The organism is Pseudorhizobium marinum (assembly GCF_000705355.1).
GTDB lineage: Bacteria > Pseudomonadota > Alphaproteobacteria > Rhizobiales > Rhizobiaceae > Neorhizobium > Neorhizobium pelagicum.
This window is the reverse complement of sequence record NZ_JMQK01000025.1, coordinates 1-53,207: the sequence shown is the minus strand read 5'-3', so window position 1 is coordinate 53,207 and position 53,207 is coordinate 1. Positions and strand designations below refer to the sequence as shown.

Sequence of the window (53,207 nt, the reverse complement as noted above, 5' to 3'; positions counted from 1 at the left end):
CCTTGCAGGAGGCCGAGGCCGACAGGTCCGTCGAAAGCAGTTGCCGCAAGGGCGAAGGCGAGGAGCAGCAGGGCAGAGGGCAGGGTGAAGGCGACCCAGGCCGCCAGCGCCCCGAGCGGCCCGCCGCGCAACAGGCCGAGCGCAAAGCCCACCTGGCTTGAGGCCGGTCCCGGCAGGAACTGGCAGAGCGCCACCAGATCCGCATAGCCCGCCTCGTCGATCCACTTGCGGCGCACCACGAGTTCGTCGCGGAAATAGCCCAGATGCGCGATCGGGCCGCCGAAGGAGGTGAGCCCGAGCTTCAGGAAGGCGAGGAAGACCTCCGATGGCGTGCCGCGGGTGAGAATGGTGGACGAGGCGGACGGTCCGGACGATGGCGGCACGGACGGCTCCTTTGCGAGGTCTGTTCTTCGGTCACGGTCATGCGGTACCTTTAGACGGTCGGCATGACAACCTGTCAGACAGACGCGCATCCGGGCGAGGATGAGGATCGATGAGCCGTGTGAGGCCGCCGCGAGCGATCGGGACACCCCGCTTGACCTCGGTCAAGGTGCCACCGGATCTGCAATGAAAGTCTGCGTTACCCAGCCGGAAGGAACGCCATGCCAGCCAAGACGAAGGCCCAGTTGCTTGCTGTCGCCGAAAAGGAGTTCTCCAGGATCGAGGGACTGATCGGGGGCATCCCTGAGGAGTCAGCCCTCGTCAAAGACGAGGAGGATACGTCCATCAAGGATGTGATCGCGCACCGGGCGCCTTGGATCGGCCTGTTTTTGAGTTGGTATGCAGACGGGCGTGCGGGAAAGCGGGTTCACTTCCCGGCCGAAGGCTACAAATGGAACGAGCTCAAGCGCTACAATGCCGACTTGAGGGTGCGGCAGGCAGGCATCGGTTGGGAGGAGGCACGCAAGCTCCTGGCCGACCGGCACCTTGCGCTGATCACCTTCATCCAGGAGCACAGCGACACTGATCTCTACGGCGCACCGATGCAGGGAGCAAACAACGACTGGGCGCCCGGCCGATGGGCCGAAGCCGCTGGACCAAGCCACTACAGGTCTGCCACGAAGTATATCCGGTCGCGGCTGAAGGCCCTGCCAGACGGGGAGCCGGCGGAATGATTGACATCATTCCAGAGCACGAGGTCTTTTCTTCCTAGCCTCCCGGCGAAGCGGCGATTAGGTTCGGTCTGATCAACCGGAACTCACCATGCCCACGTCCCTTCCCTTCGCCTCCGGCATCCACCACGTGACCCTGATCACCCGGCGGGTGCAGGACAATGTCGACTTCTACGTCGGCTTCCTCGGGCTCCATCTCGTCAAGCGCACCGGCGGTTTCGAGGATGCCGAGCAGTTGCATCTCTTCTACGGGAATGCAGAGGCGGAGCCGGGCACGCTCGTCACCTTCCTCGTCTGGGAGGACGGGGCATCCGGCCGCGTCGGCAACGGCCAGGTCTCGGAGATCGCCTTCTCGGTGCCGCAGAACGCCATCGGCGAATGGATGACGCGGGCGATCACGCAGCGCGTGCCGGTGGAAGGGCCGCTCCACGAGTTCGGCGAGACGGTGCTGCGGCTGAAGGATCCCGACGGGATCATCGTCAAGCTCGTCGGCAACGGTGCGGCCGCGCCAGCCGGGGAGGACGGGAGCGCCGATCTCGCCGTACGGCGGCTGCGGGCCGTGACCATCCTGACCGAGACGCCGGAGGAGACCTCGGCCTTTGTCCAGCGCTTCGGCTACCGGCCGGGTCCCGTGTCCGGCGCAATGCAGCGCATGCTGTCCGATACGGATGCGGTCGATATCCGCGATGCTTCTGGCTATGTGCCGGGCGTTCCGGGAACGGGCACGGCCGATCACGTGGCCTTCCGCGCCGCCGATGTCGCAGATGTGCGGGCGGCGGAGGCGGAGCTCTCGAAGCGCAATTCCTCGCCGACGAATTTCCACGACCGCAAGTATTTCAGCTCGCTCTATGTCCGCGAACCGGGCGGCACGCTGATCGAACTGGCGACCGACGGTCCCGGTTTTGCACTCGACGAGGCGCCGGGGCATCTGGGCGAGACGCTCTTCGTGCCGCCGGGCGATGAGGCGCGGGCGGACGACCTGAAGGTGCTGCTGCCGCAGTTCTCCGCGCCGGGCGCGCCGCGCATGCCGCGCCGGGACCTGCCCTTCGTGCACCGCTTCTTCGTGCCCGACGAACCGTCGAATGAGACGATCGTGCTGCTGCACGGCAGCGGCGGCAACGAGGCGGACCTGATGCCGCTCGCCCACCGCATTGCACCGCAGGCTATGCTTCTTGGCGTGCGGGGCCGGGCAGCGGAGGAGGGGGTGCCCCGCTGGTTCCGGCGGTTCTCCTCCACAAGCTTCGACCAGGAGGACATCCGCGCCGAAGCGGAGGCCTTCGCTGCCTTCGTCGAGGGTGCCGTGTCCGGCTATCGCCTCGACGCGGAGCGCCTGTTCTTTCTCGGCCTCTCCAACGGCGCCAATTTCCTCGCCGCGCTGATGGCGCTAAATCCGGGCCTTGTCCGCCGGGCGATCCTGCTGCGGCCGATACTGGTGCTGGACGATGCGCCGCGTACCGATCTTGCGGGCTCGTCGGTGCTGATGGTGAGCGGACGCCAGGATCTGGCGGCTCCCTCCGCGCGCCGGCTGGCGGCCTGGCTTCAGGAAAATCACGCCTCTCTGGAAAGCCATTTCGTCGATACGGGGCATGGTCTCTCGGATGAGGACGGTCCGCTGGCGCAGGCCTGGCTGCAGGACGCCGGCAGGCGTTGACAGTATCGATGGCTGTTGACTCCATTATCCGAGAAGTACATTCTCGGATAATGGAACAACAGGAAGCTGTTTTTGAGAAATCCATGGGTGAACGGCTGCAGGCGCTGCGCCATGCGCAGGGCCTGACGCTGGACGAACTGGCCGCGCGCTCCGGCGTCAGCCGGGCGATGATCTCGCGGGTGGAGCGGGCCGAGGCGAGCCCGACGGCGGCACTCCTGGCGCGCCTTTGCGAGGCGCTCGGCCTGTCGCTCTCGGCCTTCTTCGCCGACGAGGCGCAGCAGGCCTCGCCGCTCAGCCGCCACGGGGAACAGCGGCTGTGGCGCGATCCGCACAGCGGCTACCTGCGCCGCTCCGTGTCGCCGCCCGGCATGCCGAGCCGGGTCGACCTCGTCGAGGTGGAATTTCCGCCCGGCGCCCGCGTCGCCTTTCCGCCGCGTGCCGAAAGCCGGGTGATGACCCAGCATGTCTGGCTGTTCGAGGGCGAGTTGCAGATGACGATCGGCGAGACGGTGCATCGGCTTGCGCCCGGCGATTGCCTGTTCATGGACCTCGGCGACGCCTTCGAATTCCACAATCCGGGCGAAAGGCCCGCCCGCTACGCCGTGATCCTCGACCGCGGCCGCTGACGTCGACAAGGAGACAGACACCCGTGACCACCACCATCCGCATTGCCGACGCGCAAGCCGCCCGGGCCGCCATTCCGGACCTCTGCGAGATCCTCTCCGATTGCATCAATGGCGGCGCCTCGCTGGGCTTCATGCTGCCCTTCGAGCCGAAGGACGCTGCCGGCTACTGGCAGGACATCGCCGCACAGGTTGCAGCAGGCGGCATCATCCTCTGCTTCGCCGAGCGGGAGGGAAAGGTGGTCGGCACGGTGCAGGTCGGCCTTGCCTCCAAGCCGAACCAGCCGCACCGGGGCGACCTGATGAAGCTGCTCGTGCATCGTTCAGCCCGCGGTCTCGGCCTGTCGCGCAGGCTCATGGAAGAGGTAGAGGCGGAAGCGGTGCGGCGGGGCCGCTCGCTGCTGGTGCTGGATACGGCAACCGGCAGCGAGGCGGAGGCGATCTACCCGCGCTTCGGCTGGGAGCGGGTGGGCGTCATCCCCGACTATGCGCTGTGGCCGCAGGGCGGCTTCTGCGCCACCACGCTCTTCTACAAGCGGATCGGCTGAGTCCAACTCCAGACCTCGGTTCGAACAGTTCAGTGCCCGGGTTTAAGCGTGCGCTTGAAGGCATCGATGATGAGCCGGCTAAGCTCTGCGTGAATGTCTGCCCGTGGCCGCGTCGTTTCTCCGCAGATGGGATCGTGTTCTCCGATCGATTGGAGGAATTCGGCGGCACCTTTCCTGCAAACCGGCAGGAAGCTGAAATGGTCAGCTCCATCCACCTGCGCATAACGTGCGCCGGTGATCTGCCGCGCCAGGTTTTCCGCAGCCACGGCAACCGGGATTTCTCCGGAACTGCCAAGGTTGATGAGGACGACCGGGAGGTCAATCGCCCGTAAGCTCTCCGGCTGGAAGGTCGTGGCAAGGCCAGGATCGACTGCCACGGCGGCGCTGATGCGCGGATCACGCCCCGACTGCTCGAAGCGACCCCGGTCAACACTGGAAAGGTCGAAGGGCTCCACGTCGACTCGTTCGCCACCAGCATAGCCCTGGCCGCCGCGGAACCACTGGCAGTCCATCATCGCCGGGTTCTCCTGGCAGTAGCGAATATAGGCGGAAAGATCGCCGCGGGCGCCGGCGAGTTCCATCGCAGTCGTGCCGCCAAGCGAGAAGCCGAGAATGCCGATGTGATCCGGATCGATCGCGGAGCGCCATTTCGGGTCCTGCACAAGGGCGGTGATGACAGTGGAGATATCCGCCGTACGCTCCCATATCTTCGGTGTCGACGCCGGGGTGGAGTCACCACTCGTCGTTCCGGGATGGTTGGGGGCGGCGACGACGAAGCCGGCTTGGGCCAGTTCCGCCGCAATCCAGCCCATGCCCTCGGCCCGCGATCCAGAACCGTGGGAGAGAAGAATGAGCGGAAAACGACCTTGGCTGATTTCGGCGTTGCTGCGGGTGGGAGCGCTTGCGAAGATCCGATCGTCCGCGACCACGTCGTCCGCTCCGCCGGAGGCAGAAGGATACCAGACCGTCACGGCAAGCGAACGTGGATAGTCTTGCGTCACGACGCTGATCTTGCGGAGGCCGGCAGGACTGTCGGCGAGAGCCTGATCGGCGGCGGTGCACAAGGCGAGTGTGAAGAGAAGACTGGTTAGTCGCATTGGAGAGCCTCGTTGGGTTGGAGAACGAGGCAAGGCTTGCCTTAGGCGACCGGATGCAATCGACCTCAAACGCGATCGAGGTCGATCTTTTGGCTTGCTGTTTGCGTTGCCCGACCGTGCAGCGTCCTTCAGCCCCGGGTGACGCCCCGTCTTTCGGTCATTGAGTAGGCCAGAGCGATGACCGGCAGGGCCAGGCCGATCATCGAGGCAAGGATCCAGCCACCTTCCGCATAGGCCCAGGCGCCCACCGCCGAGCCGACGGCGCCGCCGCAGAAGAAGGTGGCCATGAAGAGGCCGTTGAGGCGGCTGCGCAGGTCGGCACCCAGGCCGTAGATCGCCCGCTGGCCGATCACCAGCGTCATCGTCACGCCGAAATCGAGCAGGATGGCCGCAAGTGTGAGGAGCGCCAGCGCCACCGTCGACCCTTCCGGGGCGATATGGGTGATGAGCAAAGCAATGGCGACCGAGGCGATGCCGAACATCGTTGCCGGCCGGCCGAGGTCGCGGTCGGCGAGCCGTCCGGCAATCGGCGAGGCAATGGCACCGGCAACGCCCGCAAGCGCAAAGAGCGCGATACCGGCCTGGGTCAGCTGGAAGGCAGGACCGGCCAGGAGCAGCGGCGTCACTGTCCAGAACAGGCTGAAGGCCGCAAACTGGCAGGCCTGATAGAAGGCGCGGCGGCGCAGCACTGGCTGCGTGGCATAGAGCTGCCCCATGGAGGCGATCAGGCCGAAGTAGGAGAGCCGGGTCTGCGGCATCCGCTTCGGCAGGCGTGCAGCCAGCACGAAGCCGAGCAGGACCATCACGCCCGCCGACAGGAAGAAGACGAGGTTCCACGACGAGAAGCGGGCGATGAAGCTGGCGACCGGTCGCGCCATCATGATGCCGACCATCAGCCCGCTCATGACATTGCCGACCACCTGGCCACGCTGTGCATCCGGTGCGAGGCTCGCGGCAAACGGCACGATCATCTGCACGGCCGTGGAGGCAAGGCCGATCGCCAGCGAGGCGGCGAGAAACGGCAGGGCGGCGGTTGAGAGGCCGGCGGCGAGGAGGGCGATAATAGTGGCGCCGATCATCATCAGGATCAGCCGACGGTTTTCCACCAGGTCTCCGAGCGGCACGATCAGCAGCAAGCCGATGCCGTAGCCGATCTGCGTCAGCGTCACGATCAGCCCGGTCAGATGAGCGGGCAGGCCAATGGCGGCGGCAATCGGCCCCGCGAGCGGCTGCGCGTAATAGAGGTTGGCGACGATGAGGCCGCAGGCGGCCGCCATCACGAAGGTCATGGTGCCCGAGAGGCCCGAGGGGGCAAGCGGAGCGGCTGGAGTGGTTTGCACGGTCATCGGGTGGTTTCCCTGGGAGGATGGAAGTGATGCGGCGTGGCTTCAGTCGAGAATGCGCAGGATCGCCTCGGCCGAGGCGAGCGCGGCGCCATCATGGCGTCCCGTCTTGCCGGCGATGCGGATACCCTGCAGGTAGCAGAAGACGGCAAGCGCGGCGCCGGACGCATCCACATGCCCGGCGATCGATCCGTCCGCCTGGCCCTCGCGGATGAAACCCTCGATCCGCTCCACGAGCCGGGCATTGTGGCCCCCGACGCGCTGGGCGACCTCCTCGTCGAAGAGGGTGAGCTCGACTGCGGCTCCGATGGCGAGGCAGCCGCGCCGCCCCGTCTCGCCGCAGGCAGCTTCGGCGTAGAAGCGCACAACGGTGGCAACGCGCGCGCGGCCGCTGGACGCCTGCGAGAGCCTGGCGTCGAGAAGTGCGGCGCGCACCGCCTTGTAGCGGTCGAAGGCGGCGAGGAAGACCGTGCGCTTGTCCTTGAAGGCCTTGTAGATGCTGCCTGCCGTCAGCCCCATGGCATCCTTCAGTTCGGAAATCGACGTTCCGTGATAGCCGCGTTCCGAAAACACCAGGATGGCGGCATCGAGTGCCTCATCGAGATCGAACTCGCGCGGACGTCCGGGGGCGCGGGAAGGCGGCGTGGAAAGGGTGTCGGCGATCATTGGGCACGGACCATATTTGGAAACGATCGTTTCCAAATAGTCCAGGAACTGGCCAACGTCAACTCCTGCAATTTCCGGGAGGCATGGTGCGGCCACCCGGATTATTCGCGGAAGCGACGGAACGCACCGCCGCGAACGCGGTTAGCCTATTGTACCAACCAGAAAGACGGAGGCAGACCATGACGAAGAGCGATGTGAAGGAAGCCGTGAAGCGCGCGGAGAAGCAGGTGGAGAACACCAGCGCCGGCGGCCATCTCGGCGGCACGCATTTCGGCCAGGCGCCGGATGGAAAGACGTCTTCCACGAATACGAACGTTGGCAGCAACCGCCCCAACACCGGCGCCTGACCCATCAGGCATGAGAATCAGGAAAGGCCCCGCTGCGTGCGGGGTCTTTTTGTCGCTCCGGCGTTTGCGCTGGATCAATCCGGGCGCAGCCGGCGGGGACTAGCGAGTCGGGCATCGTCGCCCCCAGGGGATGGAGTGGTTCGGTGTTCAGATTGATGGTCCAGGCCATACTGTCGACTGCGGGCCTAGGAACGGCGTCCATGGCAGCGAGCCAGGACGCGGCGCTTCCTGCTCCCGTGCTGGCCGGAGCGCTGGTCGCCTTGGCTGCGGCAGCCGTATTCATCTGGTTCGGGCCGCACTTGTGGCGGCAGCTGATGACGCGCAGGTCCGAGAAAGGCGCCAGCCGTCAGCGCAGGGCGGCGTTAGGCGCGACCACCGCAGGTGTAGACAGATCTTCCGCCAGGTAGATGCGTGCAGAGGACGACCCGTCGTCCATCGTTGCGGCGAGGAAGCCACCACCGGCAAGTGCAGCAAGCATGAACAACACTGTTGTGCCCAGGCCGCCTTTGGCCTGGCGCGAGGTATGGTGGTACGCCATGGAAGTTTCTCCGATCTGATATCGCGTCAACGGATGATGGCGCTTTGCAGTTCCCTCGGTTCTTCCTGAAAAGGAGATGGCGCTAATAAAAGAAGCCCCGTCATGCGGGGCTTCCAGAGTGCTTGGCTGCTGGTCGGTCTAGAGCGCGCCGGCCCGCTGCTGGATCATCATGAAGGTGTCGTAGCTGTATTCGGCCACCTGCGCCCAGAGATAGGCATCCTTCTTGAACGCCAGCTGGCTGTCGTAGAGCGTCTTGAACGACGGGCTCTTCTCCGACAGTTCTGCATAGGTTTCCATGGCTGCCTTGTAGCAGGCTTCCATGATTTCCTGGCTGAACGGCTTCAGGATGGCGCCATCGGCCACCAACTGCTTCAGGGCCACCGCGTTGCGCGCGTCATAGTTGGCCAGCATGTTGTTGTTGGCGGACGCGCAGGCATTGGCGAGGATCTGCTGATAGCTCTTCGGCAGTGCGTTGAACTTCTCCAGGTTGAAGAAGGCGTGCATGGCCGGGCCGCCTTCCCACCATGCGGGGTAGTAATAGTACTTGGCGACCTTCTGGAAGCCGAGCTTCTGGTCGTCATAGGGACCGACGAACTCGGTGGCGTCGATCGTACCCTTTTCCAGCGCCGGATAGACATCGCCCGCGGCGATCTGCTGCGGCGTCACGCCGACCTTCTGCAGGATCTGGCCGGCCAGACCGGCAATTCGCATCTTGAGGCCCTGGAGATCCTCGAGCGTGTTGATTTCCTTGCGGAACCAGCCGCCCATCTGGGTGCCGCTGTTGCCGGCGGGCAGGGCATAGAGGCCGCGCGGCGCGAGGAACTCGTTGATCAGGTCATTGCCGCCACCGGCCGTGAACCAGGCATTGGTCATGCGGGCGTTGAGGCCAAAGGGAATGGCGGTGCCCAGCGCAAAGGCCGGATCCTGGCCGATGTAGTAGTAGGAACAGGTATGCGCCATCTCGACGGTGCCGTTGGCGACCGCATCGGCGGCCTGCAGGCCGGGCACGATCTCGCCGGCGGCAAAGATCTGGATGGTGAACTGGCCGTCCGTGGCGTTCTTGACGCTGTCGGCGATCTCGTTGGCGGCGCCGAAGATGATGTCGAGGTTCTTGGGAAACGAGGAGGTGAGGCGCCAGGTGATCGCCGGGCGATCCTGCGCCAGCGCAGGGGCTGCAAGCGGCAGCACGGCGGCTGCTCCGGCGCCGGCCGTGGCGGCCTGCCGTAGGAAGTTTCGACGGTTCATGGGGTCCTCCTCGGATGGGTTGTGCGGTTCTCGCTGACGGTATTACGGACTTGGCACGCGATGCGGCAAGCGGAATCATCTGCCGCGCCTTCGACCAAGGGAGGCAAAACTTGGGTGAAGGAGCCGACGACCGCCGGCTCCTTCCGGAATGGACTTAGAGGTTGCCGTTACGCTGCTGGATCATCATGAAGGTGTCGTAGCTGTATTCGGCGATCTGCGACCAGAGATAGGCATCCTTCTTGAAGGCCTGCTGGCTGTCGTAGATCTTCTTGAAGGCCGGGTTCGTAGCCGAGATTTGGGCGTAGGTCTCAAGCGCGGCCTTGTAGCAGATGTCGAGGATTTCCTGGCTGAAGGGGCGCAGGATGGCGCCTTCGGCAACGAGCTCGCGCAGGGCGACCGGGTTCTGGGCGTCGTAGCGTTCCAGCATGCTGGCGCTTCCGGCGGCGCAGGCGTCCTGCAGCATGCGCTTGTAGTTCTCCGGCAGGCCGTTGAACTTTTCGAGGTTGACGAAGGCGTGAACCGCCGGGCCGCCTTCCCACCATGCCGGGTAGTAGTAGTACTTGGCGACCTTGTGGAAGCCGAGCTTCTGGTCGTCATAGGGGCCGACGAATTCGGTGGCGTCGATGGTGCCCTTCTCGAGCGCCGCATAGACGTCGCCGCCGGCGATCTGCTGTGGCGTCACGCCGACCTTGCTCATCACCTGGCCCGTGAGGCCGGCGATGCGCATCTTCAGGCCTTTCAGGTCGTCGATGGTGTTGATTTCCTTGCGGAACCAGCCGCCCATCTGGGCGCCGGTGTTGCCGAGCAGGATGGAGTGAATGTTGTAGCCGGCGAGGAATTCGTTCAGCAGCTCGTTGCCGCCGGCCTGGTTGAACCAGGCATTCGTCTGGCGCGCATTGAGGCCGAAGGGAACCGAGGTGCCGAGCGCGAAGGTCGGGTCCTTGCCGACATAGTAATAGGAGCAGGTATGGGCCATCTCGACCGTGCCCGAGGAGACGGCATCGGCCGCCTGCAGCGCAGGAACGATTTCGCCGCCGGCGAAATGCTGGATCGTGAAGTTGCCGCCGGATGCTTCCCGGACATGGTCGGCGACGATCTGGCCGGCACCGAACAGGATATCGAGGCCCTTGGTGAAGGAGGAGGTCATGCGCCAGGTGATCTTCGGGTTTTCCTGCGCGATGGCGGGCGCTGCAAGGGTCGCCGCGGCCGCGACGCCGACGCCGGCAGTGCCGGCCTGACGGATAAATGTTCTGCGGTTCATGGAAGGCATGCCTTTCTGAATGGATGCACGGCTCTCGCCGTCACTGCGGCCTTCTAATTCGATCATTTCAGGAACAGCAAGGGAAAAATGACTTTGATTGCGTCGCGGATCGCTTCCGCTTTCGCTTTGTTTCACGCGCCGACACGGGTCTCGCCCCTGCAACTTGCCCCCGTCGCGGCCCTTGAAGTTCCGGCGCAAATAGATAGATTAGAATAATTCTAAGCTCTGGAGCATCCGATGATTGCCGCTCTTTTTCCCTCCCGCCGCCGCCGCCCGTTCGATACCCTCAGCGAGGAGGAGATCCTTGCGCTCGCCATCGGTGCCGAGGAGGAGGACGCCCGCATCTATCAGGCCTATGCCGAAAATCTCCGCGAACAATATCCGGGCTCTGCGAAGGTCTTCGAGGACATGGCCGAGGTCGAGCAGACCCACAAGAACATGCTGATCGAGATGTTCCGAACCCGCTTCGGCGAGCGCATCCCGCTGATCCGGCGCGAGCATGTGGACGGCTTCTACGTCCGGCAGCCCGACTGGCTGGTGAAGAACCTGCCGCTCGACAAGATCCGGGCCCAGACCGAGGCGATGGAAGACCAGGCCCATCGCTTCTATACGCTCGCCGCCAGTCGCGTCGGCGATGCTTCGACCCGGCGATTGCTCGGGGACCTGGCGCTCGCCGAACAGGGTCACGGAGAGATCGCCCGTGCTCTGGGGGAAAAGCATGTCGGCGAGGAGGGCAGGGCGGAAGAGGACGAGACCGCACACCGCCAGTTCGTGCTGACCTATGTACAGCCGGGGCTGGCCGGGCTCATGGACGGCTCCGTCTCGACGCTGGCCCCGATCTTCGCCGCGGCCTTTGCCACGCAGGACACCTGGTCCACCTTCCTGATCGGCCTGTCGGCCTCCGTCGGTGCGGGTATTTCCATGGGGTTCACGGAGGCTGCCCACGACGACGGCAAGCTCTCCGGTCGCGGCTCGCCGCTGAAGCGCGGGCTTGCCTCCGGCATCATGACGACCGTCGGCGGCCTGGGGCACGCGCTGCCCTATCTCATTCCGCACTTCTGGACGGCGACGCTTCTCGCCGGCCTCGTCGTCTTCGTGGAACTCTGGGCGATCGCCTTCATCCAGAACCGCTACATGGAGACGCCCTTCCTGCGTGCGGTGATGCAGGTGGTGTTCGGCGGCTCGCTGGTGCTGGCGGCCGGCATCATCATCGGCCACGGATGAGGCCGGGTGCCGTGTAAAAAAAGGCGGGCAATGCCCGCCTTTCGGATTCTCGACCTCTGCCGCTCAGCTCAGCGCAGCGCGCCGACGACCACGTCGCGGCCGTTCTCGATGCTGACCCAGCGGCCGGTGTTGAAGGAGGCCTGGCGCTTCAGGAAGGTGTAGGAGGTCTGGTACCAGGGCTTCACCTCGTTATCGAGGTTGTCGAGGACGAAGTCGCCCTGTTCGGTGCGGACCGTCAGGACGGCATGTCCCTCGCCGTCCGGCTTGCGCACCACGGTGATCAGCAGATCGGCCAGCGAGAAGCCCTTGGCGGCAAGCTCGCGGCGCTTCAGGAGAGCGAAGTCCTCGCAGTCGCCGACATCCTTCGGATAGGCCCAGACCTCTTCCCGCCCATAGATGTCCTTGTCGGTCATCGCATGGATCCTGCCGTTCACGGAGGAATTGATCTTCTTCAGGAGAGCCCAGCCATGCGGCGTCAGCTTCGGTGCCGGCCTGGAAGCAAGGCGTTGGTTGCACTCCGCCGGAAAGGCGCGGCAGAACTCGTAGTGCCCGATCGGCTGAGACGTTACCGACCCGGTGACCATACTGGTCAACGCTTGAGGCGCCGGGATTGCCGCGGTGGTAGGCGCAAGTATAGCTAGCAGGAACACGGCTAAGTGCCGAGCCTTCAAGGTGTATTGCATGGACCCGTCCCTTCAAGTCTTAACAAAACGTTAAGGTGCTTGGGGCGGGACTGTCAATCGATCAACTTTTAGCGACCTGCTTCAACTTTGAATATGGTTAAAGGTGGTGCATTTTAGCCTCAGCTTATTTTTTAGTCATGATTGACGAGGGATCCAACCGCGGCGAGCATCCTGTCGATATCCTGGGGTCTCGAAAGCCGGTGGTCGCCATCGCGGATCAGCGTCACCACGACATCCTCGGCCGGCAGGAATTCGACCAGCTTCAGCGCATGCCGGTAGGGGACATCGGCGTCCTGCATGCCCTGGAGGATATGGACCGGGCATCCGGTTTCGATGATGCCTGTAAGAACCTGGTTTCTCCGCCCGTCTTCGAGAAGGTCCCGGGTAAAGATATTCGGCTCGGGGCTGTATTCGGACAGCTCTTCGAAATGTCCCTGTTCGGCAAGCGCCCGGCGTTGCGCGTCGGTCAGATGCGGCTCGATGAGCTCGGACGTGAAGTCCGGCGCCGGCGCGATCAGCACGAGCCCCGCGAGATGCGGGCCTGTGGCTCGCTGCCGAAGCTCCTGGGCAAGGCGGAGCGCGATCCAGCCGCCCATCGAAGATCCCACGAGAACGATGCGCTCCGGCTTCAGGTGGTCGAGAACCGCGATGGTCTCCTCCAGCCACCGCGAGATCGTGCCCTGGCGGAAGTCGCCGCCGGAGGCGCCGTGTCCGGAATAGTCGAAGCGGATGGCGCCGAGCCCTTGGCGTGCCGCAAAGGCATCCATCTCGGCCGCCTTCGTGCCGGTCATGTCGGACCGGTAGCCGCCGAGCCACACGAGCACGGGTGCGGAGGTTCCGGCCGACGGTGGCCGGTAGAGGATGGCGATCGTCCGTTCATCCCCGGCGCCGCCGACGGTGACGCTCTTCTCTTGTGGTGGCGTGGCCGCGGACAGATCCGTCATGGTATGCTCCTTTGCTGATGCCGGGCTTATAAAACAGATTCTTATCCCGCGGCAGCAGGTGATTTTTCTGCGGGACTGTGCTATTGACAACGCCGTCGTGATTACGACATTGCCGATGCCCGCTGAAACGCCGGGCATTTGGCCGAAATTTACGGAAACAGCCTAGGAGAATACGACCATTCGCAGACCGTTCAAAGCCGATGCCCCCGTCAAGGATGGGCCGCGCTCAAACCGGGATATCCGGATTCCGAAGGTTCAGCTGATCGACGCCGAGGGCAATAACCTCGGACCGGTCGCGACAGAAGAAGCTTTGAGGATGGCCGAGGAGGCCGGGCTGGATCTCGTTGAGATCTCCCCCAACTCGGAGCCGCCGGTATGCAAGATCCTTGATCTGGGCAAACTGAAGTACGCCAACCAGAAGAAGGCGGCCGAAGCGCGCAAGAAGCAGAAGATCGTCGAGATCAAAGAGATCAAGATGCGCCCGAACATCGACACCCACGACTACGAGGTGAAGATGAAAGCGATGAATCGTTTCTTTGACGAAGGCGACAAGGTCCGTGTGACGCTGCGCTTCCGCGGTCGCGAAATGGCCCACCAGGAGCTCGGCATGAAGCTCCTGCAGCAGGTCAAGGAAGACACCAACGAGATCGCCAAGGTGGAAGCCGAGCCCAAGCTCGAAGGCCGTCAGATGATGATGGTGCTGGCGCCGCGGTAAAAACCGCCGCCTGAGGTCTTCTCGAAGCCGTCCGCAGGGGCGGCTTTGACGTTTCTGGCCGACGCCTTTTTGCCAGGCTGACAGGATGCTGACAGGAACGCTCAGCGGTCTGTCAGCGGCACTTTGGCATTCTGCCCTCTGCACAACAGAGCAGAAGGCGAAGATCATGAAAACCAACCTTTCACGCAGACTCCTGGCGTCCGTGGGTGCGCTCGCGGTCACACTCTCTCTCCCAGCTATCCAGTCGCTCGACCCGGACCACTTCTCGGCTTCCGCATTTGCCCGGGATGGCAGTGACGATGGCGGCGGCTCGGACAGCCGCGGGGACGACGGCAGCGGCTCCGGCCGCGGCGACGACAATGACGATGATGGCGGCCGAGGCGACGACAACAGTGGTCGAGGCGGTCACGACGACAGCGACGATGACGATGACGACCATGGCGGTCGAGGCGGCCACGACGACGATGACGACGATGGCCGGGATGATGACGATGACGACGACTCTGGCGATCGCCATGGCGGCCGTGGCGATGACAATCGCCCCGAAGTGACCCTCTCAGTGTCCGAAGAGAGCCTGACCGGACTGCTCGACGGCTCGCTGGCCGCCGTGGACCAGCTGGGCCGGCGCCTCGAGGTGGAAATCGAGCTCGAGCATGGAACTCGCACGGTGGTGGCGCATCCGCACCGCGGCGATTTCGCCCGCAACCCCGGTGGGATTACCGCAGTCAACATCGTCTCTGCCGCCGCGCGGTAGCGGACGGGGTGGCACTTCACCCAGCTCATGGGGGCAAGACCTATGTTGAGGTCTTGCCCTTTGACTCTTCGCGGGGAAGGTTTTGATGTAAGTTCCCGATTGCGGACGAATGGATGGATCTGGAAGTGCAATGAACACTGGCCGTCGTTCCCTGATGACGATCCTGATGCTTGCGGTGGCATTTGCTGCAGCCGGCCCGATCGTTCACCGTGCCGATGCCAAGGATGGTGGCAGTGACGACGGCGGAGGAAGCGATTCCTCCGGCAGCGGCTCGTCCGGCTCCAGCTCCGGCAGCGGGAGCGACAATTCCGGTTCGGGTTCCGGCGGCGATCATGACGATGACGGTGACAGCGACAACAGCGGCCGTGGGAATGATCACGACGACGATGATGATGATGATGATGATGACAATAATGACGACGGCCGCGATGACGATGACGATGATGGCCACGGGCGAAACGGCCGGGATGCAGACTATGACCGGGCACGCGATGCGGTCCGTGACGGCGAAATCCTTCCGCTGAGGACAGTCCTCGAGCGTATCGATGCACAGCGCTACGGGCGGGTAATCGACGTGACGCTGAAACGGTCCCTGTCCAGCGACGTATATCAGGTGAAAGTTCGCGACACGGCGGGGGCGATCAGGACGCTGCGGGTGAATGCCCGCAATGGCGCTTTGCTGGGAGGCTGAGGACGATGCGCATCCTGCTGGCGGAGGACGACCCCAATATCTCCGGCCATGTGGTCGAAAAACTCACGCGCGAAGGCTACCAGGTCGACGTCTTTCCGAGCGGGCCGGACGTGTGGGAGGAGGGGGAGACCGGCGATTATTCCGCCATCATCCTGGATCTCGGGTTGCCGGGCATGGACGGGCTCTCCATCCTGAAGCGATGGCGTGGGGCAGGCATCAATACGCCTGTTCTCGTGCTCACCGCGCGGGGCTCCTGGATGGAGCGTGTCGACGGCTTCGATGCCGGCGCCGATGACTATCTCCCGAAGCCCTTTCGGACCGAGGAATTGCTGGCCCGGCTGCGGGCGCTTCTGCGCCGCGCCGGCGCGGCGACGGCCCGCGTCACCTCCACCGAGCGGTTCACGCTCGACGAAGGCGCCCGGCGGGTGACATTCGACGGGCGCGAACTCGACCTCAGCCCGCTGGAGTACCGGATGATTGCGCTTCTCATGGGCCGGCCGGGTGAGGTCTTCAGTCCCGCGGAGCTCGCCAGCCAGGTTCAGGGTCGCGACGATGATGCGGCCAAGAATGCCGTGGAGGCCATGGTCGCGCGCTTGCGAAAGAAGACGGATGCCGACGCCATCGAGACCCGTCGGGGTTTCGGCTATGTCCTTCCGGAGCGACGGACGTGATCCATTCGCTGCACTTTCGCCTGGCGGCCGGAGCGCTTGTCGCGATCGCACTCTCGCTGACGCTTGTCTGGGCGGTGCTCAGCCATCTGTTCACGGATTATCTGGCCGCCCAGTATTCCGGCGAGATGACCTCGGTCATGGATTCCCTGGCGGCGCAGCTCACCGTGGAGAATGGCGTCCTCCGCCTGCGGAACGAGCCCGCCGACGCGCGGTTCCAGATCCCCGCCGGCAGCCGCTACTGGCAGATTTCGCGGGATGGCGATGTGGCTCCCCTGCGGTCCCGGTCCCTGTGGGACACGGAATTCGCTGCGGCCGATTTGTCCAGCGACCAGTATTACGGGTTCCGGGAAACCCTTGGGCCGGACGGTTCGCCGGTCCTCGTCTCGATGAAGACGATGACCCTGGGCGACGACCCCGCCGCGACGGACTTCGTCGTCTACGCCGGCTTTTCCAGGAGCGAGATGGAGACGGCTCTCGAAAGCTATCACAATCCGCTGCGTCTGATGCTTCTCTCCACGGGTGGCGTGCTCGTCCTTGCGGCATTCCTGCAGGGCTGGATCGGGTTGAGGCCGCTGGTGCGGTTGAGGGATCGCGTGGCCGACGTGCGTGCCGGACGGGCGGCACATATCGGCACGGAAGGACCAAGCGAGGTCAAGCCGCTGGTCCGGGAGATCAACCTTCTCCTGAACGAGCGGGAGACGGCGATCTCGCGGGCGCGCGCGCGTGCGAGCGACCTCGCCCACGGCCTGAAGACGCCGCTGACCGTGCTGTCGCATCTGGTCGAAGCGCTGCCCGAGGAAGGCCGCAGCACGGCCCTTCAGCAGATCGAGCTTGTCCGGCAGCGTGCCGACCGCCAGTTGCAGGCGGCTCGAATGGGCGTGGAGCAGATGGCCACGACCTCGCTGCTCGGCATCTGCGGAAAGCTCGTCAGCGTGCTGACCCCGTTCACGCAGGAGAAGGGGGTGGACTGGCATCTGGCGATCGATCCGTCGCTGACGGTCCAGGCGGATCCGGCCGACATTGCGGAAGCCCTGGGAAATGTGCTGGACAACGCGGTCCGCTTTGCCGGAAAGCGCATAGAGGTTTCGGCGGATCGCACGCTGGACAACGTCGTGCTGATCGTCAGCGACGACGGGCCGGGCGCGGCGCCTGAGTGCTACGATATGATGTTGAAGCGTGGGGTCAGGATCAGCGAGGCAACCGCGGGCTCCGGCCTCGGGCTTGCCATCTCCGGAGACATCCTGAAGGCCTATGGCGGCGGGCTTGATCTCTCCGCTTCGCGATGGGGTGGGCTCCAGGTGAAGCTGTGGCTTCCGGCGACGGCTGCGCGCGCATCGGCGATCACGTAGCAGATATGCGCACCACCCGTTGCGCTTTTCTCCGACTGCGGTTATAAGCGCGCGTCCGAACGGTCCGGCAGGGCATGCCGAGGCCGTTCTAAATGCTGGAAATAGGCGTCGTCTGCCAGTTTCTCTGAAGAAGAATGGAGTAGCAAAATGCCCAAGATGAAGACGAAGTCCTCCGCCAAGAAGCGGTTCAAGATCACGGCGACCGGCAAGGTCGTCGCAGCAGCCGCCGGCAAGCGCCACGGCATGATCAAGCGGTCCAACAAGTTCATCCGCGATGCACGCGGCACGATGGTCCTCGCCGAACCAGACGGCAAGAAGGTCATCAAGAACTACCTGCCGAACGGTCTCTGAGACTCTTCGCTTTTTGGATCATTTAAGGAGATCATGACATGGCACGCGTAAAACGTGGCGTAACTTCCCGCGCCAAGCACACCAAGACCCTCAAGGCAGCCAAGGGCTTCTACGGCCGCCGCAAGAACACCATCCGCGCCGCAAAGGCCGCGGTGGATCGTTCGCGCCAGTTCGCCACCCGCGACCGCAAGGTCAAGAAGCGCAACTTCCGCGCCCTGTGGATCCAGCGTATCAACGCTGCCGTCCGCGAATCCGGCCTCACCTACGGCCGCTTCATCGACGGCCTCAACAAGGCTGGCATCCAGGTCGACCGCAAGGTCCTGTCCGACATGGCCATCCATGAGCCGGCAGCCTTCGGCGCGCTGGTGGAAGCCTCCAAGAAGGCTCTCGAGTACCTCAAGGACGCCGGCACGACCAACGAGTTTGCAAGCGCGGTTAAGTAACCAGCGCTTCCCAGGCATCTTTGCTTTATTGACTTTGGGAAACCCGCGCTGGTCTCGGCTGGCGCGGGTTTTTCTTTTGCCCGTCACGGCGTGCCGCTAGGAAAGACGTCGATCATCATACGGAAGAGACCATGTCCGATCTGGAACACCTGAAAACATCGCTTCTGGCGGAGATTTCCGCGGCCGGTGACGAGACGGCGATCGAGGCCGTGCGCGTATCCGCCCTTGGCAAGAAGGGGTCCGTATCGGAGCTCCTGAAGACGCTGGGAAGCATGAGTGCCGAGGAGCGCCAGAGCCGCGGCGCCGCCATCAACGCGCTGAAGACCGAGATCACCGAGGCGATCAACGCGCGCAAGACGGTGCTGAAGGATGCGGCGATCGACGCGCGGCTGAAGGCAGAAACGGTGGATGTCTCGCTGCCGGTGCGTTCCTCGCCCGCCGAGCGCGGCCGCATCCATCCGATCAGCCAGATCGTCGACGAGATCACCGCCGTCTTTGCCGACATGGGCTTCTCGATCGCCGAAGGGCCGGATATCGAGACCGACTACTACAACTTCACGGCGCTGAACTTCCCGGAGGGCCATCCGGCCCGCGAGATGCACGACACCTTCTTCTTCCAGCCCGACGAGAACGGCGAGCGCAAGGTTCTGCGCACCCACACCTCGCCGGTGCAGGTGCGCACCATGGAAGCCCAGAAGCCGCCGATCCGCATCGTCATTCCCGGCAAGACCTACCGGCAGGACTCCGACGCCACCCATTCGCCGATGTTTCATCAGGTCGAAGGGCTGGTCGTCGACAAGAAGAGCCATGTCGGCCACATGCGCTGGATCCTCGAGGAATTCTGCAAGACCTTCTTCGAGGTCGACAGCGTGACGATGCGCTTCCGCCCGTCCTTCTTCCCCTTCACCGAACCCTCGTTCGAGGTCGACATCCAGTGCGACCGCTCGGGGCCGATCGTGAAGTTCGGCGAAGGCTCCGACTGGATGGAAATCCTCGGCTGCGGCATGGTCCACCCGAACGTGCTGCGCGCCGGCGGGCTCGATCCCGATGAATACCAGGGCTTTGCCTGGGGCATGGGTCTCGACCGCATCGCCATGCTGAAATACGGCATGCCGGACCTGCGCGACTTCTTCAACGCCGACGTCCGCTGGATGAACCACTATGGCTTCCGCCCGCTCGACATGCCGACGCTGTTCGGCGGCCTGAGCGCTTAAAGGGGAGATGACGAGATGAAATTCACACTCTCCTGGCTGAAGGATCATCTGGATACGGAGGCCACGCTCGATGAGATCTGCACGCGCCTGACTTCGATCGGGCTCGAGGTCGAGGATGTCGACGACAAGGCGGCCTACAAGCCCTTCGTCATCGCCAAGGTGGTTTCGGCGGAACCGCACCCGCAGGCGGACCGCCTGAAGGTGCTGATGGTCGATACGGGTGACGGCAAGCCGGTGCAGGTGGTTTGCGGCGCCCCCAACGCCCGCGCCGGCCTCGTCGGCGCACTGGCGCGGCCGGGCACCTATGTGCCGGGCATCGACGTGACGCTTGCCGTCGGCAACATCCGCGGCGTCGAAAGCCACGGCATGATGTGCTCCGAAAAAGAGCTCGACATGTCCGACAATCATGACGGCATCATCGACCTGCCCGAGGATGCGCCGGTCGGCACGGCGTTTGCGACCTATGCCGGCCTCGACGATCCGGTCATCGAGATCAACCTGACGCCGAACCGGCCGGACTGCACCTCGATCTACGGCATCGCCCGCGATCTCGCCGCCTCCGGCCTTGGCACGCTGAAGAGCCGTGCCGCACCCTCGTTTGCCGTCGAGGGCGAGACCCCGGTGGACCTGAAGATCATCCTCGACGACCCGCGGCTCTGCCCGGGCTTCGGCCTGCGCCTCGTGCGCGGCGTCAAGAACGGCCCAAGCCCGGCCTGGATGCAGCGGCGCCTGAAGGCGATCGGCCTTCGTCCGATCAATGCGCTGGTCGACATCACCAACTACATGACCTTCGACCAGGGCCGGCCGATGCACGTCTTCGACGCCGCCAAGGTCAAGGGCGACCTGACCGTGCGCCGGGCGCTCGCCGGCGAGACGGTTCTGGCGCTCGATCAGCGGGAATACAAGCTGACCCCGAACAACGTGGTGATCGCCGACGACAACGGCGTGGAATCCATCGGCGGCGTCATGGGCGGCGAGCATTCCGGCTGCGACGAGAACACCACCGACGTGCTGATCGAATCGGCGCTCTGGGACCCCATCAACATCGCCAAGACCGGCCGCTCTCTCGGCATCATCACCGACGCCCGCTACCGCTTCGAACGCGGCGTCGATCCGCAGTACATGGTGCCGGGCCTGGAGCGCACCACGGAACTGGTGCTTGAGCTGTGCGGCGGTACGGCTGCCGAGGCGAAGATCGTCGGCGACAAGGGGCACCAGCCGAAAGTGGTCGATTTCCCGACCGCCGAGGTCAGGCGCCTGACGGGCCTCGACGTCTCGGCCGAGGAAAGCCGCGAGATCCTCGTCCGCCTCGGCTTCGGGGTCGCCGGCGAAGGCAGCCGCTTCTCCGTCACGGTGCCGTCCTGGCGCCCGGACATCGACGGCAAGGCCGATCTCGTCGAAGAAGTGATGCGCATCCACGGTGTCGACCAGATCACGCCGGAGCCGATCGAGAACCTCGGCGCCGTCAACACCCGCATCCTGACCACGCTGCAGATCCGTACCCGCACCGCCAAGCGCGCACTGGCTGCCCGCGGCATGCTGGAGGCGGTCACCTGGTCCTTCATCCCGGAAGATCAGGCGAAGCTCTTCGGCGGTGGCGCCCCATCGCTGAAGCTCGCCAATCCGATTGCGGCGGACATGTCCGACATGCGGCCGTCGCTGCTGCCGGGCCTGCTGACAGCCGCCCAGCGCAACGCCGACAAGGGGTTCGGCGACGTGGCGATCTTCGAGGTCTCCGGCACCTATGAGAACGACAGGCCGGAAGGCCAGCGGCGTGTCGCCGGCGGCGTGCGCCGCGGCACAGCCTCCATCAATGGCGCCGGACGCCTCTGGTCCAACGGCACCCGGGGCGGCGGCAAGCCGGTCGATGTCTTCGACGCCAAGGCCGATGCGCTGGCCGTGCTAGAGGCCTGCGGACTGCCGATGGGCAATGTCCAGGTCGAGGCGGGTGCGCCCGGCTGGTATCATCCGGGCCGCTCCGGCACGATCAAGATGGGGCCTAAGGTGGTGCTCGGCTATTTCGGCGAGTTCCATCCGAAGACTCTGGGTGCGCTCGATGTCTCCGGTACCCTCTGCGGCTTCGAGGTCTATCTCGACGCCATGCCGGAGCCGAAGAAGAAGGCGACGCGCACCAAGCCCGGGCTCGAACTCTCGCCCTTCCAGGTGGTCAAGCGCGACTTCGCCTTCGTCGTCGACAGCCAGGTGGAAGCGGGTGCAATCATCAAGGCCGCCACCAGCGCCGACCGCAAGCTGATCGCCGGCGTCAACGTCTTCGACGTCTTCGAGGGCGCCTCGCTCGGGGAGGGCCGCAAGTCGGTGGCCATCGAGGTGTTGATCCAGCCGGTTGACAAGACCCTGACCGACGAGGACTTCGAGGCGCTGACGACCAAGATAGTCGGCAATGTCGAGAAGACCACCGGAGGCGTGCTGCGCGCCTGACGCTGAAACGATAACGGGTGGTGCGCCACCCGGTCCCAAGATAGCCTGTCCCTCTGGGGCAGGCTTTTTTGTGGGGCGAAGACATGCGCACACCGCAGTCGATGAAGGGGCTGGAGGAGCTTGGGCGGGTCCGGCTGTCGCAGAACTTCTTCTTTCGCGATTTCCTGTTTTCCGAGATTGCCGCCGTCTACAACATCCCCAATGTCCCGGACGATCCCGATCTGGCGATCGAGGCGGGGCGACGGCTTTGCGGGGAATTGCTGGAGCCTTTGCAGGCGACCTTCGGCCGTCTGCATCTGCGTTCCGGGTACCGGGCGGCAGCGGTCAACGCGTTCGGAAATCGCAAGGGATTGAACTGCGCCACGAATGCCGCCTCGGCTGCCGATCATATCTGGGACATGCGTGACGCCGACGGCTGCATGGGCGCCACGGCCTGCATCGTCGTGCCGTGGCTGATCGACCGGCACAAGGAAGAGGGCGGCTGGCAGGCGATGGCCTGGTGGATCCACGACCACCTGCCCTATGCCTCGCTCTGCTTCTTTCCCAAGCTCTGGGCCTTCAACATCCAGTGGCACGAGCGGCCGGTGCGCCGGATCATGAGCTATGCGCAGCCGCGCGGCCTCCTGACCAAGCCGGGGATGGCCAACCACGAAGGCGGTCATTCTCGGCTTTACGAGGGCTTTCCCCTGGAAGTCGGCGGCTAGGGGTGCAGGTAGTAGAGCTTGTTGACGATCATCCAGCGGCCGTCCGTCTTGAGCAGCGACAGGTGATCGGAAAAGCGCATGCCGGCAAATTCGTCGACCACCTTCACGGTAGCGACATCCCCCGTCACGTCGAGCGCCTCGATCTGGATCAGGGGCTGCATGCCCGCCGGGGCAGGGCCTTCGCCGGCGACCGCGGCGATGAATTCGTCGAGCGAAAGCCACTCGACGGCGCCGTCGTAATTGCCGACGATGCAGGCTTTCGGGTGAAACGCCTTCCGCAGCGCACCCTCATGCGCAAAGGTCATGCCGTCCACATAGAGGTGGACGACGGATTGGACTGCCTGCTGGTCTGACATGCCCGCTCCCTCCTGACCGCAGTATAGCGGGCCGCGGCAAACAGTCCAGCAGGCGCTTGAACTAGAGTTTCAGTTTGCTCTTCAGCGCGTCGATGCGTTTCGAGGCTTCCGCCTTGGAAAGATCCTCGGCAAATGCGCCCGGCTCATGCGCCTGCTCCGACAGCGTCTTCAGATAGGACCCTTGAGCGCCGGTCATCGGCTCGTCGCCGCTCACCCAGTCTTCCGGATCCTTTTCCGTGTTCGACTGCGGTTCGGCATCTGTCTTCGGATTGTGTTGATCAGTCATAGGGACCTCGCTTTCTGTTCACCAAACGTTCCGGCCTCCATTCCGTTCCTTGGAGGGGAACGGAACAGTGAGAGCGGATTGTCAGGCGGAGCCGCGCTGCGGCATCTCGATCTCCTCCTTCACCTCCCGCTTCAGCTGTTCGCGGGGTGAGCCGGATGCTTCCGTCCCGGAAGGATCCGCCGGCGCATCGTCGAGAGCGGCAGTTCCGCCGCTGTCGTCGGGAATGCCGCCGCCCGTCTGGGCGATGGTGTCGTTGCGTGGCCGGTCGTTCGTGCCGGTTGTGATCTTCTTGTCGTCGTCCATGGTCTGCCTCCTGTTACGGTGACAGAACCAGTGGCGCCGCCGTTTGTGCCAGCGGCGCCGTAAAAGCATGCCGTGCTAGCGGTTGGTCATCGCGGCGACGGCGTCGGAATAGCGTTTGCCGGAGAACTTCTCCGGCGCCAGAAGCTCGCCCAAGGTCGTGATTTCTTCCGGCGTCAGGGAGATGTCCGTGGCGGCGATATTCTGCTCCAGGTGCGGGATCTTGCGGGCGCCGGGAATGGGGACGATGAAATCGCCGCGATGCAGCACCCAGGCGAGCGCCAGCTGCGCCGCCGTCACGCCCTTCTCCTCCGCCATCTCCTGCAGCAGTTTCACCAGCGAGGCATTGGCCGCCATGTTCTCGGCGGAGAAGCGCGGCAGCGTCGTGCGGAAATCGTCCGCGCCGAAATCTTCCGGCTTCTGCACCTTGCCGGTGAGAAAGCCGCGGCCGAGCGGCGAGAATGGCACGAAGCCGATGCCGAGTTCGCGGCAGGTGTCGAGGATCTCGCCTTCGGGATCACGCGTCCACAGCGAATATTCGCTCTGGAGCGCCGAGACCGGATGCACCGCATGCGCCCGCCGCAGCGTCGCGGCACTGGCTTCCGAAAGGCCAATGGCGCGCACCTTCCCCTCCTTCACGAGATCCGCCAGCGCGCCGACCGTCTCCTCGATCGGCACGTCGGGGTCGACCCGGTGCTGGTAGAAGAGATCGATGACCTCGACACCGAGCCGCTTCAGCGAGGCGTCCGCCACTGCGCGCACATGCTCCGGGCGGCTGTCGGTGCCGGAGGGGCGTGCAGCCTTTGCCTCATCGCCGATGGTGAAGCCGAACTTCGTGGCGATCATCACCTTGTCGCGGTAAGGCTTCAGTCCCTTGCCGACGAGAATTTCGTTGGCGAAGGGGCCGTAGACCTCCGCCGTGTCGAAGAAGTTGACGCCGAGCTCCACGGCGCGGTGCAGGGTGCGGATCGCGTCCGCCTCCTCCTGGCCGCCATAGCCGTGGCTCATGCCCATGCAGCCGAGGCCGATGGCGGAAACGGTGAGATGCGGGCCAAGCTGTCTGGTCTTCATGACGTTCTCCTTGCTCAGAATTCGATGCGGTAGCGGATATGGCCGTCGGTCTCGACATAGCTGTCGTAGAGCTTGCGGGCCGTCCGGTTGTCTTCGGCCGTGTGCCAGTAGAGGCGCGACCAGTTGTTCTGGCGGCAGAGGGCGACGAGGTCGTCGAGAAGCGCCCGGCCGACGCCCCGCCCGCGTGCGGAAGCATCGACGAACAGATCCTCGAGATAGCAGTCGAGGGTCTCGATCCAGGTGCCTTCATGGGTCAGCGACAGGCTGAAACCCACGACCTGCCCATCGAGCTCCGCCACCCGCATGAAGATGGCCGAACGATCGCCGATCGCTTTCGTCCAAGTCCCATCGGTGATCGCCGGGTCGAGTGTGAGCTCATAGAAGGCAAGGTAGTCTCCCCAGAGTTCGCGCCATCGGGTTTCATCCTCCGGCCGCGCGGCGCGAACGGTTACGGCTGTCGTCTCCGCCATGCCTTACGCTCCCGCCTCGTCGAGACGCTTCATCTGCCCCTCCGACAGCGTCAGATTGCCGGCGGCGATCATCGTCTCCAGCTGCGACAGGCTGGTGGCGCTGGCGATCGGCGCGGTAAGGGCAGGCTTGGCGATCAGCCAGGCCAGCGCGATGCTGGCCGGTGCCGCACCGGTCTCGGCGGCGACTTCGTCCAGCGCCGCCAGCACGCGGAAGCCCTTGTCGTTCAGATAATCGCCGACCCGGTAGCCGCGCGACGAACCCTCGATGTCTTCCTTCTTCCGGTACTTGCCGGTGAGGAAGCCGGCGGCGAGCGCATAATAGCTGATGACGCCGATCTCCTCGCGCATGCAGAGGTCCGCCAGCGGTCCCTCGAACTTGTTGCGCGTGTAGAGATTGTATTCGGGCTGCACTACGTCATAGCGCGGCAGGCCATCGCGGGCGGCGACGTCGAGTGCTTCCTGCAACTGTCCTGCGTCGAAGTTCGAGCAGCCGATCGCCCGCACCTTGCCCTCGTCCTTCAACCGGGCAAGCGCGCCAAGCGTCTCCTCATGCGCCACCGCGTCGTCCGGCTTGTGGGAGAGATAGAGGTCGACGTAGTCGGTGCCGAGCCGCTTCAACGATGCCTCCACCGCCTCCGCAATCCATTTCGCCGAAAGACCGGTCTTGCGGCCGTCGTTGTCGAAGCCGACCTTGGTGACGATCACGGCCTTGTCGCGGGAGACGGTGCCGCGCTTCAGCCATTTGCCGATGATGGTCTCGCTCTCGCCGCCTTCATGCCCGTCGACCCAGGCGGAATAGACGTCTGCGGTATCGATCGTGTTCAAGCCGGCGTCGAAGAAGCGGTCAAGCAGGTCGAAGGACGTCTTCTCGTCGGCCGTCCAGCCGAACACATTGCCGCCGAACACGATCGGCGCGACGGAAAGGCCGGTACGGCCGAGGGGACGCTGTTCCATGATATCTCCAGAGATGATGCGGCGAATGCCGATCTGCCGAATGTATGGTCTCGGCGGCATCTGTCAAAGCATCATTGCGGATGGAATGTCCTTCGTGCACCTGCTCCGTTGCATCAACAGAGGCACGACCATATGGTGCGGCGGCAATTCAGGTCAGGGAGAGAAGCATGTTGCGTTTTGGAATTCTGTCGACGGCGAAGATCGGCAAGGATGCGGTCGTTCCGGCAATCCAGGATGCCGAGAACTGCGTGGTGACGGCGGTCGCCAGCCGCGACCTCGCCAAGGCACGCGCCATGGCGGATCGTTTTTCGGTGCCGCACGCCTTCGGCTCCTACGAGGAGATGCTCGCCTCCGACGTCATCGATGCCGTCTACATCCCGCTGCCGACGAGCCAGCATGTGGAATGGTCGATCAAGGCGGCGGACGCCGGCAAGCATGTGCTGTCGGAAAAGCCGATTGCCCTCAAGGCCGAGGAAATCGAGACGCTGATCGCTGCCCGCGACCGCAACAAGGTGCTGATCTCGGAAGCCTTCATGGTCACCTATGCGCCGGTCTGGCTGAAGGTGCGCGAACTCCTCGCCGAGGGCGCGATCGGCCGGCTGCGCCACGTCCAGGGAGCCTTCACCTATTTCAACCGCGATGCCGCCAACATGCGCAACATTCCGGAACTGGGCGGTGGCGCGCTGCCGGACATCGGCGTCTATCCGACGATCACCACCCGCTTCGTCACCGGCCAGGAGCCGCTGCGTATCCAGGCCGTGACCGAGCGCGATGCCGACTTCGGCACCGACATCTATTCGAGCGTCAAGGCGGATTTCGGCGGGTTCGAGATGAGCTTCTACATCGCCACCCAGATGGCCAACCGGCAGGTCATGGTCTTCCACGGCACCGAAGGCTTCATCGAGGTGAAGTCGCCCTTCAATGCCGACCGCTGGGGCGCCGAGGAGATCGAGCTCACCAACCAGAAGCATACGGAATCGCAGATCTTCCGCTTCCAGGACAGCCGCCAGTACCGCCGCCAGGCGGAAGCCTTTGCGCGCGCGGTTGCCGGCGAAAAGGTCGAGGTCGTCACGCTCGAAAACTCGCTGAAGAACCAGAAATTCATCGACGCGATCTACCGCGCCAGCGAGCACGACGGCTGGGAAATAGTCTAGCGCCGGAAGACGAAGCGCGAATAGCCGAAGAAACTGTAGGCCATGGCGGCGAGCGAGGCGAGAACGATCGCCGCCACCGGCTGCAATTCAGGCAGCCGGTAGATCAGCGCGGAATAGATGCCATAGTTGACGAGGGCGGCAGTAATGCCGACCGCCCAATAGCGGAAGCCCTCGGCGAGAACCGAGGAGGATGACCGGCCGAAGGTGAAGGTGCGGTTGAGGAACCATGTTGCTGCCATGGCCATCGTGATGGCCGGAACGCGGGCGACGAACGGCCCCGCAGGCGTCAGCGTGATCAGCATCTGCGTGAGACCGGCGTCGACGGCAAACCCGGTCCCGCCTGCCAGGAGGAACCAGATCAGTCTCCTCATGCCGCGTCTGCGCCGCGTGCAGTTTCGGTAGGGCCAGGCGGCTCGGCGCGCTCGGTGCCGGCGACCCGCGCAAGGCTCATATAGTACAGGCGCAGCTGTTCGTTGCGGGCACGCGAGACGGAGTCGAGGATCAGCCCGGCCGTGAACACCAGAAGCGCCACCATCATCAGCGCCATCGACGATATCCATGTCGGCACGAGGGTTACGAAGCCGGTCTGGAAGTATTCCGCCAGCACCGGCAGCATGAAGGCGACGCTGGTCGCCATGATCGCCGCGCTGATCATCCCGAAGAAGGCGAAGGGGCGGGTCTCCTTCATCAGCATGGCAAACATCCAGAGGATCTTCCAGCCGTCCCGAAAGGTCGAGAGCTTCGAGTGCGACCCTTCCGGCCGGCGGCCGTAATGCAGCTCGATCTCGCTGACGGGAAGTTTCAGCCGCGATGCGTGTACCGACATTTCGGTTTCGATCTCAAACCCGCCCGAAACGGCCGGGAAGCTCTTCACGAAGCGGCGCGAGAAGGCACGGTAGCCGGAAAAGATGTCGGTGAAGTCGCGGCCGAAGATCGTCCGGTAGAGAAGGTTGAAGACGCGGTTGCCGGCGGCATGCCCCTGGCGGCCGGCATCGGCCAGCACGCCGCGGCGGGTCCCGACCACCATGTCGGCGCGCTCGGTCAGCAGCGTGCGGATCAGTTCCTCGGCGTCGGCGGGCACATAGGTCCCGTCGCCATCGGCCATCACGTAGATGTCGGCGTCGATGTCGGCAAACATCCGCCGTACGACGTGGCCTTTGCCCTGTCGGCGCTCGCGCACCACATGCGCGCCGGCCAGCATCGCCTTCAGCGCTGTGCCGTCGGTGGAATTGTTGTCGTAGACGTAGACGCGCGCCGTCGGCAGTGCCGCACGGAAGCCCGCCACCACGTCGGCAATGGTGGCCGCCTCGTTGTAGCAGGGCAGCAGGACGGCGATGTCGAGAGAGCCGGCGATCATGATTTTCACTCGCTACCTGGAAAATCGGCGCAGGATTTCGACCGGCGCAACGGCTTTACTATTTCTTGGGAAGGTTAAGGCTAGGTTTCCGGGACCCGGAAAACAAAAGCAATATCATGATGACACATGCCACGGGCGCGAGCCTCCAGGAGAGCCGGCCGGAGCGTCGGCCGCTTTCAAGCCGGCTCTGGCTGCTGGCGATCCTCTATGCCCTGGTGACGGCAGCAGTCCTTCTGGCGATGTTCATCCCGTCCGCCACCGATTACGTCGGCAGCGACAACGACGACATCATGCGTCTCGTCGAGGTGCGCGACCTGCTCGCTGGCCAGGGCTGGTTCGACCTGATGCAGTACCGCCTCGGGCTCGAGGGCGGAACGCCGATGCACTGGTCGCGGCTCGTCGACCTGCCGATCGCGCTTCTCGTCCGCTTCGCCGCGCTGTTCCTGCCGCAGGTCCAGGCAGAGGCCGTGGCGCTGACGATCTGGCCGCTGCTGCTGATCCCGCTTCTCCTCTATCCTCTGGGCCTGGCGGCGCGACGCCTGGGCGGTCCCGGGGCCATGCACATCGGGATGGGCCTCGGCTGCCTGTTTGCCTTCACCAGCATCCGCTTCCACCCCGGCGCCATCGATCATCACAATCTGCAGCTGGTGCTGGCGATCTGGGTGGCGGCAATGCTCGTTGATCCTCAACGTCGCCGGTCGAGCTATGCGGCGGCCGGTGCTGCCTGTGCGCTGGCGGTTGCCATCGGTGCGGAGACGGTTCCCTTCGTCGCGGCCGCCTGCGCGGTCGTCGCGCTGCAGTGGATCTGGCATGGGCTGGATGCAGCCCGTCCGGTCCGCGCCTTCGGCCTGTCGCTGACGCTGGTGATTTCCGCCGCCTTCTTTCTGACGGTGCCGCCGCAATCCTACGGCGTTGTCACCTGTGACAGCCTGTCCCTTGGTTTCTATGCTCTCTCCGCCACCGGCGGCCTGCTGCTCTCCCTGGCGACATGGCTGCCCTACACGGCCACGCTGCAGATGCGGATGGTGGTGGGCGTAGTGATTGCCGCAATGCTGCTCGTTGCGGCAAGCGTGATTGCACCGCAATGCCTGGCCAGCCCGCTGGCGGGCCTTGACCCGATGCTGGTCCAGCTGTGGCTGGGCGCGGTCACCGAGGCGCAATCTCTCTGGCAGATCCTGCTCCGGGATCCGGCCAGTATCGGCGGCTTCTATGCGGTCGGGCTCCTGGCACTCGCCGTCTGCTTCTTCCGCGCCCTTGGCGACGAGGAGCGGGAGGCACACCTCGTCCTGCTTCTGCTGATTGCCGTGAACTGGGGGATCTCGCTCGTCCAGGTGCGCGGCTTTGCCTTCGCCAACCTCCTCGCCATCCTGCCGCTGGCGCTGCTGATCAGCGACCTTCGTCACAGGTCGCAGAAAGAGCCCGAGAATGCCAATCTGGCCTTTGCCTATGTGGCGACGGTCCTGGCGGCCGTTCCGGCCGTCTGGGCTCTCGGTGGAGCGTTGATCGCCAAGGGGCTGGAGGAGCCGATCGGCCTGCAGACCATGACGCAGGATACCGGCTCGCAGGAAAAGGGCGAATGCTCGAACGAGGCGGATCTGGCGCTGCTCGCCCAGATGCCGGCAGGCCTGGTCGCGGCACCCTCCAATAGCGGCGCCGAAATCCTCCGGTTCACGCCGCATCGGGTGCTGTCGGCCCCCTATCACCGCAACCAGGGCGGCATGCTGACGGAACTGCACATCGGCCTCGCGCCGCCTCAGGAGGCCCGCGCCTTCCTCGCCGGTGCGGGAGTGACGCTCCTGGCCTTCTGCGAGACGGATCCGCAGACGAAGATGCTGATCGACATGAAGAGCGACGGGCTCTACGCCGCCCTGTCGCGCAACGAGGTGCCATCCTTCCTGAAGCCGCTGGGCGGGCCCGAAGGCGGCTTTCGGCTCTTCCAGGTCGTGTCGGACGGTTGACGGTGGAGACGCTAGATCAGGCGCAGCCGCTGGGCGACGAAGAGCCCGGCGATCAGATTGATCAGCCCGACATTGTAGCCGATGAGGGCGATGCCGAGCTTGCCGAACGGCCAGAGGCCGCCGGAGAGGGCACCGGCCGCGACGAAGGCGATGACGATGAGCACCGCAACCAGCGCAATGGAGAACGCCGAGCGGAGCAGCCCCGCACACGTCCCCAGCAGTACGGCAGTCAGAAACAACACCTTTACGCCCTCGCCTGAATAGATGTGGCGATTGTATGGGCGGCTTCCTAAGATTCCCTTTCATCCGGATTACGGTGTCGAAGGTCCGGTAAATGAACTGTTGCCATTGCTGTGGCGAAGCGGAGGGAGACGATCTCAGCCTGCATGAGGAACGGCCTTTGCCTGTAGTGCGTCCCCCGACATCCTGAAGGGCCAGACGACAAGTGCCTCGTAACGGCCGTCGGCAAAGCTGCCAGTGCCATCCCGTCCGAGATAGGTCTCGCTGCGGTCGGCGTCCATGGCCGCGGCGAGCGTCATGACGTTGCCGCCGTTATAACAGCCGGCCTTGGTCGACGGATCAAAGGCAATGGCGCATCCGCTGGCGACCATCGGCTGCGTCAGGCCGGATGTGACGGTCAGCGGCGTCTCGCTGCCGACCAGCAGGCTGGTTCCCTCTGCGTCGAAGCCGAGCATACGGGTGGAGGGACCTCCGATCAGCCGGCCATTTGTGCCGCTCAGTCCGCGCGCCTGGACGAGCAGGCTGGCCTGCGCAAGCTGGAGAAGGGATTCGCCAGCCGCCGACAGCCGGCAGCGATCCGCCGCCCGGGTCGCGGCAGAAGCTGCCGTGGGGATGTAGGCGGTGGCAAAGGGAGAGGCTTCGATCTGCATGCCGCCGAAGTAGTTGCCGCTCTGGTCGTCATTGCGGTTTGCATGCGCATTGACCGAGACGGTATCGCCGGTTGCCGACGTGGCCAGGAAGGTGAAGGACAGGCGGCAGATCCCGTCACTCAGATGCTTAACTCGAATATCCGATGGCAGGTTGCGTTGGCCATTCCCCGGTACCGAGATGTGAGCGGCGGACAGCGGAATTTCCGGCGCCGGCCAGTTGATCTGGACGGCGCTCTGCCACACGGCGTCCGTGCTGTTGTAGAGCCCGAACCAGGACAGGCCGCCGTTTCCCTGCTTCAGGAACATGGAAACGGCGTAGCGCGTGCCGTCCACAAGGCTGACCGGCTGCTGCAGGCCGCCGAAGACATCGCCCGTCCGGCGCACGGCTTCCAGCACGAGGCTGCCGCACGTGACGGTCTGGCCGGGGAGGCTGGAGGAGGCCTTGATCCAGACCGAAGCCGCAAGCGTTTGCGAATGGAGCAGCAGGTTGGTCGCAGGCCGCTCCAGCAGGAGAGCCCCCGTTCCGTCGCTCCAGTCGAACCGCGGCTCGTCCGTCGACGCCAGAACGACCTTGCCGGAAGCATCCACAAAGGTTGCTCCGCTGGCGCGGGTGAAGGCGAAGAGGTCGGCAAAGCTGAGTGGCTGCAACTGCGCAAGGATCTCGGGTGTTGCTGTGGCGATGGCAGCCGTGGCCGCGGATGTCTGGGCAAAGCGCCGCCGGCGGAAGTCGGCAATGAAGGCGGCGCCGATCGGCGGGCCGCCGTCCTGCGGGAGCGCGGTATAGGCCGGCTGGCGGTACCAGGCGGAGCGCCCGAAGGCGGCGGAGGGGAGACCGAGAGAGAGGCCGAGCATCAGACGAGACCCACGAGATTGGCGGCGCTGGTACCGGTGGCGAAGACCCGGCTTGCCCGCAGCGGCAACAGGCTCCCAGGCGAGACGGCGGCAAAGGTCAGCGTCTCCCCGGTCAGCATCCGCACGGTGAGATCGCCGCCGCTGCCGACATAGAGCGCTCGCGTCGGCTCCGGCAGGTCGGTGGTGTCATTGGGGGTGACGGCGAAGCCGGACGCGGCGGGGCCGGACAGCGAGGCTTGGACATTGGCAAAACGATCGGGCATGGCGGCATCTCCACAAGGTTATGAGGAGAGATTGTCGCGGTCTGCTGCAGGCTGAGGACGAAACCGGCGAGTTTTTTTGACAGTGGCCATAGGTCAATCCGTCTCGCCATGGCCGGCTGAAGGTAAGAACGGCAGGAGGAACAGAGGCTTGACCATTCTAGCTTCGCGGGAGGCGAACGATTGCACCGTGGATTCGAGACGGCGGCCAGCATTTTTTGGTTGGAGTTCTTCCCCCTTTTGGACGGTCCAAGGGAGGTGAAATCACCTTCGCCTTCCTGTAGAAGGAGGCATGAACAGTTTTGCCGCCCGGGATTCGCAGACCAATCTCCTCGAAGTGACCGTCTCGGAGCTGTCCGGCTCGATCAAGCGGACGGTGGAGACGGCCTTCGACCATGTGCGGGTGCGCGGGGAGATTTCCGGTTATCGCGGCCAGCACTCCTCTGGCCATGCCTATTTCAGCCTGAAGGACGACCGCTCGCGCATTGATGCCGTAATCTGGAAGGGCACCTTCCCGCGCATCAAGTTCCGCCCGGAAGAGGGCATGGAAGTGATCGCCACGGGCAAGATCACCACCTTTCCGGGGTCTTCGAAATACCAGATCGTCATCGAGACGCTGGAGCCGGCCGGTGCCGGTGCGCTGATGGCGCTTCTGGAGGAAAGGCGACGGCGGCTGGCGGAAGAGGGCCTGTTCGATCAGGCACGCAAGCGGCCGCTGCCCTTCATGCCGCGCGTCATCGGTGTCGTGACCTCGCCGACCGGTGCGGTCATCCGCGACATCCTGCACCGCATCACCGACCGCTTCCCGGTTCATGTCGTCGTCTGGCCGGTCAAGGTCCAGGGCGAGGGATCAGGCGAGGAGGTGGCGGCGGCCATCCGCGGCTTCAACGCGCTCTCCGGCGACGGGCCGATCGCTCGGCCGGACCTGCTGATCGTGGCGCGCGGTGGCGGCAGTCTGGAGGATCTCTGGAGCTTCAACGACGAGATCGTCGTGAGGGCGGCGGCCGAAAGCGCCATTCCGCTGATTTCGGCGGTCGGCCACGAGACGGACTGGACGCTGATCGACCATGCTGCCGACGTGCGTGCGCCGACTCCCACCGGCGCGGCCGAAATGGCGGTGCCGGTGAAGGCCGATCTTGAGGCGCAACTGGCAAGCCTCGGCGCACGGCTGCGGGGCTGCGCCAGCCGCCAGATGGAATACCACCGCCAGTCGGTGCGGGCCCTGGTGCGCGCGCTGCCCTCGCTCGACCAATTGCTCGCCCTGCCGCGTCGCCGCTTCGACGAGGCGGCAACCGGTCTGGGCCGCGGCCTGGAACGGACCACCGTCGTCAAGCGCCGCAGCCTGGAACAGGCAACCGCCGGCCTGCGCCTCGATCTCCTGACCAGCCGCGTCGCCGAGCGTCGCCGCTTCGTCGGCGAGCAGGTGCTGCGCCAGGAGCGGTGCCTCGAGCGGCACATGCTGAAGGAGCACAATCGCGTCGCCCGTGCGGCAACCTCGCTCTCGGCGCTCCCCGCGCGGCTCAACGGCCAGCTGCAGCGCGAGCGCCAGAGGGTGTCGTCGCTGATGCGGCATGCGGATACGGCCGTCACCCATGCCATGGGGCGCAGCCGTGCGGCGATCCTGGCGCAGGACCGCGTGCTGCAATCGCTGTCCTACATGAACGTGCTGAAGCGCGGCTACGCCGTTGTCCGCGACGCGGACGACAGGCCGCTGACGCGCGCCGCCGGCATTGCCACGGCGCAGGCGCTGTCGATCCAGTTTGCCGACGGCCGTATTGCCGCCATGTCTGGCGACGAGCCCCCGGCAACGCATGGTCCGGACGAGCTGCCACCACGCAAACGGGCGGCGCCGAAACCGGTGCCGCCCGCTGCCCCGCCCAAGCAGGGCAGTCTGTTCTAGTCTTCGGTGTTCATCCGCGTCAGGACTGAACTTTCGCGGTCAGCCCGACACCCAAGGACTTCATTACAGCCATGGTTGTCTTCAGGGTCGGATTGCCGTTCTCGCTGAAGGAACGATACAGCTGCTCCCGCGATAGGCCGGTGTCCTTGGCGATTTGCGTCATGCCCTTGGCACGTGCAACGACCCCCAGCGCATGGGCGATGTAGGCCGGATCGTCCGTTTCGAACGCTTCGGCCATGAAAATGGCAATCGCTTCATCGGAACTGAGGTCCTCAGCCGGATCGTAGGGTGCTATTTTTTCTGCCATCATTCGCTCCATTCCTGCGAAAGCTTTTTCGCAAGCTTGATGTCTTTATTCTGGCTGCCTTTATCTCCGCCGCACAGCAAGACGATGAGAATCTCACCGCGTTGTTGGAAGTAGATCCGGTAGCCCGGTCCATAGTGGAGGCGCAGCTCACTGATGCCGTTGCCTACCGGCGCGACGTCGCCGGGGTGCCCAAAGGCAAGACGGTCTAGGCGTGATGCAACAAGTGCTCTTGCACGCTCGTCTTTGAGACGCATGCGCCACTTGCGGAATGTTTCAGTCTGCTTGAGGACGAGCACACCTGAGCGTAGTTTAAAAACTACGCTCAGTCAACCTTAAGCCCACTCTCCCTTGCGCATCACGGGCACCTTTGAACCGTCGGGCTTGATGCCGTCGATATCGACCTTGTCGGAGCCGATCATCCAGTCGATGTGGATCAGGCTGGAGTTGCCGCCCTGGGCCGTGATCTGCTCCTGGCTCAGCGAGGCGCCGTCGAGGAAGCACTTCGAGTAGCACTGGCCGAGCGCGATGTGGCAGGAGGCGTTTTCGTCGAAGAGCGTGTTGTAGAACAGAATGCCGCTCTTGGAGATCGGCGAGGAATGCGGCACCAGCGCCACTTCGCCAAGACGCCGCGCGCCGTCGTCGGTGTCGAGCACCTTGTTGAGCACGGCTTCGCCCTTGGAAGCCTTGGCCTCGACGATGCGGCCGCCTTCGAACCTGACCTGGATTTCGTCGATCAGCGTGCCCTGGTGTGACAGCGGCTTGGTGGAGGAGACATGGCCTTCCACCTTCAGCGCATGCGGCGTCGTGAACACTTCCTCGGTCGGAATGTTCGGATTGCAGGTGATGCCGTTCTTGGCGGTCGAGGCGCCGCCGTGCCATTCGTGCCCGTCCGCCAGCCCGACCCTAAGGTCCGTGCCGGGGCCGGTGAAATGCAGCGCCTCGAAGCGCTCGCCGTTCAGCCAGTCCGAGCGGCTGCGCAGTGTGGTGTTGTGGGCCGCCCAGGCCGCGACCGGATCGGCGAGATCAACGCGCGAGGCGGCAAAGATCGCTTCCGCCAGCTTGAACACGGCTTCCTCTTCCGGAAGGTCCGGGAAGACCACTTTCGCCCAGGAGGGGTTCGGATAGGAGACGATGTTCCAGTTGATGTCGAAGTTGGAGATCTTCTCCAGCGCCGGCTTGTAGGCCATGGAGTTCGCCTTGTTGGCGCGCGCCACCTTGGCCGGGTCCTGGTCGGCCAGCAGCATCGGATTGTCACCGGCGATCGCCAGCCGCGCTGCGCCGCCGGCAAAGGCCCGCGCCATGCCTTCGTAGAGCCAGCCCGACGCCTTGTCGAAGCTGTCGTCCGGCGCATGGGCATAACGGGCAAGCGTCGTGACCTCGTCCGCATAGAAGGCCGTCACCAGCCCGGCACCGGCCATATAGGCGTGCTTGGTGATCAGCCGGACCAGCGGGAGGGCCGCGATCGGCGCCGTGATGATGAGATCCTGACCGTGCTGCAGCTGCAGGCCGACTTTCACGGCAACCTCGGCCAGCTTCTCCAGTTTGATGGGGTCGACGGCGCTTTTGCTCTGGGTCTGGATGTTCATCGGTTCGCTGTCCTGTCTGCTGAAGGTGGGTGAGACATAATACGCTTCAGCTCATGTTTGAAGTTGGGCAAGCCAGCGGTGATCGCCGCGGGCATGGTCAGGAAAAGTGAGCGGCGTAGATCTCCGGCTTGAACCCGACGATGACCCGGCCATCGGCCTCCAGCACCGGGCGCTTGATCATCGAGGGCTGTTCCAGCATCAGCGCGACGGCCCGGTTGCGGTCGAGGTCGGCCTTGGCGGCCTCGTCGAGCTTGCGGAAGGTGGTGCCGGCGCGATTGAGGACGGTCTCCCAGCCGGCGGCGTCCACCCATTGCTCCAGGCGGACGCGGTCGATGCCATCGGTCTTGTAATCGTGGAAATGGTAGGCAATGCCCTGGCCGTCGAGCCAGGCCCGCGCCTTCTTCATCGTGTCGCAGGCCTTGATGCCGTAGATCGTCGCTTGCATCGTCAGTATCCTCCCCGTTCGGAGGAACGGATATCAAGCACCCTGCCGGCTCTGCAAGTGTTGATCTGGATCATATCAGGGCATGCTTATGGGGCATGGCTCCCGTGCTAGGATAGACGTTGCGCCATCAGACATGCGGCCCCACATTATGCACAACAAAGGAGCACATCATGTCCGCCCACCGCACCCGCATCTCCGGCAGCTTTATCGGCCGCGCATTCGCCGCATTCGGTGCCGCCGTCCACGCATCGAACGCCGTGGAAAACCATCGCCAGCCGGCTAAGCGTGACCTTGATGTCCTCGGCATCGATCCGAAGGCCTTCGACAAGATCGCCATGTGATCCTCTGACGTCGCTCAAGATTTGAGCATCTACATCGATTGTTAACGCTGTTGCGACATCATCTCCCGATACTGGGAGGTATTCCGTGGTCGTTGCTGCTCAAATTCTGCAAGATGACATGCAGCCGGAGGTCCCGGCGGCAGATTCGCAGGCGTTGCAGGCTGCCGTCGGAAAGCTCGCTCTCGAGGCGTCCGACCTGGGCCTGCATCTCGTCGATATTGCCGGCACCATCCAGGATACGGCAAGCCAGTCTTCCGAGCACGCGGCGCTGCTTTCGCGCCTCACCCAGTCCGCGGAAGCGATCGCCGAGGCCAACGGCCAGATCGCGCGATCCCTCGGCGAGACGGACAAGCTCGCCGCGAGCGCCCGTCAGGTCCTGGGCGAGCAGGCGCAGCAGCTGAACGGTTCCGTTGCCGCCATCGATCACATGGTCACCGCCTCGCAGGAAATCGGCGATGAGATCAAGTCGTTTTCCTCGGCGCTCGCGGACGTCAGCCGGCTCGCGGAGGCGATCGGAACCATAGCACGCCAGACCAACCTTCTCGCGCTCAACGCCGCGATCGAAGCGGCCCGCGCCGGCGAGGCCGGCAAAGGCTTCGCCGTCGTTGCCGCCGAAGTTCGCGCCCTGTCGCTGCAGACCTCCCAGACCACGAGCTCCATCCAGGCAACACTCGTCCAGCTCGGCAGTCGCATCGACAGCCTGATTGCGGCCGGCGAGGGCGCTCGCGTCTCGGCCGAGGGGGTCAAGACCACGGCAAGCTGCGTCCAGGGGTCGTTCAAGGGCGTCGAGGACGTCATGGCGCAGATCCTCGATGGCGCCTCGTCGCTAGCCTCCACCACGGAAGTCGTCGATCGCCAGTGCAGCGAGTTTGCCGGTGCGATCGCCACGGCCGCCAGTGCCATCCTCAGGTCCAACGACAAGCTCCAGGACACCTCGGTCCGCGTCGGCGAGGTTGTCGCCATCTCCGAACGCATCATCCAGGCAACCGCCAGTGCCGGCACGGAAACGCCCGACACGCCCTATATCCGCTCCGCAATGGCAATTGCTGCCGAAGTGTCATCCGTCTTTGGGGCAGCGGTTCAGTCCGGCCGCGTGGATATGGGCACGCTTTTCGATCGCCAGTACCGCCCCATCAAAGGCACCGATCCGGTGCAGTACATGACGCAGTTCACCGAGTTCACGGACGCCGTACTGCCGCAGATCCAGGAGAAGGTGGCTGCCGGCGACCAACGCATCGCCTTCTGCGCGGCCGTCGACGACAACGGCTACCTGCCGACCCATAACCGCAAGTTCTCGCAGCCGCAGCGGCCGGGCGATGTCGATTGGAACACCGCCAACTGCCGCAACCGCCGCATCTTCAACGATCGTGTCGGGCTTGCCGCCGGCCGCAACACGCAGCCCTTCCTGCTGCAGACCTACCGCCGCGACATGGGCGGCGGTCAGTTCGTGCTGATGAAGGATATCTCGGCCCCGATCACCGTCAACGGCCGCCACTGGGGCGGGCTGCGACTGGCGATCCGGGTCTAGCGGTTTTCAGGACACGGTTCGCGGGTCAGCTTCTCTCTCCCATTGAAGCGGCTTGCCAGAGCGTGCCGTTACGTCTCCGAGGGCGCACGCCATGTTCCGTTGTTCTATGAGGTTGACTAGGAAACCTGGAATTGGTAGTTTCCTAGTCAACCTCACGGAGCTCTGATGTCCGATATTCCTGATCTGACCGCACATACGGGGTATCTCCTGCGGATGGTCTCCAATGCCGTATCGCAGAAGTTCGCGCGTGATGTCGAAGGAGAGGGCGTGACTGTGGCCGAATGGGCGATGTTGCGTTCGCTATACGGCAGCGATGCCACCACCCCATCGGATCTGGTCCGAAAGATGGGAATGACCAAGGGCGCGATCAGTAAGCTCGCCGACCGGTTGCTCGACAAGGGGCTGATCGCGCGCACCGGAAGCAACAGGGGCCAAAGCCTGTCGCTTACGCCAGCGGGCGCTCAGAGGGTACCGATCCTTGCCGCTCTTGCCGACCAGAACGACGCGGCTTTCTTCACCGTGCTGAGCGGTGAGGAGCACAAGCAGCTTCGGGATCTGCTGCACGGACTGATCAAGACGCACGGGCTGACGACCATGCCCGTCGACTGAACGCTCAACCCGCCGATCAAATCATCGTTGAAGAAAGGGACTGCGCATGGACGCGGAACGCACTGCCATTGCCAAAGCTTGCCTTGATGCCGCGCATGACGGGAGCCTGAGCTTCCCGCAAATCATCGGCAGGCTGCAGGCCGGAGGGTTCGAAGGCTATTCGGTCGACTATCGCCGCAACAGCCAGACCTATTATCTGCCGGACGGCGACAATATCGCACTGGCCTTGCCTCAGTCTCCCGCACCGGTGGCAGCTGCGTTTGACGGTGCCGCAGTGGAAGCGCTGGTGCAATGGGCGCAGGCCAACGGTCCCGACTACAGCTATGTCGCCTTCTGCGAAAGGGTCAAGGCAGCCGGCTGCGCCGGTTACCTCGTCTCATTCCTCGGTCGCCGCGTGGTCTACTACGGGCGAACCGCCGAAACCCATGTGGAACTGTTTCCGCGGTGATCGTCACGAAGATGCCGGCAGGTTCTCGCCCCGTCATTCCCACTCGATCGTCCCGGGCGGCTTCGACGTCACGTCGTAGACGACCCGGTTGATGCCGCGCACTTCGTTGATGATGCGGGTGGCGGCGCGGCCGAGGAAGTTCATGTCGTAGGGGTAGAAGTCCGCCGTCATGCCGTCGACCGAGGTGACGGCGCGCAGCGCGCAGACGAAGTCATAGGTGCGGTAGTCGCCCATGACGCCGACGGTCTGCACCGGCAGGAGCACGGCAAAGGCCTGCCAGATGGTGTCGTAGAGGCCGGCCTTGCGGATCTCGTCGAGATAGATCGCATCCGCCTTGCGCAGGATGTCGAGCTTCTCGCGGGTGACAACGCCCGGGCAGCGGATGGCAAGGCCGGGTCCCGGGAAGGGGTGGCGGCCGATGAAGCTTTCCGGCAGGCCGAGTTCGCGGCCGAGCGCCCGGACCTCGTCCTTGAAGAGTTCGCGCAGGGGCTCCACGAGCTGCATGTTCATGCGCTCGGGCAGGCCGCCGACATTGTGGTGGCTCTTGATGGTGACTGATGGGCCGCCGGAGAAGGAGACGCTTTCGATGACGTCGGGATAGAGCGTGCCCTGGGCCAGGAAGGCCGGCGAGCCCTTGCCGTCGGATGCGATCTTGGCGGCTTCCGCCTCGAAGACCTCGATGAACAGCCGGCCGATCGTCTTGCGCTTGACCTCCGGATCACTGACGCCGGCGAGTTCCGTGAGGAACAGGTCGGAAGCATCCACGTGGACAAGCAGAATGTTGTAGGCGTCGCGGAACATGCCGACGACCTGTTCGGTCTCGCCTTGGCGCATCAGGCCGTGGTCGACATAGATGCAGGTCAGCTGGTCGCCGATCGCTTCATGGATGAGAACGGCCGCGACCGAGGAATCGACGCCGCCGGACAGGCCGCAGATGACCCGCTCCGAGCCCACCTGTTCCTTGATCTTGCGGATCATCTCGGCGCGATAGGCGGCCATGGTCCAGTCGGACTTCAGCCCGACGATCTTGTGCACGAAGTTGGAGAGCAGCTTGGCGCCGTCGGGCGTGTGCATCACTTCCGGGTGGAACATCGTCGTGTAATAGCGACGGCCTTCGTTGACGGCGATGGCGAAGGGGGCATTTTCCGAGGTGGCGACGACCTCGAAACCTTCCGGAAGCTGGGTGACGCGATCGCCGTGGCTCATCCACACCGGATAGCGTTCACCGACTGCCCAGAAACCGTCAAACAGCGGGCTCGCCTTCTTGATCTCGACGTCGGCGCGACCGAACTCGGCCGCATGCCCGCCCTCGACGACACCGCCGAGCTGCGTGGCCAGCGTCTGCTGTCCGTAGCAGATGCCGAGCACCGGAACGCCGGAATCGAAGACTGCCTGCGGCGCCCTCGGGCTTCCTTCCGTCGTCACAGAAGCCGGTCCGCCGGAAAAGATTACGCCTTTCGGCTGCATCTTCTCGAAGGCTTCCGCCGCGTTCTGGAACGGATGGATTTCGCAGTAGACGCCGGCCTCGCGCACGCGGCGCGCAATCAGCTGCGTTACCTGGCTGCCGAAATCGATGATGAGGATGCTGTCGGGATGGGCTATCTGGGTCATGTCGAGCCTTTAGTGAAAACTTGGCCTTTGTGCAACTGCGTCAGACGGCCAATCCGCCGCTTTCCAGCGCCGCCAGCAGACGGTCGACCGCATCGGCAAGCTTTGCGTCGATGACGTGCAGATATTCCGTCCAGTTGTCGACATGCTTCAGCTCGTCCTTGCCATCGGAGATCCCGCGCAGGCCAATCAGGGGAAGGTCGAAGAGGTGGCAGCTGCGCAGCACGGCATAGGTCTCCATGTCGACCATCTCGGCATCGACGAGATCGTAGGCGGCGCCCGAGACGATGTTGCCGCCGGTGGACAGCGAGGCGGCCGGAATGTCCGGAACGCGATGCGGCAGCGTGATCACCGCAGGGTGGTCCAGGAACGGCGTGCGGCCCTTTTCAAACCCGAGCGGCGAGGCATCCATGTCGCGATAGGCGATGGAGGAGACCTGATAGATCTCCGTCTGCTCGAGCATGCGGGAGCCGGCGGAGCCGAGCGAGACCACGAGATCCGGAAGTTTGCCGGAAGCCTGAAGCCTCGTCAGCGCATGGGTCAGCACCACCGCCGCCTCCACGGGGCCGACGCCCGTCATCAGCGGCGTGATCCGGCTCTTGAGATGTTCGCCATATTCGGCATCGACGGCCATCACGAAGAGCACCGTTTTTTCACCGGCCTGTTTCAGTTCGAAATTCATCCGACGATATCCTCCCGGCCGCGGATCACCATCATGGTGGCTGTCATCGAGGCGATCAGCTTGGCCGGGCCGTCGCTGATGGCATAGGCGCGGCCGTCGGCGACGATGATGGTCGAACCCGGCTTGGTGATTTCAGCGCGAAACAGGAATCGCTCGCCGCGGCCGGGCGACATCAGGTTGACCTTGAACTCGATCGTCAGCAGCGACACGTCTGCGGCGACCGTCGTATAGGCGGCGTAGGTGCCGGCGGTCTCGAAGGCCGTCGAAATCACGCCGGCATGCAGCAGACCGTGCTGCTGTGTCAGCTTCGGATCGAAGGGCAGTTCGATCTCCACCATGGCCGGCTCGATGCGCGTCAGTTCCGCGCCGATGGTCGCCATCGCGCCCTGGCGGTCAAAGCTCTGCCGGATCCGTGCCCGGAAATCGCTGTCGTCTGTCGTGGTCATGCTCGGCCCCTTCGCGGCCGCGAAACTGGCATGACGGGGCCGGTTCGGCAAGCGCTGCAGCAGCCGATATCAGTTGAGGACGACGATCGAGAGGTTGAGCAGCGTCGCAAAGCCGACCCAGGCGATGTAGGGCACAAAGAGCCAGCCGCTGACGCGGTCGCGGTTCCAGCTCAGCCGGACGAAGACGATGATCGAGACCAGCAGCGGGATGATCACCAGGAGGCCGAGGATCGGGCTCTCGGAACCGAAGAAGGCGGGCGACCAGAGGAAGTTCAGGACCATCTGCGCGAACCAGACCTGCATCCGCCCGGAGGCCGGCGCTTCAAGCCAGGTGCGTGCGCCCGCAATAGCAATCAGCACGTAGAGCGTCGTCCAGACCGGGCCGAAGACCCAGGATGGTGGCTGGAAGAATGGTTGTTCGAGCGACTGATACCATTCTCCAGGCATGTTACTGACACCACTGAGGGCGCCGAAGCCGACGACGAGGACGATGAACAGGACGTAGGTCAGGATCTTTTTCATAAGCATGAACGTAGCGTAATCCGCGGATCTGCCAATGCCTCATTGGAGACGAATGATGTGCTGATCCCAGGCGACGCCGCTGCGGGTCTGGTTGAAGCGGCCGTCGTAGGAGGAGACTGCGATGCCGTGGCCTGCCGGTGCGACGCCGGCCGCATCAGGGATGCGCTCCTCGCGCAGCACGGCGCCGGTGCGGGCGTCGAGGCTGACCGCCAGCCCGCCCTTCGGCGAGGTCAGCCCGACGATGCCGTCGCGCCGGTTCACGGCGATGGCGCCGACGTAGTTGGCGAGCCCGTCGGTGATCCGCTCCGGTAGCGATACGAAACCGATGTCCTCGCCAGGGCTCACCCGTCCGACGAGCGGCGGCAGAGCATTGCGCGCGCCCTCCCACTGGCCCGCAAACCAGATATTCCCCTTGTCGCCGATCGCCAGATGGCGCGTCGAGAGCTGCCGCAGCGTGGCGGGCAGCGTGTGTTTCTGGATCAGCTGCCCGTCGCGGGCGTCGAGCAGCACCAGCGAAGGCTCCATCCGGTCGAGGTTGAGCTTGGTGCGCCCGAAATCCGGATGCGTCTCGATCCCCCCGTTGGCGACGACCAGCGTCCTGCCGTCGTCCGAGACCGTCATGTCGTGGGTGCCGATGCCCAGGGCGTCGAATTCGCCGATGCGGGCGAAATCATCATTCGCGTCATAGACACCGATCATCCCGCGATTGCCGTCGAAGTCGTTCTCGCTGGTGTAGAGAAAATGACCGTCAGGCGAAAAGGCGCCGTGGCCGTAGAAATGCCTGCCGTCCGGCGCGGTGATCATCACCGGGTCGCCGGAGCGGTTGGGCTGAAAGGCCATGGCGAAGGTGCCGGGCCTGCGGGCAAAGGCGACCGCACGCCTGGAGGCGGGGCTGTAGGCCATGCCGTGGGCACGCGCGGGGAGGGGCATACGGTCGACGATCTCGCCGCGCTCCGACACGGTGGCGATGCCGAAGGAACCGTCCGCGGCACGAAAGCCGGAGGCGTAGACGGCATCGACGCGCTCCAGCGCCATCAGCGACCGCGGCGAGAGCGTTGCGGCAAAGGCGACGCCGGCCGCCCGCAGGAAGCCGCGCCGGTCGATGAGGCCGCTTCGCCAGGTCATGGTCAGTCTCCGTCGGAGAAGGAGAAACCGGATGTCAGTCCGATTGCGCCGCCATACTGATCGTTCAGCCGGCCGATCAGGTCGCGCCCGTTGACCAGCAGGAAGTCGAGCTTCTGGCGTTGGCTGTCATCCGAAACGGCAGCCTCGATGTCACTATTCATCTCGCCGGTCACCCGCAGCATCGACTTCAGGACGAAGTCCACCGAGCCGACGATCGATGTCTGGTCCTCGGGCAGAAGTGCCGCCATGTCCGAGACATGCATGAGCCGTCCCAGACCCTCCAGATTGCCCTTGACCATCGTCCAGGTGTTGCCCGAGCGCCAGAAGAGCGCCTGCCTGGGAAAGGTCTGGCTGTCTTCGCCCTTGTAGAAGGTCTCGATCCGCTGGTCGCGAACCATCTCCGCGCCGTGGACGAGGATGCCCAGAAGCGCCGTCATCGCCTCCTGCGCGTTGCGAAACAGCGGATTGTCGGGGCCTGGCTCTTTCCAGGCCTGCTGCACGCCGTCCGGCGCCTCCCACAGGACCACGAGTTCGCCGGCGATATGTTCGATGTTTTGTGCGATTGCACGCCCGTAGCGGCAGCGGAAGCCATCGGCTTCCGTCGCAAGTGCCTCCGAGCCGGTCCCGGCCAGCACGAATTCGAGCGCACCGAATCCCTGCATGGCAACGCTCTTGCCGGAGAGGCCGCCCGGCGCGGTGGTGCTGTCGTCGGGCTTGGCCAGCAGCCCCTGGACCTGCTTCAGGCCGGTGCTCTTGCGGTCGGGGTAGAAGAGGATGCGCTCGAAGCGGTTGTCCTCGATCGCAGGCCCCGTGCGCACGATCTCGATGCGTGCCCAGCTCAAGGCGGCCTCTGCAAAGGCCGCCTTCGCCTGCGCAAGCGCGTCGGGTGAGGGGGCGGCGCAGAGCGCATCCATCTCGCCGGCGAGTGCCCCGGCTGCCGCGTGAAAGTCGTGATAGCCAGGACGGATGAAGCCGTCCACGGCCTTCGCGATCACGTCCCGGATCTCGGCATCCGCCGGGATCTCCGGTCGCAGGGTCTCTTCCTGCGCAAACGCCGGAGCCGTGGCGAAAAGGACCGCGAGGCCCGCCGCGCGAAGAATGTTCAGCATCAGAGCGACTCCAGGAAGGCGATGAGGGCGGCGCGATCATCCCTGCCGAGCGACGCAAAGGCATCGCGCGCCGCCTGCGCCTCGCCGCCATGCCAGAGGATCGCCTCGGTCAGATTGCGGGCGCGGCCGTCATGCAGGAAGAAGGTGTGTTCGTTGACCGTCTCGGTGAGACCGATCCCCCAGAGCGGCTGGGTGCGCCATTCCCGGCCCGAGGCGACGCCGACCTGCTGGCCGTCTGCCAGCCCCTCGCCCATGTCGTGCAGCAGGAAGTCGGAATGGGGCCAGATCAGCTGGAAGGCATGCGCCTTGTTGTCCGCATCCCGCCGCGTCACGAATTTCGGTGTGTGGCAGGAGGTGCAGCCCGACTGATAGAAGAGTTGCTTGCCCTTCAGCACCGTCGCGTCAGCCGGATCCCGGCGGGCGGGCACGGCGAGATTTTCCGAGTAGAAGGTCACCAGTTCGAGCACCGGATCGGGCGCTTCGGTCTCGCCGAGGCGCTCCTGCACGCCGGTGGGGCGGGCCAGGCAATCCGCCTGCGCGCTGGTGCAGTCGCCATGGTCGAAGGGCGCGTCCGGATTGGAGATGCCGATGTCGCCGACGAAGGCGGAGGCCGACTGATCGCGAACGGAGGCGTTTTCGGCCTTGTAGCCGAAACGGCCGAGCTTGATCTGCCGGGTCCGATGATCGCGCACAAGCGCGGCCTTGCCGGAAATGCCGTCGCCGTCCCGGTCGTCCGGATCGGCCTTGGCGAGGATGTCGGCCTCGTGGATCGCCTGGATCATGCCCATGCCGATCATCGGCGGCGCGACACGCGGCGAGAGCGTGACGTCCGGCTCCAGAGGGCCGTAGCCCAGGTCTGCCACCGAATAGGTGGGCTTGCGCAGGGAGACGACGTCGCCGTCGCCGAGCGTCACCGGGATCTCCTCGTAGGAGATCGTCATCCGGCCTTCGGAGCCAAGGCCGGGCACGGCCAGCTCCTGCAGCTGCTTGCCGTAGGTGAGATCCGGAAAATTCAGCGCCTCGTGGCGCGCCAGCATCTCCTGTTCCTGCTCGGTGCGGGCCGGGCGACCGAGCCGCAGGAACATCGACGTATTGTCGGCGGTACCCTCCGGCGGATGGCCGCGGCCGTCCTTGAGGTGGCAGCTCTGGCAGGCGCGGGCATTGAAGAGGGGACCTAAGCCATCGGACGCCTGGGTCGAGGACGGCGACGACACCCAGAGCTTGCGAAACAGCGCATTGCCGAGCTTGAAGGTCTCTTCCTCGGCGAATGTGAGGTTGGTGGAGAAATGCGAGAAGGCGTCGCCGTTGACGAGCGCCTTGGTGGTGGCGGCACCGCCCTGCATGGTCTCGAAGTTCTCGGCCTTGGAGAAGTCCGTCGTCGGGCGGGTAACGCCGGCAACCCGCTTCCGGTCCTTCGGCGAAAGGTCGCTCCGCTCCGTGGGAAACTCCGGGCTGTCTCCGAAGGCGATCGGCGGCGACAGGAGGAGAGCGGCCGACAGGATCGGCAGAAGCAGTGTTTTTGCGGTGAGCGCTCTCATGGGATGATCGGGCCGCGGTCTCCCGCGGCCCCCTTCAGGTCCTATTGGAATATGGCGTCAGGATTATCGAGGCTGTCGGAACCTTCAAGTTCGATTGTGCCGAGATCCAGCGACGCAATGACGCGCTCGATGGACCGTGTCTGGTCAATCAGCCCGTCGATGGCGGCCTGGACGGCAGCATTGCCCTCGGCATTGCCTTCGCCGATCATCTGATCGTAGGCCTCGCCGCCCTTGGCGCGGTCCGCCATGGCGTTCATCGCCGCGACCGTGGTGTCGAGCTTGCCCTTGATCTCGCTGTCGAGCGCGGTATCCTTTTCGGCCACCAGATCCGAGAGCGACGGCCCGGTCATCGCCGTGCCGTCGACGCGGGTGTATTCGCCCGTATAGGCCGACTCGATGCCGATCGCGTCGTTAAGATGCGAGGCATGCGTGTTGTCGGAGAAGCAGTCATGCTCCTCTTCCGGGTCGTGCAGCAAAAGGCCGAGCTTCATGCGCTCGCCGGCCAGTTCGCCGTAGGAGAGCGAGCCCATGCCGGTCAGGATGCTGCGGATGCCGGCCTGCGGATCGGCCGTCACGGCCTTCGTCGCTTCGCCATCCGCAGCCCAGGCGGCCACCATCTCTTCAAGGTCGGAGACCAGCAGCTCGGAAGCGGCCTTCAGGTAGGCGGCGCGGCGCTCGCAGTGGCCGTTCGTGCAATTGGCGGTGTCGTAATCCGTATAGGCCCGGTTGCCGGCGCCGGCGTCCGTGCCGTTGAGGTCCTGGCCCCAGAGCAGGAACTCGATGGCGTGATAGCCGGTGGCGACATTGGCCTCGATCTCGCCGGCCTCGTGCAGGCTGCGCAGGAGGTCGGGCGTGATGCTCGTGGCATCGATCTCCTGCCCGTTGACGCTGAGCTTCGGGTTGGCGATGACATTGGCGACGTAGAGCGCATTGCTGTCGCTTTCGGTGCCATAGGCCGGGTCAACATAGTCGATCAGGCCTTCGTCAAGCGGCCAGGCATTCACCCGGCCTTCCCACTCGTCGACGATCGGATTTCCGAAGCGGTAGACCTCGGTCTGCTGGTAGGGCACGCGGGCCGCGGTCCAGGCGTCGCGGGCAGCCTTCAGCGTGTCCTCGCTCGGCTGTGCGATCAGCGCATCGATGGCGGCGTCGAGTGCCTTGGCGGTCGTCAGCGAGTCGTCATACTTGGCATGTGCCAGATCGGCGTAGTGCGCGACGACTGCGGCCGGTTCGGCGGCAGCTGCCGGCGTGATGGAATAAGCCGTGGAAGCGGCCAGAAGCGCGAAGGTCGCGCCCATGAGTGTCTTGCGGATCATCGTCCCTCCTTCGGCAGCCACATCCCTCGGCTGCGCAGACCTTCTGAATGACCCATCACAAAACTTGTGTCAAACATTCTAGTTTAGAACGATTTGTAAAGACCCGCTGAACTTGACCGGCGTCAAGCGGATCAGGCCTGCCGTCGTAGTCGGCTGAAGAAGAAGCCGTCCGTTTCGGTGGTGGCCGGCGTCAGCGTCACGGTGCTGCCGTCCCGGCTGTGGGGGCGCGCCGCGGCTTCGCCAAACAGTCCGCTCCAGGTCTCCAGCACCGGCTCCACGGAAAACTGCGGATTGTCGCCGCAGAAGGCCTCGATCTGGCGATCGTTCTCATCCGGCAAGACCGAGCAGGTGATGTAGACCAGGCTGCCGCCCGGCTTCACGAAGGCGGAGGCCTCGGCAAGCGCTTCCTGCTGCTGGGCCACGCGCTCGTCGAGGTTCTTCGGCGTCAGGCGCCATTTCGTGTCGGGCCGCCGCCGCCATGTGCCGGTTCCGGTGCAGGGCGCGTCGACCAGCACCACGTCCAGCTTCTCCTTCAGCGCCTGAAGCTGCCGGACATCGTCATGCACCTGCACATTGCGCGTACCGGCCCGGCGCAGGCGCTCGATGATCGGTGCGAGCCGCTTGCGGTCGGCGTCATAGGCATGCACCTGGCCCTTGTTGTTCATGGCGGCCGCCATGGCGAGCGTCTTGCCGCCGCCGCCGGCGCAGAAGTCCAGGACCTGGTCATGGTCGCCGGGATGGACGAGATCCGAGACGATCTGCGAACCCTCGTCCTGAACCTCGAACCAGCCTTTCTGGAACGAAATTTCGGCCGTGACGTTTGGAAGCCGGGACGCTCCTTCTCCGGCGGCAATCCTGATGCCGTTTCGCGCGATCGGCGCAGGCTGGGCACCGGATCGGTCGAGCGCCTTGATGACCTTCTCTCGCGACGCCTTCAGCGTGTTGGCGCGCAGATCGAGGGTCGGGCGCTGCGACAGCGCCTTGGCTTCCGTCAGCCAGTCCTCGCCGAATGCGGCTTCGAAGGACGGCTGGATCCAGTCGGGAATGTCGCCCTGCACATGCGCAGGCGCATCGGCAAGATTGCGGGAGGCAAAGGCGGCAAGATTGGCGTCGGAAAGTGGTGGCGGCGCAAAGCGGTCGTCGGCAAATTCCGCGGCAAGCGCGTCGGGCGAATAGCCCCACTGCCGGATGAGGACCGCGTAGGCCAGTGCCGCCGGCCCCTCGTCGTCCATCAGCCACGCATGCGAGAGGCGCATGCGAAGCGCGTCGTAGACGATGTTGCCGATGGCGGCACGATCGCCGGAACCGGCAAAGCGGTGGCCGAGGCCCCAGTCCTTCAGGGCATCCGCGACCGGACGCTTTCGTTCGTCGATGTCCTTGAGAACATCAATGGCTCCACCAAGCCGTCCGCCCAATCGCATGTCGCTCTCCGTTCCGGTTGAACCCGTCTCGTCCGGGTCCTAGCCGTCAACGTAAAGAAGGGCAAGCATCATCGGTATCAGCTGATGATCTGGTAGCAGACCTGAGCCGTGCCGGAGCGCACCATGCCGATGTTCTGGGCTGCAGCCTTGGAGACGTCGATGATGCGTCCCTTGATGAACGGCCCGCGGTCGTTGATGCGGACGACGACGCTCTTGCCATTGCGCTTGTTGGTAACCTTGACCTTGGTGCCGAAGGGCAGCGAGCGATGCGCTGCAGTCAGCTTGGCGGGGTTCATCCGTTCGCCCGATGCGGTCTTGGACGTGAGCGCATACCAGGAAGCATGACCGCAGCCGGGAGCGGCACTGGCCGGTGCGGTGCTGATCATGGTGAAGGCTGCGATGGTGGCGGCGGCAAATGCCGAGCGTCGAAACGTGTTCATTTCAGTCGTCCCCGTTCAATAGTCGTCCGTACATGCGGTGCGGGACGGGTTAAGCGGGTCGAAAATTGGCGAAAAAGTGCGCAGGCTGATCACGGAATATTTCAGGATGAAACATTCCGGATTAGATGCCCTGCTATATATCGCGGCCGATTTGGTGAAGGACTGGTAAAATATCACTGAAAATCAGTAGTTAACGCAAATCCAGTTTCTCATTTTGCCAAGAGCGCTAAAGATCACATTTTCTGCGAAAATAATTTTGCTGCACAGCGGAAAAATGCCCGCTGTCGCGCCAAATTTCGGCCCTGTAAGTCAAGTCGAGAGAAGGTTTCGTCTTCCGCTAGGCCATTGGATGGATTTTCCGTCCTTCAGGAAATCTCATTCGGGATCATCCCAGAGACCTGTTTCCAAGAGCTGCCGAAGCGACATCCGATATTCCGGGTAGCGAAACTGGAATCCCATCTTGCGGATCTTGCGATTGGAGATCCTCTTGTTTGCACCATAGAAGGATCGCGCCATGGGTGTCATGTCGGCGGTCTCGAAGGGCAGCTCCGGCGGCGGCTCCACGCCCATCAGGCGTGCGGCCTCGGCAATGACGTCCTGCGGTGGCGCCGGCTCGTCGTCGGTGATGTTGAAGATGCCACCGTGCCTTCCCTCCGCCAGAAACAGTGTCGCCTCCGCGATGTCCTCGACCCGGATGCGGTTGAAGACCTGGTCCTTCTTGACGATGCGCCGTGCCGTGCCCTTCTGGAGGTTGACGAAGCCATTGCGGCCAGGCCCATAGATGCCGGCGAGGCGCAGGATGGCGACGGGCACGCCCGCCGCCTCTCCCTCTGCAAGCCATGCGGCCTCGGCCGCCACCCGTTCCTGGGATCGGCCGGGGGAGGGGCGGCACTCGTTGCTCTCGTCCACCCAGTCGCCGCCATAGTCGCCGTAGACGCCGACGGTGGAGAGATAGCCGATCCACTCCAGTTTCGGGCAGAGCTTTCGGACTCCATGGCCGGCTAGCCTGAGCAGCGGATCGCCGTCCGGACCGGGTGGGATGGATTGCACCAGATGCGTCGCTTGAGAGAGCGCCAGCGCCAGCTCCGGCGATGCCTGGGCGCCGTCGAAGACGAGGGCGCGGACGCCATCGGCTGCAAGCGAAGCGGCGTTATGCTCACCGCGTGTGGTGCCGGAGACTGTGGCGCCGCGCGTGAGGCCGAGCCTGGCGATCGCCTTGCCGGAATAGCCGCATCCGAAGATCATCATCTGCATCAAAGAGCTCCTGCCAGTCGCCATTCGTCCAACACTTCAGGATCGTACTCGCCCTGGGCGCTCGTCGCGAACCGCTCGAATTCTTCGGCCGGCATCAGCTGCTTCAGGGCCCAGATCGCCATGCCGCGCACCACTGGGGAGGCGTCGCGGACAAGCGACAGGCATGGGGCGATCAGCTTGGGGTCTGCGGAGTTGCCCGCCGCCATCAGGACATTGCGGATGAACCGGTCGCGACCGATGCGCTTGACCGGCGAGCCGCTGAAGAAGCTCCGGAACGCCGCATCGTCGAGGCCGAGCAGGAAGGCGAGTGACGGCTCCTTCAGGTCGTCGCGTGCCTTCAGCTTCATCTCCGACGCGCTGACGGCGAACTTGTTCCAGGGGCAGGCGGCGAGACAGTCGTCGCAGCCGTAGATACGGTTGCCGATCAGCGGCCTGAGGTCGGGATCGATCGGCCCCTTGTGCTCGATCGTCAGATAGGAAATGCAGCGCCGCGCATCGAGCCGGTAGGGGGCTGGGAAGGCATTGGTCGGGCAGGCGTCGAGGCAGGCCCGGCAGGAGCCGCAGTGATCGACCTCCGGCGCGTCCAGAATGAGATCGGCGGTGGTGAACAGGCTGCCGAGGAAGAGCCAGGAGCCGTGGCTGCGGCTGAGCAGGTTCGTGTGCTTGCCCTGCCAGCCCAGACCTGCTGCCTCGGCGAGCGGCTTTTCCATCACCGGTGCCGTATCGACGAAGACCTTGACGTCCTCTCCGGCCCGGGCGGCGAAGCGGGTGGCGATCTCCTTGAGGCGGCCCTTGATGACGTCGTGATAGTCGCGGTTGCGCGCATAGACGGAGATCGCGCCTTGGCTCGGCTTGGCCTGCAGGGCGCGGGGGTCTTCATCCGGGCCATAGTTGAGGCCGAACATCACGACGGAGCGGACCTCGGGCCAGAGTGCTGTCGGACTTCCGCGACGGTCACGCGTCTCCTCCATCCAGCCCATGGTGCCGTGATGGCCGTCGGCAAGAAAGATATCGAGACGCGCCGTTGCCTCGGGAATGCTGCCGGCATGGGTGATGCGGCACAGATCGAAACCCTGCGCCGCCGCTTCCGCCTTGATGAAGGCGGTCAGCTTCTCCTGCCGCCGCCGGTCCGGCTGCGGGGGGCTGCTGGTCTCGTTAGAAATCAAGGTCCGCATAATGAGACACCGGGGTTATCCCCCGGACCCGCTCGGTCAGGAGCGGCCGGAACGAGGGGCGCGACTTCAGCCGCTGATACCAGTCCTTGGCCATTGGTGTTTCAGCCCAATCGATTTCGCCGAGATAGTCAAGAACGGAGACGGAGGCGGCCGCGGCGAGATCCGCATAGGTCAGGCGGTCGCCGGCAAGCCAGGGGCGCGAACCCGCCAGCCATGCCAGATACTTCATGTGCTGGCGGACATTGGCGCGCGCCGTGCGCAGGGCCTTGGAATCGGGCGCGCCGCCGCCCTGGGCTGCCGTCATCTGCAGCTTGTAGACGCGCTCGCGCACCAGAGGCCGCGTGACGTCGCTCTCCATCTTCGACAGGAACCACTCCGTCAGCCGGCGAATCTCGGCGCGCTGGAACGGATCTTCCGCCAGCAGCCGACGGTCACGCTTCAGGACGCCATGCGTCTCGTCGAGAAATTCCATCAGCACATTCGGGCCGCAGAGGGCCCGCATGCTGTCGTCGACATAGACCGGCAGCGTACCTGCCGGATTGAGCGTCAGGAACTCGCGCCGCTTCTCCCACGGCTGTTCCTCCACGAGGTCGGTCTGAAAGCCGTATTCCGATAGGATAAGGCGGACGAATCGCGAACTGGACGACATGGGGTGATGGTAGAGCGTGGGCATTGATACGAGAGCTTTACAAATACAAGATAGGAAGAATGAGAGCTGCGTCGAAGCGCGAACGCAATACCGCAGCTATATGGCTTTGGTAAGAGGCAAGGCAAGGTAAGTGAGTCGTCGATTCCGGTTGCGGCACTCCGTTCTGCAAACCGTTCAGAAAAGGGTGAAGAATGCCGGAAGATTCCATCGTCAGTGCTCTCGTTCTCGGACTTATCG

At 64.5% G+C, this 53,207-nt stretch carries 61 protein-coding genes (1 of these 61 running past the window's edge); 23 read left to right on the top strand and 38 right to left on the bottom strand.

Going from position 1 to position 53,207, the window contains the following annotated elements:
* A protein-coding gene (gene chrA / locus EO99_RS0122135; protein ID WP_051680024.1) for a chromate efflux transporter crosses the window boundary here: on the bottom strand, nt 1–383 show its start. Its footprint begins 853 nt before the window's first position; only the first 383 of its 1,236 coding nucleotides appear in the window; it begins with the start codon at nt 381–383; its stop codon lies beyond the left edge, outside the window.
* Between the two features lie 219 nt (nt 384–602).
* Between chrA and EO99_RS0122130 the strand changes: the two genes are divergently transcribed.
* From EO99_RS0122130 to EO99_RS0122115, 4 genes are all read left to right on the top strand, one after another.
* Nucleotides 603–1,115: a ClbS/DfsB family four-helix bundle protein gene (locus tag EO99_RS0122130; protein ID WP_029620750.1), complete on the top strand. Its 513-nt coding sequence runs from the start codon at nt 603–605 to the stop codon at nt 1,113–1,115.
* 88 nt (nt 1,116–1,203) lie between these two features.
* Nucleotides 1,204–2,763 carry a VOC family protein gene (locus tag EO99_RS0122125; protein WP_029620749.1) on the top strand — a complete coding sequence of 520 codons (1,560 nt, stop codon included), beginning with the start codon at nt 1,204–1,206 and terminating at the stop codon, nt 2,761–2,763.
* Between the two features lie 83 nt (nt 2,764–2,846).
* Nucleotides 2,847–3,389 carry a helix-turn-helix domain-containing protein gene (locus EO99_RS0122120; protein WP_408002884.1) on the top strand — a complete coding sequence of 181 codons (543 nt, stop codon included), beginning with the start codon at nt 2,847–2,849 and terminating at the stop codon, nt 3,387–3,389.
* A 23-nt stretch (nt 3,390–3,412) separates the two neighbouring features.
* A complete protein-coding gene (locus EO99_RS0122115) occupies nt 3,413–3,934 on the top strand; it encodes a GNAT family N-acetyltransferase (protein ID WP_029620747.1) in 522 nt (173 codons plus the stop codon).
* A gap of 29 nt (nt 3,935–3,963) precedes the next feature.
* Here EO99_RS0122115 and EO99_RS0122110 read toward each other — a convergent pair whose 3' ends face one another.
* The 3 genes from EO99_RS0122110 to EO99_RS0122100 form a co-directional block, all read right to left on the bottom strand.
* Nucleotides 3,964–5,031 carry an alpha/beta hydrolase family protein gene (locus EO99_RS0122110; RefSeq protein WP_029620746.1) on the bottom strand — a complete coding sequence of 356 codons (1,068 nt, stop codon included), beginning with the start codon at nt 5,029–5,031 and terminating at the stop codon, nt 3,964–3,966.
* A gap of 128 nt (nt 5,032–5,159) precedes the next feature.
* Entirely contained in the window at nt 5,160–6,377 is a 1,218-nt protein-coding gene (locus EO99_RS0122105) for an MFS transporter (RefSeq protein WP_029620745.1), read from the bottom strand.
* 42 nt (nt 6,378–6,419) lie between these two features.
* Nucleotides 6,420–7,040 (bottom strand): TetR/AcrR family transcriptional regulator, encoded by a 621-nt coding sequence (locus EO99_RS0122100; RefSeq protein WP_029620744.1) that lies wholly within the window; start codon nt 7,038–7,040, stop codon nt 6,420–6,422.
* A 179-nt stretch (nt 7,041–7,219) separates the two neighbouring features.
* Between EO99_RS0122100 and EO99_RS28035 the strand changes: the two genes are divergently transcribed.
* On the top strand, nt 7,220–7,387 hold the full coding sequence (locus EO99_RS28035; protein WP_173425157.1) for a hypothetical protein: 168 nt from the start codon (nt 7,220–7,222) through the stop codon (nt 7,385–7,387).
* Between the two features lie 346 nt (nt 7,388–7,733).
* Here EO99_RS28035 and EO99_RS27680 read toward each other — a convergent pair whose 3' ends face one another.
* From EO99_RS27680 to EO99_RS0122080, 3 genes are all read right to left on the bottom strand, one after another.
* Nucleotides 7,734–7,925 (bottom strand): hypothetical protein, encoded by a 192-nt coding sequence (locus tag EO99_RS27680; protein WP_156034952.1) that lies wholly within the window; start codon nt 7,923–7,925, stop codon nt 7,734–7,736.
* A gap of 138 nt (nt 7,926–8,063) precedes the next feature.
* Complete coding sequence (locus EO99_RS0122085; protein WP_029620742.1) at nt 8,064–9,170, bottom strand: TRAP transporter substrate-binding protein; 1,107 nt, start codon at nt 9,168–9,170, stop codon at nt 8,064–8,066.
* Nucleotides 9,171–9,324: 154 nt separating this feature from the next.
* Nucleotides 9,325–10,431 (bottom strand): TRAP transporter substrate-binding protein, encoded by a 1,107-nt coding sequence (locus tag EO99_RS0122080; protein ID WP_029620741.1) that lies wholly within the window; start codon nt 10,429–10,431, stop codon nt 9,325–9,327.
* Between the two features lie 237 nt (nt 10,432–10,668).
* Between EO99_RS0122080 and mbfA the strand changes: the two genes are divergently transcribed.
* Nucleotides 10,669–11,655, top strand: a complete 987-nt coding sequence (gene mbfA, locus EO99_RS0122075; RefSeq protein WP_029620740.1) for an iron exporter MbfA — start codon at nt 10,669–10,671, stop codon at nt 11,653–11,655.
* 68 nt (nt 11,656–11,723) lie between these two features.
* Here the strand turns inward: mbfA and EO99_RS0122070 are convergent, their stop codons facing one another.
* Both EO99_RS0122070 and EO99_RS0122065 read right to left on the bottom strand, forming a co-directional pair.
* Nucleotides 11,724–12,338: a transglutaminase-like cysteine peptidase gene (locus EO99_RS0122070; RefSeq protein ID WP_081852164.1), complete on the bottom strand. Its 615-nt coding sequence runs from the start codon at nt 12,336–12,338 to the stop codon at nt 11,724–11,726.
* A 131-nt stretch (nt 12,339–12,469) separates the two neighbouring features.
* The gene (locus EO99_RS0122065; RefSeq protein ID WP_029620738.1) at nt 12,470–13,282 is read right to left on the bottom strand and encodes an alpha/beta hydrolase; all 813 of its coding nucleotides are present in this window, start codon (nt 13,280–13,282) and stop codon (nt 12,470–12,472) included.
* A 178-nt stretch (nt 13,283–13,460) separates the two neighbouring features.
* Here EO99_RS0122065 and infC point away from each other — a divergent pair, with 178 nt between their 5' ends.
* Entirely contained in the window at nt 13,461–13,997 is a 537-nt protein-coding gene (infC, locus tag EO99_RS0122055) for a translation initiation factor IF-3 (protein ID WP_077067148.1), read from the top strand.
* 181 nt (nt 13,998–14,178) lie between these two features.
* On the opposite strand, the gene EO99_RS28375 is transcribed toward infC, so the two are convergent.
* A complete protein-coding gene (locus tag EO99_RS28375; RefSeq protein WP_029620736.1) occupies nt 14,179–14,514 on the bottom strand; it encodes a hypothetical protein in 336 nt (111 codons plus the stop codon).
* 30 nt (nt 14,515–14,544) lie between these two features.
* On the opposite strand from EO99_RS28375, the gene EO99_RS28370 reads away from it, so the two are divergent.
* From EO99_RS28370 to EO99_RS0122005, 9 genes are all read left to right on the top strand, one after another.
* Nucleotides 14,545–14,751, top strand: a complete 207-nt coding sequence (locus EO99_RS28370) for a hypothetical protein (RefSeq protein ID WP_235776905.1) — start codon at nt 14,545–14,547, stop codon at nt 14,749–14,751.
* Between the two features lie 130 nt (nt 14,752–14,881).
* Nucleotides 14,882–15,442: a PepSY domain-containing protein gene (locus EO99_RS0122040; RefSeq protein ID WP_029620734.1), complete on the top strand. Its 561-nt coding sequence runs from the start codon at nt 14,882–14,884 to the stop codon at nt 15,440–15,442.
* Between the two features lie 5 nt (nt 15,443–15,447).
* Complete coding sequence (locus EO99_RS0122035) at nt 15,448–16,113, top strand: response regulator transcription factor (protein ID WP_029620733.1); 666 nt, start codon at nt 15,448–15,450, stop codon at nt 16,111–16,113.
* A complete protein-coding gene (locus EO99_RS0122030) occupies nt 16,110–17,462 on the top strand; it encodes an ATP-binding protein (protein WP_029620732.1) in 1,353 nt (450 codons plus the stop codon). The genes EO99_RS0122035 and EO99_RS0122030 overlap by 4 nt, the downstream gene beginning before the upstream one ends.
* Nucleotides 17,463–17,609: 147 nt before the next feature.
* Entirely contained in the window at nt 17,610–17,813 is a 204-nt protein-coding gene (gene rpmI, locus EO99_RS0122025) for a 50S ribosomal protein L35 (protein ID WP_029620731.1), read from the top strand.
* A gap of 38 nt (nt 17,814–17,851) precedes the next feature.
* The gene (gene rplT, locus EO99_RS0122020) at nt 17,852–18,256 is read left to right on the top strand and encodes a 50S ribosomal protein L20 (protein WP_029620730.1); all 405 of its coding nucleotides are present in this window, start codon (nt 17,852–17,854) and stop codon (nt 18,254–18,256) included.
* 131 nt (nt 18,257–18,387) lie between these two features.
* Nucleotides 18,388–19,470 carry a phenylalanine--tRNA ligase subunit alpha gene (gene pheS / locus EO99_RS0122015; protein WP_029620729.1) on the top strand — a complete coding sequence of 361 codons (1,083 nt, stop codon included), beginning with the start codon at nt 18,388–18,390 and terminating at the stop codon, nt 19,468–19,470.
* A gap of 15 nt (nt 19,471–19,485) precedes the next feature.
* Complete coding sequence (pheT, locus tag EO99_RS0122010; protein WP_029620728.1) at nt 19,486–21,909, top strand: phenylalanine--tRNA ligase subunit beta; 2,424 nt, start codon at nt 19,486–19,488, stop codon at nt 21,907–21,909.
* 83 nt (nt 21,910–21,992) lie between these two features.
* Nucleotides 21,993–22,613: a hypothetical protein gene (locus EO99_RS0122005; RefSeq protein ID WP_029620727.1), complete on the top strand. Its 621-nt coding sequence runs from the start codon at nt 21,993–21,995 to the stop codon at nt 22,611–22,613.
* On the opposite strand, the gene EO99_RS0122000 is transcribed toward EO99_RS0122005, so the two are convergent.
* The 6 genes from EO99_RS0122000 to EO99_RS0121975 form a co-directional block, all read right to left on the bottom strand.
* Nucleotides 22,610–22,969, bottom strand: a complete 360-nt coding sequence (locus EO99_RS0122000) for a nuclear transport factor 2 family protein (RefSeq protein ID WP_029620726.1) — start codon at nt 22,967–22,969, stop codon at nt 22,610–22,612. The two genes, EO99_RS0122005 and EO99_RS0122000, sit on opposite strands and share 4 nt — an antisense overlap.
* 61 nt (nt 22,970–23,030) lie before the next feature.
* The gene (locus EO99_RS0121995) at nt 23,031–23,255 is read right to left on the bottom strand and encodes a DUF3072 domain-containing protein (protein WP_029620725.1); all 225 of its coding nucleotides are present in this window, start codon (nt 23,253–23,255) and stop codon (nt 23,031–23,033) included.
* Between the two features lie 81 nt (nt 23,256–23,336).
* On the bottom strand, nt 23,337–23,558 hold the full coding sequence (locus EO99_RS0121990) for a hypothetical protein (protein ID WP_029620724.1): 222 nt from the start codon (nt 23,556–23,558) through the stop codon (nt 23,337–23,339).
* Nucleotides 23,559–23,633: 75 nt separating this feature from the next.
* Nucleotides 23,634–24,626 carry an aldo/keto reductase gene (locus EO99_RS0121985; protein ID WP_029620723.1) on the bottom strand — a complete coding sequence of 331 codons (993 nt, stop codon included), beginning with the start codon at nt 24,624–24,626 and terminating at the stop codon, nt 23,634–23,636.
* A 14-nt stretch (nt 24,627–24,640) separates the two neighbouring features.
* On the bottom strand, nt 24,641–25,096 hold the full coding sequence (locus EO99_RS0121980) for a GNAT family N-acetyltransferase (RefSeq protein ID WP_029620722.1): 456 nt from the start codon (nt 25,094–25,096) through the stop codon (nt 24,641–24,643).
* A gap of 3 nt (nt 25,097–25,099) precedes the next feature.
* Nucleotides 25,100–26,050, bottom strand: a complete 951-nt coding sequence (locus EO99_RS0121975) for an aldo/keto reductase (protein ID WP_029620721.1) — start codon at nt 26,048–26,050, stop codon at nt 25,100–25,102.
* A gap of 167 nt (nt 26,051–26,217) precedes the next feature.
* Here EO99_RS0121975 and EO99_RS0121970 point away from each other — a divergent pair, with 167 nt between their 5' ends.
* Nucleotides 26,218–27,204 (top strand): Gfo/Idh/MocA family protein, encoded by a 987-nt coding sequence (locus tag EO99_RS0121970; protein ID WP_029620720.1) that lies wholly within the window; start codon nt 26,218–26,220, stop codon nt 27,202–27,204.
* Here EO99_RS0121970 and EO99_RS0121965 read toward each other — a convergent pair.
* Nucleotides 27,201–27,575, bottom strand: coding sequence for a GtrA family protein (locus tag EO99_RS0121965; protein ID WP_029620719.1), 375 nt, complete (start codon nt 27,573–27,575; stop codon nt 27,201–27,203). The two genes, EO99_RS0121970 and EO99_RS0121965, sit on opposite strands and share 4 nt — an antisense overlap.
* The gene (locus EO99_RS0121960; RefSeq protein ID WP_029620718.1) at nt 27,572–28,561 is read right to left on the bottom strand and encodes a glycosyltransferase; all 990 of its coding nucleotides are present in this window, start codon (nt 28,559–28,561) and stop codon (nt 27,572–27,574) included. Before EO99_RS0121960 ends, EO99_RS0121965 begins: the two co-directional genes overlap by 4 nt.
* A gap of 116 nt (nt 28,562–28,677) precedes the next feature.
* Here EO99_RS0121960 and EO99_RS0121955 point away from each other — a divergent pair, with 116 nt between their 5' ends.
* On the top strand, nt 28,678–30,519 hold the full coding sequence (locus EO99_RS0121955) for a hypothetical protein (RefSeq protein ID WP_037112707.1): 1,842 nt from the start codon (nt 28,678–28,680) through the stop codon (nt 30,517–30,519).
* An 11-nt stretch (nt 30,520–30,530) separates the two neighbouring features.
* Here the strand turns inward: EO99_RS0121955 and EO99_RS0121950 are convergent, their stop codons facing one another.
* The 3 genes from EO99_RS0121950 to EO99_RS0121940 form a co-directional block, all read right to left on the bottom strand.
* Nucleotides 30,531–30,761 carry a hypothetical protein gene (locus tag EO99_RS0121950; protein WP_029620716.1) on the bottom strand — a complete coding sequence of 77 codons (231 nt, stop codon included), beginning with the start codon at nt 30,759–30,761 and terminating at the stop codon, nt 30,531–30,533.
* Nucleotides 30,762–30,896: 135 nt separating this feature from the next.
* The gene (locus EO99_RS0121945; protein ID WP_029620715.1) at nt 30,897–32,261 is read right to left on the bottom strand and encodes a phage head spike fiber domain-containing protein; all 1,365 of its coding nucleotides are present in this window, start codon (nt 32,259–32,261) and stop codon (nt 30,897–30,899) included.
* Entirely contained in the window at nt 32,261–32,524 is a 264-nt protein-coding gene (locus EO99_RS0121940; protein ID WP_029620714.1) for a spike base protein, RCAP_Rcc01079 family, read from the bottom strand. The genes EO99_RS0121945 and EO99_RS0121940 overlap by 1 nt, the downstream gene beginning before the upstream one ends.
* Nucleotides 32,525–32,813: 289 nt before the next feature.
* Between EO99_RS0121940 and xseA the strand changes: the two genes are divergently transcribed.
* Nucleotides 32,814–34,421: an exodeoxyribonuclease VII large subunit gene (gene xseA, locus EO99_RS0121935; RefSeq protein WP_029620713.1), complete on the top strand. Its 1,608-nt coding sequence runs from the start codon at nt 32,814–32,816 to the stop codon at nt 34,419–34,421.
* 19 nt (nt 34,422–34,440) lie between these two features.
* On the opposite strand, the gene EO99_RS0121930 is transcribed toward xseA, so the two are convergent.
* The 4 genes from EO99_RS0121930 to EO99_RS0121915 all read right to left on the bottom strand — a co-directional run bounded on the left by EO99_RS0121930 (nt 34,441) and on the right by EO99_RS0121915 (nt 36,759).
* Nucleotides 34,441–34,728, bottom strand: a complete 288-nt coding sequence (locus tag EO99_RS0121930) for an addiction module antidote protein (RefSeq protein ID WP_029620712.1) — start codon at nt 34,726–34,728, stop codon at nt 34,441–34,443.
* Nucleotides 34,728–35,024 (bottom strand): type II toxin-antitoxin system RelE/ParE family toxin, encoded by a 297-nt coding sequence (locus EO99_RS0121925; RefSeq protein WP_029620711.1) that lies wholly within the window; start codon nt 35,022–35,024, stop codon nt 34,728–34,730. The genes EO99_RS0121930 and EO99_RS0121925 overlap by 1 nt, the downstream gene beginning before the upstream one ends.
* A 36-nt stretch (nt 35,025–35,060) precedes the next feature.
* Nucleotides 35,061–36,314, bottom strand: coding sequence for an aminopeptidase (locus EO99_RS0121920; RefSeq protein ID WP_029620710.1), 1,254 nt, complete (start codon nt 36,312–36,314; stop codon nt 35,061–35,063).
* A gap of 97 nt (nt 36,315–36,411) precedes the next feature.
* Nucleotides 36,412–36,759, bottom strand: a complete 348-nt coding sequence (locus tag EO99_RS0121915) for an ArsC family reductase (RefSeq protein ID WP_029620709.1) — start codon at nt 36,757–36,759, stop codon at nt 36,412–36,414.
* 170 nt (nt 36,760–36,929) lie between these two features.
* Between EO99_RS0121915 and EO99_RS28030 the strand changes: the two genes are divergently transcribed.
* The 4 genes from EO99_RS28030 to EO99_RS0121895 all read left to right on the top strand — a co-directional run bounded on the left by EO99_RS28030 (nt 36,930) and on the right by EO99_RS0121895 (nt 39,685).
* Nucleotides 36,930–37,100 carry a hypothetical protein gene (locus EO99_RS28030; RefSeq protein ID WP_173425156.1) on the top strand — a complete coding sequence of 57 codons (171 nt, stop codon included), beginning with the start codon at nt 36,930–36,932 and terminating at the stop codon, nt 37,098–37,100.
* Between the two features lie 118 nt (nt 37,101–37,218).
* On the top strand, nt 37,219–38,628 hold the full coding sequence (locus EO99_RS0121905; protein WP_029620708.1) for a methyl-accepting chemotaxis protein: 1,410 nt from the start codon (nt 37,219–37,221) through the stop codon (nt 38,626–38,628).
* Nucleotides 38,629–38,793: 165 nt separating this feature from the next.
* Nucleotides 38,794–39,237, top strand: coding sequence for a MarR family winged helix-turn-helix transcriptional regulator (locus tag EO99_RS0121900; protein WP_029620707.1), 444 nt, complete (start codon nt 38,794–38,796; stop codon nt 39,235–39,237).
* A gap of 46 nt (nt 39,238–39,283) precedes the next feature.
* A complete protein-coding gene (locus EO99_RS0121895; protein ID WP_029620706.1) occupies nt 39,284–39,685 on the top strand; it encodes a DUF1398 domain-containing protein in 402 nt (133 codons plus the stop codon).
* A 33-nt stretch (nt 39,686–39,718) separates the two neighbouring features.
* Here the strand turns inward: EO99_RS0121895 and guaA are convergent, their stop codons facing one another.
* From guaA to EO99_RS0121830, 13 genes are all read right to left on the bottom strand, one after another.
* A complete protein-coding gene (gene guaA, locus EO99_RS0121890; protein WP_029620705.1) occupies nt 39,719–41,296 on the bottom strand; it encodes a glutamine-hydrolyzing GMP synthase in 1,578 nt (525 codons plus the stop codon).
* 40 nt (nt 41,297–41,336) lie between these two features.
* On the bottom strand, nt 41,337–41,975 hold the full coding sequence (locus EO99_RS0121885) for a 5'-methylthioadenosine/S-adenosylhomocysteine nucleosidase (protein ID WP_029620704.1): 639 nt from the start codon (nt 41,973–41,975) through the stop codon (nt 41,337–41,339).
* Nucleotides 41,972–42,421, bottom strand: a complete 450-nt coding sequence (locus EO99_RS0121880) for a PaaI family thioesterase (protein WP_029620703.1) — start codon at nt 42,419–42,421, stop codon at nt 41,972–41,974. Before EO99_RS0121880 ends, EO99_RS0121885 begins: the two co-directional genes overlap by 4 nt.
* A 69-nt stretch (nt 42,422–42,490) precedes the next feature.
* Nucleotides 42,491–42,943, bottom strand: coding sequence for a TspO/MBR family protein (locus tag EO99_RS0121875; RefSeq protein WP_029620702.1), 453 nt, complete (start codon nt 42,941–42,943; stop codon nt 42,491–42,493).
* 39 nt (nt 42,944–42,982) lie between these two features.
* Entirely contained in the window at nt 42,983–44,068 is a 1,086-nt protein-coding gene (locus EO99_RS0121870) for a DUF1513 domain-containing protein (protein ID WP_029620701.1), read from the bottom strand.
* Nucleotides 44,069–44,070: 2 nt separating this feature from the next.
* A complete protein-coding gene (locus EO99_RS0121865; RefSeq protein WP_029620700.1) occupies nt 44,071–45,177 on the bottom strand; it encodes an imelysin family protein in 1,107 nt (368 codons plus the stop codon).
* On the bottom strand, nt 45,177–46,715 hold the full coding sequence (locus tag EO99_RS0121860; protein WP_029620699.1) for a di-heme oxidoreductase family protein: 1,539 nt from the start codon (nt 46,713–46,715) through the stop codon (nt 45,177–45,179). The genes EO99_RS0121865 and EO99_RS0121860 overlap by 1 nt, the downstream gene beginning before the upstream one ends.
* Nucleotides 46,716–46,756: 41 nt before the next feature.
* Complete coding sequence (locus EO99_RS0121855) at nt 46,757–48,031, bottom strand: imelysin family protein (RefSeq protein ID WP_029620698.1); 1,275 nt, start codon at nt 48,029–48,031, stop codon at nt 46,757–46,759.
* Nucleotides 48,032–48,162: 131 nt separating this feature from the next.
* Nucleotides 48,163–49,452 carry an RsmB/NOP family class I SAM-dependent RNA methyltransferase gene (locus tag EO99_RS0121850; RefSeq protein ID WP_029620697.1) on the bottom strand — a complete coding sequence of 430 codons (1,290 nt, stop codon included), beginning with the start codon at nt 49,450–49,452 and terminating at the stop codon, nt 48,163–48,165.
* A gap of 77 nt (nt 49,453–49,529) precedes the next feature.
* Nucleotides 49,530–49,892 carry a septal ring lytic transglycosylase RlpA family protein gene (locus tag EO99_RS0121845; protein WP_029620696.1) on the bottom strand — a complete coding sequence of 121 codons (363 nt, stop codon included), beginning with the start codon at nt 49,890–49,892 and terminating at the stop codon, nt 49,530–49,532.
* Between the two features lie 375 nt (nt 49,893–50,267).
* Nucleotides 50,268–51,146 carry an SDR family oxidoreductase gene (locus EO99_RS0121840; protein WP_029620695.1) on the bottom strand — a complete coding sequence of 293 codons (879 nt, stop codon included), beginning with the start codon at nt 51,144–51,146 and terminating at the stop codon, nt 50,268–50,270.
* Nucleotides 51,146–52,321: a tRNA epoxyqueuosine(34) reductase QueG gene (gene queG, locus EO99_RS0121835; protein ID WP_051680023.1), complete on the bottom strand. Its 1,176-nt coding sequence runs from the start codon at nt 52,319–52,321 to the stop codon at nt 51,146–51,148. The genes EO99_RS0121840 and queG overlap by 1 nt, the downstream gene beginning before the upstream one ends.
* Nucleotides 52,302–52,994, bottom strand: a complete 693-nt coding sequence (locus EO99_RS0121830; RefSeq protein WP_029620693.1) for a glutathione S-transferase family protein — start codon at nt 52,992–52,994, stop codon at nt 52,302–52,304. Before EO99_RS0121830 ends, queG begins: the two co-directional genes overlap by 20 nt.
* Nucleotides 52,995–53,207 lie beyond the last annotated feature (213 nt).

What these genes read in the sequence shown, in the direction of transcription:
- EO99_RS0122110 (WP_029620746.1), bottom strand. Translation starts at nt 5,031, where the DNA reads ATGCGACTAACCAGTCTTCTCTTCACACTCGCCTTGTGCACCGCCGCC.
- EO99_RS0122085 (WP_029620742.1), bottom strand. Translation starts at nt 9,170, where the DNA reads ATGAACCGTCGAAACTTCCTACGGCAGGCCGCCACGGCCGGCGCCGGA.
- EO99_RS0122100 (WP_029620744.1), bottom strand. Translation starts at nt 7,040, where the DNA reads ATGATCGCCGACACCCTTTCCACGCCGCCTTCCCGCGCCCCCGGACGT.
- EO99_RS0121965 (WP_029620719.1), bottom strand. Translation starts at nt 27,575, where the DNA reads ATGAGGAGACTGATCTGGTTCCTCCTGGCAGGCGGGACCGGGTTTGCC.
- EO99_RS0122120 (WP_408002884.1), top strand. Translation starts at nt 2,847, where the DNA reads ATGGGTGAACGGCTGCAGGCGCTGCGCCATGCGCAGGGCCTGACGCTG.
- EO99_RS0121975 (WP_029620721.1), bottom strand. Translation starts at nt 26,050, where the DNA reads ATGGAACAGCGTCCCCTCGGCCGTACCGGCCTTTCCGTCGCGCCGATC.
- EO99_RS0121995 (WP_029620725.1), bottom strand. Translation starts at nt 23,255, where the DNA reads ATGACTGATCAACACAATCCGAAGACAGATGCCGAACCGCAGTCGAAC.
- EO99_RS0121915 (WP_029620709.1), bottom strand. Translation starts at nt 36,759, where the DNA reads ATGCAAGCGACGATCTACGGCATCAAGGCCTGCGACACGATGAAGAAG.
- EO99_RS0121920 (WP_029620710.1), bottom strand. Translation starts at nt 36,314, where the DNA reads ATGAACATCCAGACCCAGAGCAAAAGCGCCGTCGACCCCATCAAACTG.
- EO99_RS0121895 (WP_029620706.1), top strand. Translation starts at nt 39,284, where the DNA reads ATGGACGCGGAACGCACTGCCATTGCCAAAGCTTGCCTTGATGCCGCG.
- EO99_RS0121955 (WP_037112707.1), top strand. Translation starts at nt 28,678, where the DNA reads ATGATGACACATGCCACGGGCGCGAGCCTCCAGGAGAGCCGGCCGGAG.
- EO99_RS0122130 (WP_029620750.1), top strand. Translation starts at nt 603, where the DNA reads ATGCCAGCCAAGACGAAGGCCCAGTTGCTTGCTGTCGCCGAAAAGGAG.
- EO99_RS0121885 (WP_029620704.1), bottom strand. Translation starts at nt 41,975, where the DNA reads ATGAATTTCGAACTGAAACAGGCCGGTGAAAAAACGGTGCTCTTCGTG.
- EO99_RS0121830 (WP_029620693.1), bottom strand. Translation starts at nt 52,994, where the DNA reads ATGCCCACGCTCTACCATCACCCCATGTCGTCCAGTTCGCGATTCGTC.
- EO99_RS0122065 (WP_029620738.1), bottom strand. Translation starts at nt 13,282, where the DNA reads ATGACGGATCTGTCCGCGGCCACGCCACCACAAGAGAAGAGCGTCACC.
- EO99_RS28375 (WP_029620736.1), bottom strand. Translation starts at nt 14,514, where the DNA reads ATGGCGATCGCCAGAGTCGTCGTCATCGTCATCATCCCGGCCATCGTC.
- EO99_RS0122005 (WP_029620727.1), top strand. Translation starts at nt 21,993, where the DNA reads ATGCGCACACCGCAGTCGATGAAGGGGCTGGAGGAGCTTGGGCGGGTC.
- EO99_RS0122105 (WP_029620745.1), bottom strand. Translation starts at nt 6,377, where the DNA reads ATGACCGTGCAAACCACTCCAGCCGCTCCGCTTGCCCCCTCGGGCCTC.
- EO99_RS0122000 (WP_029620726.1), bottom strand. Translation starts at nt 22,969, where the DNA reads ATGTCAGACCAGCAGGCAGTCCAATCCGTCGTCCACCTCTATGTGGAC.
- EO99_RS0121940 (WP_029620714.1), bottom strand. Translation starts at nt 32,524, where the DNA reads ATGCCCGATCGTTTTGCCAATGTCCAAGCCTCGCTGTCCGGCCCCGCC.
- EO99_RS0122080 (WP_029620741.1), bottom strand. Translation starts at nt 10,431, where the DNA reads ATGAACCGCAGAACATTTATCCGTCAGGCCGGCACTGCCGGCGTCGGC.
- EO99_RS0121990 (WP_029620724.1), bottom strand. Translation starts at nt 23,558, where the DNA reads ATGGACGACGACAAGAAGATCACAACCGGCACGAACGACCGGCCACGC.
- EO99_RS0121880 (WP_029620703.1), bottom strand. Translation starts at nt 42,421, where the DNA reads ATGACCACGACAGACGACAGCGATTTCCGGGCACGGATCCGGCAGAGC.
- EO99_RS28035 (WP_173425157.1), top strand. Translation starts at nt 7,220, where the DNA reads ATGACGAAGAGCGATGTGAAGGAAGCCGTGAAGCGCGCGGAGAAGCAG.
- rpmI (WP_029620731.1), top strand. Translation starts at nt 17,610, where the DNA reads ATGCCCAAGATGAAGACGAAGTCCTCCGCCAAGAAGCGGTTCAAGATC.
- EO99_RS0121865 (WP_029620700.1), bottom strand. Translation starts at nt 45,177, where the DNA reads ATGCTGAACATTCTTCGCGCGGCGGGCCTCGCGGTCCTTTTCGCCACG.
- EO99_RS28030 (WP_173425156.1), top strand. Translation starts at nt 36,930, where the DNA reads ATGTCCGCCCACCGCACCCGCATCTCCGGCAGCTTTATCGGCCGCGCA.
- EO99_RS0121860 (WP_029620699.1), bottom strand. Translation starts at nt 46,715, where the DNA reads ATGAGAGCGCTCACCGCAAAAACACTGCTTCTGCCGATCCTGTCGGCC.
- xseA (WP_029620713.1), top strand. Translation starts at nt 32,814, where the DNA reads ATGAACAGTTTTGCCGCCCGGGATTCGCAGACCAATCTCCTCGAAGTG.
- pheS (WP_029620729.1), top strand. Translation starts at nt 18,388, where the DNA reads ATGTCCGATCTGGAACACCTGAAAACATCGCTTCTGGCGGAGATTTCC.
- EO99_RS0122125 (WP_029620749.1), top strand. Translation starts at nt 1,204, where the DNA reads ATGCCCACGTCCCTTCCCTTCGCCTCCGGCATCCACCACGTGACCCTG.
- EO99_RS27680 (WP_156034952.1), bottom strand. Translation starts at nt 7,925, where the DNA reads ATGGCGTACCACCATACCTCGCGCCAGGCCAAAGGCGGCCTGGGCACA.
- EO99_RS0121930 (WP_029620712.1), bottom strand. Translation starts at nt 34,728, where the DNA reads ATGGCAGAAAAAATAGCACCCTACGATCCGGCTGAGGACCTCAGTTCC.
- EO99_RS0121900 (WP_029620707.1), top strand. Translation starts at nt 38,794, where the DNA reads ATGTCCGATATTCCTGATCTGACCGCACATACGGGGTATCTCCTGCGG.
- EO99_RS0121905 (WP_029620708.1), top strand. Translation starts at nt 37,219, where the DNA reads ATGCAGCCGGAGGTCCCGGCGGCAGATTCGCAGGCGTTGCAGGCTGCC.
- EO99_RS0121960 (WP_029620718.1), bottom strand. Translation starts at nt 28,561, where the DNA reads ATGATCGCCGGCTCTCTCGACATCGCCGTCCTGCTGCCCTGCTACAAC.
- EO99_RS0122070 (WP_081852164.1), bottom strand. Translation starts at nt 12,338, where the DNA reads ATGCAATACACCTTGAAGGCTCGGCACTTAGCCGTGTTCCTGCTAGCT.
- EO99_RS0121840 (WP_029620695.1), bottom strand. Translation starts at nt 51,146, where the DNA reads ATGCAGATGATGATCTTCGGATGCGGCTATTCCGGCAAGGCGATCGCC.
- EO99_RS0122040 (WP_029620734.1), top strand. Translation starts at nt 14,882, where the DNA reads ATGAACACTGGCCGTCGTTCCCTGATGACGATCCTGATGCTTGCGGTG.
- EO99_RS0121855 (WP_029620698.1), bottom strand. Translation starts at nt 48,031, where the DNA reads ATGATCCGCAAGACACTCATGGGCGCGACCTTCGCGCTTCTGGCCGCT.
- EO99_RS0122035 (WP_029620733.1), top strand. Translation starts at nt 15,448, where the DNA reads ATGCGCATCCTGCTGGCGGAGGACGACCCCAATATCTCCGGCCATGTG.
- EO99_RS0121970 (WP_029620720.1), top strand. Translation starts at nt 26,218, where the DNA reads ATGTTGCGTTTTGGAATTCTGTCGACGGCGAAGATCGGCAAGGATGCG.
- mbfA (WP_029620740.1), top strand. Translation starts at nt 10,669, where the DNA reads ATGATTGCCGCTCTTTTTCCCTCCCGCCGCCGCCGCCCGTTCGATACC.
- guaA (WP_029620705.1), bottom strand. Translation starts at nt 41,296, where the DNA reads ATGACCCAGATAGCCCATCCCGACAGCATCCTCATCATCGATTTCGGC.
- EO99_RS0121985 (WP_029620723.1), bottom strand. Translation starts at nt 24,626, where the DNA reads ATGAAGACCAGACAGCTTGGCCCGCATCTCACCGTTTCCGCCATCGGC.
- EO99_RS0121980 (WP_029620722.1), bottom strand. Translation starts at nt 25,096, where the DNA reads ATGGCGGAGACGACAGCCGTAACCGTTCGCGCCGCGCGGCCGGAGGAT.
- EO99_RS0121850 (WP_029620697.1), bottom strand. Translation starts at nt 49,452, where the DNA reads ATGCGATTGGGCGGACGGCTTGGTGGAGCCATTGATGTTCTCAAGGAC.
- EO99_RS0121875 (WP_029620702.1), bottom strand. Translation starts at nt 42,943, where the DNA reads ATGAAAAAGATCCTGACCTACGTCCTGTTCATCGTCCTCGTCGTCGGC.
- EO99_RS0121870 (WP_029620701.1), bottom strand. Translation starts at nt 44,068, where the DNA reads ATGACCTGGCGAAGCGGCCTCATCGACCGGCGCGGCTTCCTGCGGGCG.
- queG (WP_051680023.1), bottom strand. Translation starts at nt 52,321, where the DNA reads ATGCGGACCTTGATTTCTAACGAGACCAGCAGCCCCCCGCAGCCGGAC.
- EO99_RS0121945 (WP_029620715.1), bottom strand. Translation starts at nt 32,261, where the DNA reads ATGCTCGGCCTCTCTCTCGGTCTCCCCTCCGCCGCCTTCGGGCGCTCC.
- pheT (WP_029620728.1), top strand. Translation starts at nt 19,486, where the DNA reads ATGAAATTCACACTCTCCTGGCTGAAGGATCATCTGGATACGGAGGCC.
- rplT (WP_029620730.1), top strand. Translation starts at nt 17,852, where the DNA reads ATGGCACGCGTAAAACGTGGCGTAACTTCCCGCGCCAAGCACACCAAG.
- EO99_RS0121845 (WP_029620696.1), bottom strand. Translation starts at nt 49,892, where the DNA reads ATGAACACGTTTCGACGCTCGGCATTTGCCGCCGCCACCATCGCAGCC.